This window comes from Enterobacter sp. K510 (genome assembly GCF_055804875.1).
In genome coordinates this window covers 1-57,671 of the sequence record NZ_JBNRLQ010000013.1, presented here as the reverse complement: position 1 = coordinate 57,671, position 57,671 = coordinate 1, and the positions used below count along the sequence as shown (strand labels likewise).

Sequence of the window (57,671 nt, the reverse complement as noted above, 5' to 3'; positions counted from 1 at the left end):
GTCCACAGCCACAGCGCGGCCCGAGCGGATCGGCGAGCATATGGCCGAAATGGCCCGCCAGCCCGCCCTGTCCGGTGACCAGCCTGCCATCACGCACCAGGCCGCCGCCGACGCCTGTCGAGATGGTCAGAAACACCATGTCACGCACACGAGCTGCCAGCGGCTGATATTCTGCCCATGCTGCCGCCTGCGCATCATTTAGCGCCACTCCCGGCAAGCCGGTGATGCTCGCGACGCAGGTCACCAGCGGAAAATGCGCCAGTCCGCCAAGGTTTTCCGGGTTAATGGCCGTCAGTACGCCATCCTGAATGATACCGGTGGAGGCAATGGCGAAGCGCTGCGCACGCGGGTAGAGCGGCGTCAGCAGATCGCGCAGGGCGGCCTCCAGCGCATCAGGCGTGCGGCTGGCGGGCGTCGGCAGGGTGGCGCGGCAGGATAATCGCCCGTGCACGTCCACCAGCGCAGCGGCAAGTTTGGTGCCGCCGATGTCGATAGCCAGAGTGATCATTTCGCCGCCCGCTTTGTTTTCAGTAAGTCGCTTTTGTCCGCGTTATGCGTCACTGCGCCGCTAAAGGGTTTGCCATCGATGGCGTCATGGGTGCGCAGCGCTTCCGGCCGCAACCAGCGCTGTACGCGGGACGGCATATCAAGACCAATCAGCAGGATCACCACAAAGGTCAGGCTGAAAGAGAGCGATCCCAGCGCGGTGCCCAGCTCCATTTTCTGCGCGAAGAGTGCGCCGATAATCGGCGCCAGCGCGCCGCCCAGCGCCCCCACGTTATAGGTGAAGCCCAGCCCCGCCGCCCGTTGATCGGTATCGAAATAGCCGCCGATCAGCTTAGGTAAGATCCCGGAGATCCCCTGCCCCAGCATCTGCTGGAAGAAGAGTAAAAAGCCCAGCACCCAGACGTTGGCGCCGCCAATGGCGAATACCGGGATGATCAATAACTGCGAGGCCAGCAGGCTGTAAACATAGGCTTTGCGCGTGCCCAGCCAGTCGCCGAGAAAGCCCCCCACGCAGCAGCCCACCGCCGCGCCAAAGCCGCTGAAGAACAGCACCCGCGCCACGGTGGAGGGATCGTAAGCCAGTTCGGTTTTCAGGTACGTCGGCAGCAGCGCCTGGATCGGCCACGAATAAAGGAAAGCGAACAGCACCACCACCATCAGCATCACGCCCGTCGGCCAGCGTTTGCCGCTGCTTTGCACCATAAAGCTGATAAAGATCGCTGCGCACAGCAGGCCAAAGGCAATCACCAGCGCGGCGTTTTTCATTTGCGCGGCAAAGCAGTACCAGAGCGCGCTGGCGGCGGCTATTGTCATCAGGATATTCAGAATGCGCAGTTTGCCGCGGTAGAGAATGTCAACCATAGTACGCACCGGCGCTTTACCGGCATGTTTTTGCTGCCAGTCTTCCGCTTCCGGAATATTTTTACGCAGCCAGAGCGCGAAAACGATCGGCACGATGCCGATAAAGAACAGCGCCCGCCAGCCCCATACCGGCACCACCAGGCTGTAAACCTGAGCGGCGATCACCGCGCCCACGGAAAAACCGGAGATCAAAAAGCCGCTGGCTTTATTGCGCAGTTGCTTCGGCCAGCTTTCAATCACGTAGGTGGCGCTGGAGCCGTATTCACCCGCCATCCCCATGCCGATCACCAGACGGGCGATAAACATGGTGGTGTAGCCCGGCGCGAAACCGCAGGCCAGGGTACCGACAGAAAACAAAATGATGCTGGTGACCATGGCGAGGCGGCGACCGTAGCGGTCCCCCATCGCCCCCAGCATCAGCCCGCCGAACCAGCGGGAAATAAAGGCGGCGGAAATCAGGCTGGCTGCCTGAACGGTGGTCAGGCCGAATTCGCCCTGGATCTCGGTTAATACCAGCGCGATTAATACAAAATCAAAACCATCCAGCAGATAGCCAAGCCAGGCGGCGCTGAACGCCCGCCACTGGCTGCGATTAAGATGGCGATACCACGGGATGCTGTGGGCAGGCATTGTCATAACATTCTCCCGACGCTCGGTCTGTTTTTCATGGCCGGGCCGACCTGTTGCCGCCCGGCATCAGGTTAGCACTTCTCAGCAAGCAGCCGATCCGCCAGCGCTTTCAGTTCTGGCAGGTATTGTTCATCAACCGGGCCGAAGGGTTTACGGCACAGTGGCACCGTCAGCACGTCCATATAGTGCAGGATAGTTTTCAGGCCGCGGAAAACCCCCACTTTGATCAGCAGATCGATCGCTTTATTACACTCGGTCTGCAAACGTTGCGCGGTGGCGATATCCCCTTCCGCCAGCGCGCGCACAATCCCCATATAGCGCCAGCCCATAATGTTATAGGTGCTGCCAATACCGCCATTCGCGCCCGCCAGCAGACCGGAAGCGAAGATCTCGTCATAGCCGTTATAAAGCACCAGATCCGGGTGCGCGCGGTGGATCTGCTCCATCTGAAAAAGATCGCCCGAGGTTTGTTTCAGCGCGCCGACGCCCGGCAGCGTGACCAGGGTGCTGATTTGATCGAGCGACAGCTTCACGCCGCTCAGCGCCGGGATGTTGTAAACCACCATCGGCAGACCGTCGGCAGCATCAATGGCCGCCCGGTAATGGTCACAGTGCTCGGCAAAGCTGAAAGGATAATAGAAGGGCGTAACGGCGGAGACAGCGTCAAACCCGTAACGGCTGGCAGCTGTCGCCAGCTGTTGCGTTTCCCGCGTGCTGACGGTGCCGACATGGGCAATCAGCGTGATTTTGCCTTTCGCTTCTTCGGCCACGATCTCCAGCACTTCTTCACGTTCTTTAATGCTCTGGACAAAGGCTTCGCCGGTGGATCCGCCGACGTACAGCCCATCAATGCCCTGACTGATATTGAAACGCACCAGACGGCGCAGGCTTTCGGTATCCAGATTTTCGCTGGCGTCGAAGGGGGTTAACAGGGCGGGCATAACACCTTTTAACTGAACAGACATGAACTTCTCCTGATGGGTTATCACTGTCTGACTATATACCTTTATACCTGTTATACCAGCACACAAAATCGACATTTTGTCCCCAAACGCAGGGAATGGGATCTGCCTCACTAAACGATCGTTTGAGGATCGTTAAGGCAATGCGGGATCAGGCGCGGGATTTTTTCTTTTTGTCGAAGGCGTGCCAGGTGGCGAAAACGCTGTTCAGATGGGTATGCAGGGCGCGATCGGCAGCATCCGGATCGCGCTGGCGGATGGCGTTGACGATCTCAATATGCTGCTGATAACTGACGTTATTGTGCTGATGCAGCTCTTTTTCCGGTACGGCCGGACGCGCGGCGATCAGCCAGTCAAGCAGGGAGAGATGAATGGCGTTGAAAATAGGGTTGCCGGGAATTTGCGCCAGCACGCGGTGAAACTCGACGTCGGAGCGGATAAAAAGCGCGTTGTCGTCCAGCGTCTGGCTGTTCCATTCCAGCGCTTTACTGAGCTGTTCAATCTGCGCGTCGGTGGCGTGCTCGGCGGCGTAACGCACCAGGCTTGATTCAAAGAACAAACGCAGCTGTTCAAAATGGGCGATACCGCCGGGGCGCGAGAGAAAGTCTTTCGCCATGCCGGAGAGTTCGCTGACGATGGTATCGGCTGAGGGGCGTGATACGCGCGCCCGTTCGCCATTGCTGATCTGCACCAGGCCTTTGCGTTTCAGCGCGGCCAGCGCCTCGCGTACCGACGGGCGGCCAACGTTGAACAGCGCCATCAGTTCACGTTCAGACGGCAGCTGTTCACCCTCAGCCACTTCACGGCGGCGGATCATCTGCTCCAGCTCTTCTTCCACCATCTCTGAGAGCTTTTTACGCGCCAGCGGACGACGACGCAGCGTGCGCGCGACCTTTTCAGCAGGGTTGTCGGAGTCAGGATCAAATGCGTTCATAGCGCCCGGATAAGTAGTGTGTGACAGCAAGCTCATCATAACACAGGAATATCAGGCTGGCGCACCTGGTGCGGGATGGCGTTACCAAAGGCAAAAAAAACAGGCCCGTCGGGGCCTGTCAGTTTATTTCACAACGCGTAATGCCGGACGGCCACCGCGCGGCGGCGGATCGTCATCAGGATCGTTGTCATCACTGTTATCGGGCTTGTCGCCGTCGATAACGGACATGACAGTTTCACCCTCAGGCGTGGTAGTCTCGTCATCGTCATTGAGAGAAATGGCGTCGCCGTCATACGCCGCTTCCGGCTCAAACATGGTGCCTGCGCCGTTTTCACGGGCATAAATTGCCAGTACGGCAGCCAGCGGGACGTACACCTGGCGCGGCACCCCGCCGAAACGCGCGTTAAAACGCACTTCGTCGTTAGCCAGCTCCAGATTACCGACAGCACGCGGCGCGATATTCAACACAATCTGCCCGTCACGAGCATATTCCATTGGCACACGCACGCCTTCCAGGGTCACATCTACCACCAGATGCGGCGTGAGCTGGTTATCCAGCAACCATTCATAGAATGCGCGCAGCAGATACGGACGGCGTGGAGACAGTTGTGACATTTCCATGCTTATTAACCCCGGCCAAGGCGCATTTCGCGTTCGGCTTCTGTCAGTGAAGCGAGGAAGGAATCGCGTTCAAAGACGCGCGTCATGTAGCCTTTCAGCTCTTTAGCCCCTGCGCCGCTGAGTTCAATCCCCAGCTGCGGCAGACGCCATAACAGCGGCGCCAGATAGCAATCGACCAGGCTGAATTCATCGCTCAGGAAGTAAGGCTTCTGTCCAAATACCGGCGCGATAGCCAGCAGCTCTTCACGCAGTTGTTTACGGGCGGTATCCGCCTGAGCACCGGTGCTGTTCACGACAACGTTCATCAGCGAGTACCAGTCTTTTTCGATACGCTGCATGTACAGGCGGCTTTCACCACGCGCAACCGGGTATACCGGCATCAGCGGCGGATGCGGAAAACGCTCATCCAGATATTCCATAATGATGCGAGATTCCCACAGGGTCAGCTCGCGATCTACAAGTGTCGGTACGCTTTGATTCGGGTTGAGGTCAATCAGATCCTGAGGCGGATGATCCTTCTCCACATGCTCAATTTCAAAACTAACACCTTTCTCGGCCAGCACGATGCGGACTTGGTGGCTATAGATGTCAGTAGGACCAGAAAACAGCGTCATTACCGAACGTTTGTTGGCAGCGACAGCCATGAAAACCTCCAGGTATATTCAGAATATTACTGCTGCAAACCACAACGTGGCTCGCCAGATGTAAGTAATCTATCCACCCGGGTACATTTCATTGTTCAATATTTAAACAAAAAATGAACTATCCCCGGCATTTGGGCACAAAATTGGATGATAGTTTACCAGATTTTGCGGGCTTTGTGGTGAGGGTATTGCGCAATTGCTCAAAAAGAGGCAGGAATCAATCTATTACAGTAGATAACTAGATTTTCATGCATAAAAAAACCCGCCGGAGCGGGTTTTTTCGCCAACTGTATTCTGCCTGAGCAGAAACAGATTAACGTTTGGAGAACTGAGGACGACGACGTGCTTTACGCAGACCGACTTTCTTACGTTCAACCTGACGAGCATCACGAGTAACGAAGCCAGCTTTACGCAGTTCGCCACGCAGGGACTCATCGTACTCCATCAGAGCGCGGGTGATACCGTGACGGATCGCACCAGCCTGACCAGAGATACCACCACCTTTAACAGTGATGTACAGATCCAGTTTCTCAACCATGTCGACCAGTTCCAGCGGCTGACGAACTACCATGCGGGCAGTTTCACGACCGAAGTACTGTTCCAGAGAACGTTGGTTGATAACGATTTTGCCACTGCCCGGTTTGATGAAAACGCGAGCTGCGGAACTTTTGCGGCGACCAGTGCCGTAGTATTGATTTTCAGCCATTGCCATAATCCCGATTAGATGTCCAGAACTTGCGGTTGCTGTGCCGCGTGGTTGTGCTCGTTACCCGCGTAAACTTTCAGTTTACGGTACATAGCACGACCCAGCGGGCCTTTTGGCAGCATGCCTTTAACCGCGATTTCAATCACACGCTCAGGACGGCGGGCAATCATCTCTTCAAAGGTCGCTTCTTTGATACCACCGATGTGGCCGGTGTGATGGTAGTACATTTTGTCAGTACGCTTGTTACCGGTTACGGCAACTTTTTCTGCGTTCAGAACGATAATGTAATCACCAGTATCTACGTGCGGAGTGTATTCCGCTTTATGCTTACCGCGCAGGCGACGAGCCAGTTCGGTAGCCAGACGGCCCAGAGTTTTACCGGTCGCGTCAACAACATACCAGTCGCGTTTTACGGTTTCTGGTTTAGCTGTAAAAGTTTTCATTAAAAGCTTACCCAATAAATAGTTACACGTTGGTGAACACCCAAACGTTTAGTCAGTTGAGGTTCACACGACATTGTCCAGCAAACCTACCCCTTCGAATAGCCTATGCCGGCACACAAAAGTTTTGGGAAAAAAACTTTCTCGTAACGTGGGGTCGCAAGATTATAGGGAAGTCGGGTACAAAGATCGACCCCTTTTTGTGATTGCGACAATACTTTTCCCCGCGCCGTGCCTGGGGAGGCGATTATGCCAGATGCTCGCGCTTCAGATACTCCTCGCTTTGCATCTCCTGTAAGCGGGACAAGCAGCGCTGGAATTCAAATTTCACCCGCTCGCCCTGATAAATCTCATGCAACGGGGCTTGCGCGCTGACCACCAGCTTCACGTGCCGCTCGTAGAATTCATCCACCAGCGCGATAAAGCGCCGCGCTTCGTTCTCCATCAGCGGCGTCATCACCGGCACGTCGTAGAGCATCACCGTGTGATACAGACGCGATAGCGCAATATAGTCGTGCTGACTGCGCGCCTCGACGCACAGCGTAGTGAAGGAAACTGCCAGCGTCTGATTTTCCGCCCCCAGGGTTTGCAGCGGGCGATGATTGATCTCAAGCGCTGGCCGCTGCTCGCGCGGCGCGCCTGCCAGCGCCAGCCACAGCGTTTCCATCTGCTGCGCCGTCTCGTCATTTAAGGGTGACAGCCACAGATGCGCCTGCGTCAGGGTGCGCAGACGGTAATCGACGCCCGCGTCCACGTTCATCACGTCACAGTTGGCCTTGATAGCCTCAATCGCCGGCAGGAAGCGCGCGCGTTGCAGGCCGTTGCGGTAAAGCTCATCCGGTGGAATGTTAGAGGTCGCCACCAGCGTGATGCCGCGCGAGAACAGCGCTTTCATCAGGCCGCCAAGCAGCATGGCGTCGGTTATATCCGACACAAAAAACTCGTCAAAGCAGAGCACGTCGGTTTCGGCTTTAAAGCGATCGGCGATGATTTCCAGCGGATCGCTCTCTCCCTGTAACGCCGTCAGCTCTTCATGAACGCGCAGCATAAAGCGGTGAAAGTGCAGACGCTGTTTACGTGTGCCAGGCAAAGTCTGAAAAAACAGATCCATCAGCCAGGTTTTGCCGCGCCCGACGCCGCCCCACATATATAAGCCGCGTACGGGAGGGGTTGTCGATTCTTCTTTCTTGCCGAACAGTTTGCCGAAGGCCGCCATCAGGCCGCCGCGTGGCGCAGGCGTAGTGTGGGTATGCGTGAGTTGCTGCCAGATAGCGTCCAGCCGGTTAACCGCCTCGCGCTGCACCTCGTCTGGCTGATGCGTACCCGCATCCAGGGCTTGCTGGTATCGCGATGTGGGGGTAATACTTTGCATGATGTTATTGTTATTCCTTGAGTATCGGTATGCCGTAATTCACGGTTGACGAAAAAAAGGCCGTTCCACACTACGCGATGCAGCCTCAGGATTCCACTTATACGGAATTAGCGGTTATAGTGGCATAATCAGGCACAGGCGAGGAGCCTCCCTGCCAACACCCTACGGAATCACAAGACAACGGGAGATGTTCATGACCTGGGAATATGCGCTAATTGGTTTAGTCGTCGGCATCGTAATCGGTGCTGTAGCCATGCGTTTCGGTAATCGCAAGTTACGCAACCAGCAGGCCCTGCAATACGAGCTGGAAAAAAATAAGGCCGAGCTGGAAGAGTACCGTGAGGAGTTAGTCGGACATTTCGCCCACAGCGCCGAGCTGCTCGATAATATGGCCCATGATTATCGCCAGCTGTACCAGCACATGGCGAAAAGCTCCAGCCAGTTGCTGCCGGAAATGTCCGCCGAGATGAATCCGTTCCGCAATCGCCTTGCTGAATCGGAAGCGGGTAACGATCAGGCCCCGGTACAGATGCCGCGCGACTATTCAGAAGGCGCGTCAGGCCTGCTGCGCGGCGCGAAGAAACGCGATTAAGCGACTGTTAAGCCAGAATTTTTACGGGCGCGCAGGTTGCGCCCGCCTCTTCTTTCCCATCACAGCTATTATTTAGTCATTGTCCTCATTGTTACCCGTGCAAAATTTCAATAACATCCCTCTGTTTTGGGGCGTTTTTCCTTACACTTCAGGTTACGAGAGCCAGCATCAATGAAGAAAAAAAACCAGCTATTGAGTGCGTTAGCGTTAGGTGTTGGATTAGCGCTTGCCGCGCCGTTACAGACGATGGCGGCCTTGCCGTCACAGGTTCCGGGTCAGGCCGCGATCCCAAGCCTCGCGCCGATGCTGGAAAAAGTGTTGCCTGCGGTAGTCAGCGTGCAGGTGGAAGGCACCGCGGTGCAGCAAAATCCCAAAGTGCCGGAAGAACTGAAGAAATTCTTTGGCGAGGACGCGCCGGATCAGCAAGCCCAGCCGTTTGAAGGCCTTGGCTCCGGGGTGATTATCGATGCCGCCAAAGGTTATGTGCTGACCAATAATCATGTCATCAACCAGGCGCAGAAAATTAATGTGCAGCTGAATGATGGCCGTGAATTTGAAGCCAAACTGATTGGCGGCGATGACCAGAGCGACATTGCCCTGCTGCAACTGCAAAATGCCACCAATCTGACGCAAATCGCCGTCGCTGATTCCGACAGCCTGCGGGTGGGCGATTTCGCCGTCGCCGTGGGTAACCCTTTTGGCCTCGGCCAGACCGCCACGTCAGGTATCGTATCGGCGCTTGGCCGTAGCGGGCTGAATCTTGAAGGGCTGGAAAACTTCATTCAGACCGACGCCTCCATCAACCGCGGCAACTCCGGCGGCGCGCTGTTAAACCTGAACGGCGAGCTGATCGGCATTAACACCGCCATTCTCGCCCCCAGCGGCGGCAGCGTCGGGATTGGTTTCGCCATTCCGAGCAATATGGCGCAGACGCTGGCCAAACAGCTGATCCAGTTCGGTGAAATCAAGCGCGGACTGCTGGGCATTAAAGGCATGGAAATGAGTGCGGATATTGCCAAAGCCTTTAATCTCAACGTTCAGCGCGGCGCGTTCGTCAGCGAAGTGCTGCCCAATTCCGGCTCGGCCAAAGCGGGGATCAAATCCGGCGATGTGATTGTCAGCCTCAACGGAAAACCGCTGAACAGCTTTGCGGAGCTGCGCTCCCGCATCGCCACAACCGAGCCGGGCTCAAAAGTGAAGCTTGGCCTGTTGCGCGACGGTAAACCGCAGGAGGTGGAAGTCACGCTGGATAAAAGCACCTCATCTTCAGCGAGCGCGGAAATGATCGCCCCGGCGTTGCAGGGCGCGACCTTAAACGACGGCCAGCTGAAAGACGGTACCAAAGGGATCACCATCTCTGAAGTGGAAAAGAGCAGTCCTGCCGCCCAGGCCGGCCTGCATAAAGATGATGTGATTATTGGCGTTAACCGGGACCGTGTGCAGACAATAGCGGAAATGCGCAAGGTGCTGGAAGCGAAACCGAATATCATCGCCCTGCACGTGGTACGCGGTAACGATACGCTTTATTTATTATTACGTTAGGTATTTGTGGCTCCGGACATCATCCCCACGTGTGATGTCCGGATAACTCATGCTATGCTGCCCATTCTCTCTCTGGTGACGCCTGCATCATGTTTGTAAAGCTCATACGCTCCGTTGCAATCGGTTTGATTGTTGGTGGCCTTCTTCTGGCTGCTATGCCCTCTTTACGTCAGTTTAGTCCGTTGTCGACGCCCAAATTTGACAGCGCTGACGACACGCCGGTGAGCTACAACCAGGCGGTACGTCGCGCCGCGCCTGCCGTGGTTAACGTCTATAACCGCAGCGTAAATGCCTCCGCCAATAACCAGCTGGAGATCCGCACCCTGGGGTCAGGCGTGATCATGGACGAGCGCGGCTACATCATTACCAACAAGCATGTGATTAATGACGCCGACCAGATTATCGTCGCCTTACAGGATGGCCGGGTGTTTGAAGCCCTGCTGGTTGGATCCGACGCCTTAACCGATCTGGCGGTGCTGAAAGTCAACGCCACCGGCGGCCTGCCGGTGATCCCCATCAACCGTAAACGCATGCCGCACATCGGCGATGTGGTGATGGCGATCGGCAACCCCTACAACCTCGGGCAGACCATTACTCAGGGGATCGTCAGCGCCACCGGTCGTATTGGCCTGAATCCGTCAGGACGGCAGAACTTCCTGCAAACCGACGCCTCCATTAACCACGGCAACTCCGGCGGCGCGCTGGTTAACTCGCTGGGTGAATTAATGGGCATCAACACCCTCTCCTTTGACAAGAGCAACGACGGCGAAACGCCGGAAGGTATCGGCTTTGCTATCCCCTTCCAGCTGGCGACCAAAATTATGGATAAGCTGATCCGCGACGGTCGGGTGATCCGCGGCTACATCGGCATCAGCGGCAGAGAGATCGCCCCGCTGCATACCCAAGGTGGCGGCATCGATCAGATCCAGGGGATTGTAGTGAACGAAGTGGCGCCGGACGGCCCGGCGGCGCGCGCAGGGATCCAGGTGAACGACGTGATTATCTCGGTGAACAATAAACCGGCGGTATCGGCGCTGGAAACTATGGATCAGGTGGCGGAGATCCGCCCGGGTTCAGAAATTCCGGTTGAGGTGATGCGCGAAGATAAGAAGCTGTCCCTTAAAGTCATTATCCAGGAATACCCCGCCACCACATGACAGACGTAAAAAAGCCGGAACAACATTCCGGCTTTTTAGCATGCAGATACTGCGTAGACTGTTACTGATTAACGAACTCTTCACCCAGCTGAATGTCTTTTTTCAGCGTTTCCAGCATGCCTTCCATCGCGCTTTGTTCAAAGGCGCTCAGTGTGCCGATGGACTGACGCTCTTCCACGCCATTTTTGCCCAGCAGCAGCGGCTGCGAGAAGAAGCGGGCGTGTTCGCCATCGCCTTCAACATATGCGCATTCCACCACGCCTTTTTCACCTGACAGCGCACGCACCAGCGATAAACCAAAGCGCGCAGCGGCCTGACCCATCGACAGCGTAGCGGAACCGCCACCGGCCTTCGCTTCCACCACTTCAGTACCCGCGTTCTGGATACGTTTGGTCAGATCGGCTACTTCCTGATCGGTAAAGCTCACGCCCGGGATCTGCGACAGCAGCGGCAGAATAGTCACGCCAGAGTGTCCGCCGATAACCGGCACTTCCACCTCACCCGGTTGCTTGCCTTTCAGTTCAGCAACAAAGGTGTTGGAACGGATGATGTCCAGCGTGGTGACGCCAAACAGTTTGTTCTTGTCGTAAACACCGGCTTTTTTCAGCACTTCTGCCGCGATAGCGACGGTGGTGTTTACCGGGTTGGTGATGATACCCACACAGGCACCCGGACAAGTTTTCGCCACCTGGCTGACCAGGTTTTTCACGATACCGGCGTTAACGTTGAACAGATCGGAGCGATCCATCCCTGGCTTACGGGCAACGCCTGCGGAGATCAGCACCACGTCCGCGCCTTCCAGCGCAGGGGTGGCGTCTTCGCCGGAGAAACCTTTAATTTTTACAGCGGTAGGGATATGACTCAAATCAACTGCCACGCCTGGCGTAACCGGCGCGATGTCGTACAGAGAGAGTTCCGAGCCTGAAGGCAGTTGGGTCTTGAGAAGAAGGGCAAGCGCCTGGCCGATACCACCTGCCGCGCCGAGGACTGCAACTTTCATCCTAAACTCCTTATTATGGTAAGGTAAATATGTTGAAACCGTTGCTGGCGACCTTTAAAACTTCGGTAAATGTTAACAATATCCATGACAAAAGAATGCGGCCTCGCACGCTTTTAGCATCATTCACTTCTTGTTGCCCTTTGGGGGAAACTGCATGGCTTTATAGCGTCAGCAACCGAGCCGTGGCGGTACAATACACCCACTAAAGCCCTCAAAACAACATCAATTTGATAACATTTAATTTACTTTTAACCAAATCAGAGACACGTGACGCAGGCATGTTTATCGATAACGTTTTTTGATAAAATCCCGCCCTTTCATTACATTATTTCAGCCTTTAATCAGGTTGAAAATTTGCATAAAAATTCATTTATATGCATAATAATGGTGTTTCTCTCGCCATTCCACGGGTGACTTATGCGAAGTTCGGCCAAACAAGAAGAATTAATTAAAGCGTTTAAAGCGCTGCTTAAAGAAGAAAAATTCAGCTCCCAGGGTGAAATCGTGCTCGCATTGCAGGAGCAGGGTTTCGATAACATCAACCAGTCTAAAGTCTCGCGCATGCTGACCAAATTTGGTGCGGTACGCACCCGCAACGCGAAGATGGAGATGGTGTACTGCCTGCCTGCCGAGCTGGGCGTTCCGACGACTTCCAGCCCGCTGAAGAACCTGGTGCTGGATATTGATTACAACGCGGCAGTAGTGGTTATTCACACCAGTCCGGGCGCGGCGCAGCTGATTGCCCGTTTGCTGGACTCCTTAGGCAAGTCGGAAGGTATTCTCGGCACCATCGCCGGTGATGATACGATTTTCACCACGCCGGCCAGCGGCTTTACTGTCAAAGAGCTGTATGAAGCGATCCTTGTGCTATTTGAGCAGGAGCTGTAAGAACCACCTCATCAACGGGTAGCTATTGGGGGATACCACTGCGGTTTTCCCCTTTTCCGCTATTTATCACCCACATTTCTTTAACAGAAAGTGCGATTTTCTGTCCCATTACATTCACCCAGTGAATAAAACCGCACAAAAAATCAAAATCACCTATGACTCTGATTTTTATATTGATCCTGTCCGCGCGTGACAAAAATTCGCCATTTTTAATGCTTTTCAGGAATAAAAAGAGCTAATTCTGTAACCAAAACCACACTGAAACCATTAGCATGGTATTAATTATTCGCGTGATTAGTGTATACTTGATTCTGTGATGAAGGTCACAAAGAAAGGCCTTCAGTAAAAGAATTCGACGAGGTAAACAACATGAAAATCAAAACCACTGTAGCCGCCCTGAGCATCCTTTCCGTCCTGTCCTTCGGCGCATCTGCCGCGAACGTTATCGGCAGCGATCAGGCGCAGGCCCGCCAGTCAATCGGTACTGTTTCCGTCGGTGGCGTTAACTCCTCTCCGATGGATATGCGTGCCGCACTGGATAAAAAAGCTGAACAAGAAGGTGCGTCTTCTTACCGCATTATCGAAGCACGAACCGGTGACAGCTGGCACGCCACTGCTGAACTTTATAAATAATTCCCTCCGTAGTGCTATATGATTGCCCCTGCCCTGCAGGGGCTTTTTTGTTTCAGGCCCGCACGTTGAAGCGCAGCGCCCCTTCCAGTTCTTCTTCTGCTTCATCAAATAGCAGGATCAGCGCGCCATAGCGCCGACGCTCTTTATCCGCCAGATGCAGAAACTCGATCTCCAGCGGTACGGGTAAAGCGCCCCCTGTCACCACATCCCAGAGAGAATCCAGATCGTGCACCTTTGCCCGCTCAATATTAAAGGCGCGCGCAAATTCACGGTAAAAATCCGTCTGGTCCTCAATCTCATCAAAATCAAAAGTGTAGATAGTATTCATTGCCAGCCATCCCGCGCGCACGGGCGGCGAGAGCCGCCGCTGATGTTTATAATCCCCCCAGATGCAGGGTTTTCACTTCCATAAATTCTTCCAGCCCCAGCACCGAGCCTTCGCGACCCAGCCCTGACTCTTTCACGCCGCCGAAGGGGGCCAGCTCGGTCGAAACCGCACACTCGTTGACGCCAATCATGCCGCTTTCAATGGCCTGCGAGACACGGAATACCCGCGCCAGATTTTGCGTGTAGAAATAGGCCGCAAGGCCGAACGGCGTATCGTTGGCGCGGCGGATCACCTCTTCTTCCGAGGTAAAGCGGAAGCAGGCGGCCAGCGGCCCGAACGTTTCTTCCGCGGCCAGCTTCATGCCATCGCTACAGTCGCCCAGCACCGTCGGCTCCCAGAAATTGCCGCCCAGCGCATGCGCTTTACCGCCTGCCAGCACTTTCGCGCCTTTCGCCACGGCATCCTCGACGTGTTCGCGCACTTTATCTACCGCGGAAGGTTCAATCAGCGGGCCGACCACCACGCCCTCTTCCACGCCATTACCCACTTTCAGGGCGCTGACGGCGCTCGCCAGCTTGCTGACAAAGGTGTCATACACTGATTCATGGATATAAAAACGGTTAACGCTGACGCACACCTGCCCGGCGTTACGGAATTTATTGGCAATCGCCCCCTGCACCGCCGCGTCAATATCAGCATCTTCGAAGACGATATAGGGCGCGTTGCCGCCCAACTCCATTGACACCTTTTTCATGGTGTCCGCCGCGTTGCGCATCAGAGTTTTGCCGACTGCCGTCGATCCGGTAAAGGAGATTTTGCGCACCTCCGGACTGGCCATAATGGCGTCGCTGATTTCCGCCGTGGTGCCTGCCACGGCGTTCAGTACGCCATCCGGCACCCCGGCTTTTTTCGCCAGCTGGATCAGGGCAAAGGCGCTGAGCGGCGTATTATTTGCAGGTTTGATCAAAGCAGTGCAGCCTGCCGCCAGCGCCGGGCCGAGCTTACGGGTCAGCATCGCCATCGGGAAGTTCCATGGCGTGATCGCCGCCACTACGCCCACCGGTTCGCGGGTGGCAAAGATGCGTGAGCCCGCTTTGGCAGGGGGGATGATTTCGCCGTTGGCGCGCTTGGCCTGCTCAGCAAACCATTGAATAAAGCTGGCGGCATAGTCCACTTCGCCTTCCGCTTCTTTCAGTGGTTTGCCCTGTTCGGCGGTCATCAGCTGTCCCAGCCAGCTTTTATTCTCGATAATCAGTTCATACCAGCGATAGAGGATCGCAGAGCGTTCTTTAGCGGTTTTCGCGCGCCAGGCGGGAAAGGCACGGCTGGCGGCGGCAATGGCCTCTTCCGTCTCTTTCTTACCGGCTTTCGCGACTTTCGCTATGACCTCGCCCGTTGCCGGGTTGGTGACCTCAAAGGTCGTTTCCAGTTTTTTCCATACTCCATCAACAAAATAACCTGTCTGGAATAGCGCATGATCCTGAAGTGCCTGCGTTGTCATATATCCTCCTGAGCCTCGGTTTTCGGGCAATGAAGTTAAGTATAGCCATAAAAAAACCGACGCTTCTGGCGTCGGTTTGTGGGCTTAACTGTCAGTCAGCGCATGCTGATATTTGTGGAGCATATCCACCAGCCGCTTCACAGGATGAGTGACCTGATCCGGCGCGGAGCAGCTGTGCAGCTTCTCCTGATACACATCAAGCTCACCCAGCAGCTGCGTAAAGTAGCGCCGCCGTTTGTGGTCGCTGGTGGCCGACATCACCTGATCCGCCGTGCGTCGCAACTGGCGATGCCAGGCCGACAGTTCGGCGTTCACCGGTACCGGCGCGTCACGCAGGCGCTGGTGAGCGATGATCAGCGTCAGCGCCAGACGGAATTTGGCGACATCATCCGGAAATTTGCTCAGCAGTAAAAACAGCTGCTGATACAGCGCCGGCAGATGGTTTTCTTTACGCCGGGCGGTATTGGTGGTCAGGGACGATACCGCCGCGGACATAAACTGATTGAGCAGCATCCGTCCGGTACGTGCGCGGGAGTTATCCCGCACCAGCACAATCACCGTGAACGCCAGGATACAGCCGACAATCTGCCCCAGCGCGCTGTCAAGAAAGCGGCTGAATTCAAAGGTCATCGGGTTATCCAGCACAATAATATTGATGGTGCTCGCCAGCGCGCCCAGGGATCCCAGCCGCCGTTTCTGCACTTCAATGCCGATAAAGAAGGCCAGTACCGCAAGGCTGATGCACAGCAACAGCATGCTTTGCTGCGTGGAGGGGATCACCACCAGGAAGTAGAACGCCCCCAGGGGTAAGGCCGCCAGCGTACCGTACACAAAATCGATCGCCACCATGCGCGGGTTAGGCAGGCGCATCGCCAGCGAGGTCACCACCGCGATCATCACCATCGCGCCGTTACCCGAGGTCCAGCCCGTCCACAGCCAGAACAGCGTGCCGAGAATACAGGAGAGCGTGGTGCGCCAGAAGTTCACCATCGCATGATGGCGCTCGGCGGACCCGGCCTTAACCACCGTCTCGCCTTCCAGCACCTCTTCTTCCGTGGCGCTGATTTTGGTGTTGCCGATCACCCCGCGCCTGAGCAGCAGATAGCGCGTCGCCGCCCCGACCCAGCTGTAAATTGTCACCGGCGTGTCGCGTTCGCCGGTCCAGATAATCACCCGGCGTATGCGCTTGAGCTGTTTATGTACGTCCTGCGCGGTTTCTACCGGCTCCGCAAAGAGTTCGCGGAAGGTGTCGGTCACCGCTTCCGGGCGGGTGTTCTGAATAAGCCAGGTTTCACAGGCCTGGGTGATCAGCGTCAGCGACAGGGTGTTAATCACTTTCAGCCGCCGGTTCGCCCGCGCCCAGCGGGAAGATTCCATATTCAGGTTGCTGCGCATCCCTTCCAGCGCCGTGGTACGGCGCACCAGCGCGCCCCAGGCTTTATCCATCTCTTCGCCGCTGCCATGCGCGATGCATAATTGCATCAGCTGGTATTGCGCCACCAGCAGGCTGTCGAGTTCGCGGTCGATCTCCTGTTTGATGGATCGGGGTGAAAACAGCAAATCCGCGACTATGGCACAAACGATCCCCAGCACGATCTCACTGCATCGCTCCACCGCAAACTGCGGCGTGAGTAATGGCTCGTACTGAATGGTGATGACGATGATCAGCGCCGTATAACCCGCCAGCCCCCAGGCGTAGGAGTTTTCGACGCGCACCAGCGAGGAGACCCAGGTACAAAATCCGGCCCAGATACAGCAAACCACCAGCATCAGCAGCGGCGCGCGGATCATCAGAATAATGATGGTCAGCGCCGCCACGCAGCCGATAAAGGTGCCGATAATACGCAGCATGCCGCGGTAACGGATCGCCCCGGAGTAAGGTTCGCCCCCCGCCGCAAACGCCGGGCCTGCGGCAACGATCGCCGCCGTCAGCACGGCCCAGCGCGGGGTTTCAAGCTGGAAGTGAAAGCCGACGAACAGCGCCAGCACAATGGCGCACGCCAGTTTCAGGGCGAAGCGAATGTGCTGTGTGGCGATGGAAAAAATGCCCATCATGCTTAACCAAACTCACGCAGACGGTGAGCCAGTTTACGGAAGAAGGAGTCCTGGCTTTCGTCCCGGTCTTTTTCACCGGTGATCACTACCGTGGCCGTGGTCCCGGCGGGCCAGACATTCTCTTTCTGATCGTCCAGGCGAATACGCACCGGCACGCGCTGCGCCAGGCGGACCCATTCAAGATTGGAGTCAATGGTCGCCATGCCTTTGGCGTCACGGCTGCTGCTGGCGTTAGTGACCCCGGCGGCGACGCTGTCCACCGTGCCTTTAAGCACCCGGTTACTGCCCAGCGGCGTAATTTCGGCGCGATAGCCGGTACGTACACCTTCCAGCTTGGTCTCTTCCATATAGGCGAGTACATAAAATGAATTTTGTTTGACCAGCGCCACCGCCGTCGAACCGCGGGTTATAAATTCCCCGGTATAAACGTTCAGGTTGGTCACCCAGCCTGCCGCCGGGGCGCGGATAACGGTACGTTCGAGATCGAGTTTTGCCAGATCCAGCGTCGCCTGCGCTTTCGCCTGCTGGTGGATCACCGTCTGCAAGACGTTGTTGGACTGGTCGATCTCCTCGCGTGACATCGCCTGGATGCCTAATTTATTACGACGTCCGGCTTCGCGGCGCTTTTCACTGGCCAGCGCGCGGTAGTACGCCACGTCAGCCTCGGCTTCTTCGACGGCTTTTTGATAGCGCGGCCGGTCGATGGTGAACAGCACTTGGTCTTTCTGCACCAGCTGGTTATCGTGAACCTTCACATCGGTGATCAGCCCCGCGACATCCGGCGCGATGGCGACCACATCGGCGCTAAAACGCGCGTCACGCGTCCACGGCGATTCGGTGTAATAGACCCATGCGCGAAAGATGGCGATGAATGCCAGAATAACCATCACCAGGGTGATGGCGGTACGGGTAAAATTTCTTGTTAGTGTTTTCACATCTACCTCAGTCGAACAGGCGCGTCAGTAAATAAAATAAGCAGCAATATAGCGCTGTATTAAACAATGCCGGGTGCCAGACAAAGTCATAGATCCCTGTCGGGAGCAGCAGACGGCGCACCAGCCAGAACAGCGCCAGTGATATAAGTAACTCAAAGAATATCGGTGGGAACGACAGACCGAACACCACGACCACGGGAAACAGACTCATGTTGACCTTGATTAACGCATGCAGGAGACAATTATTATTCACGTCACCGCAGGAATTAGGGCCAGAAAGGCCAGGCGAGAGTGACGTATCTATTATTCAGCTAACTATATATTAGCGTAACTGTTATGCTGTCATCTATATAGTGTGATCTAAATCACTTTTAAGCCAGAGTGAAAAATGGAACGATTAAAACGCATGTCGGTGTTCGCCCGCGTCGTCGAACTGGGTTCGTTCACCGCCGCCGCGCGACAGCTGCATATGAGCGTCTCCTCTATCAGCCAGACCGTCTCGAAGCTGGAAGATGAGTTGCAGGTGAAGTTGCTCAACCGCAGCACCCGCAGCCTGGCGCTGACCGAAGCCGGTAAAATTTATTATCAGGGCTGCCGACGGATGCTGCATGAAGTACAGGACGTGCATGAACAGCTCTACGCTTTTAATAACACGCCCATCGGTACGCTGCGCATCGGCTGTTCTTCAACCATGGCGCAAAATGTCCTCGCCGGGATGACTGCCCGGATGCTGAAGGATTACCCCGGCCTGACGGTGAATCTGGTGACGGGCATCCCCGCGCCCGATCTTATTGCCGACGGGCTGGACGTGGTGATCCGCGTGGGGGCATTGCAGGATTCGAGCCTTTTTTCCCGCCGTCTGGGGGCGATGCCGATGGTGGTGTGCGCTGCGAAAAGCTATCTGGCGCAGTACGGCATTCCTGAAAAACCCGCCGATCTGAGCAACCACTCCTGGCTGGAGTACAGCGTGCGCCCGGATAACGAATTCGAGCTGATCGCCCCTGAAGGGCTATCCACGCGCCTGATCCCGCAGGGCCGTTTTGTCACTAACGATCCGATGACGCTCACCCGCTGGCTGACCGCCGGGGCCGGAGTGGCCTATGTGCCGCTGATGTGGGTGATCGATGAGATCAACCGCGGCACGCTGGAGATCTTATTTCCGCGCTACCAGTCAGATCCACGCCCGGTTTACGCGCTTTATACCGAAAAGGACAAGCTGCCGCTCAAGGTGCAGGTCTGTATTAACTATCTGACGGATTATTTTGTTGAGGTCGCCAATTTGTTTCAGGCGATGCGCGGACGGGCGAAAGAGAAATGATGTAGGCCCGGCAAGCGCAGCGCCGCCGGGCAATTTCACGCAATAAATTACGCCGTACCGCCCACGGTCAGGTTATCCACTTTCAGCGTCGGCTGACCCACACCGACCGGCAGGCTCTGCCCTTCCTTACCGCATACGCCCACGCCGCTGTCGAGTTGCAGATCGTTACCGACCATCGACACCTGCTGCATGGCTTCGATACCGGAGCCGATCAGCGTGGCGCCTTTCACCGGCGTCGTCACTTTACCGTTTTCAATCAGATAAGCTTCAGACGTCGAGAATACGAATTTACCGGAGGTGATATCCACCTGACCGCCGCCAAAGTTTGGCGCGTAGATGCCGTATTCGACGGATTCAATGATCTCCTGCGGCGTGGATTGCCCCGCCAGCATGTAGGTATTGGTCATGCGCGGCATCGGTAAATGGGCATAGGATTCGCGGCGGCCGTTACCGGTTGGCGCGACGCCCATCAGACGGGCGTTCAGCTTGTCCTGCATATAGCCTTTCAGCACGCCCTTCTCGATCAGCACATTGTACTGGCCCGGCGTACCTTCATCATCAATGGCGACCGAACCGCGGCGATCGTGCATCGTGCCGTCATCAACGATGGTACAGAGTTCGGAGGCCACCAGCTGGCCCATCTGTCCGCTGAACACGGAGGTGCCGCGGCGGTTGAAGTCCCCTTCCAGACCGTGACCGACCGCTTCGTGCAGCAGCACGCCCGGCCAGCCTGCGCCCAGAACTACCGGCAGCGTACCGGCAGGCGCCGCCACGGCTGAGAGATTAACCAGCGCCATACGCACAGCTTCTTTCGCCCACGCATCCGCCCGGACGTCGCCGCCCGCATCGGCGAGGAACCATTCATAGCCGAAACGACCGCCGCCGCCGCTTGAGCCACGCTCGCGCTTGCCCTGATCTTCCACCTGCACGCTGACCGACAGACGAACCAGCGGACGGACATCCGCCGCCAGCGTGCCGTCGGTTGCGGCCACCAGGATCAGTTCATAAACACCGGTGAGGCTGGCATTCACTTCCTGTACGCGCTTATCCGCAGCACGGGCCACCGCATTCACGCGGCGCAGAATGTCTAGCTTCTCTTCGCGGGTCATGCTTTGCAGCGGATCGACGCTGGTATAGAGCGCGCCATACTCCACCGCGCCCAGGGTTTTCACTTTACCGTCGCCGCTGTCGCGCACGATAGTGCGTGCCGCCTGCGCGCTCTGTTCCAGCGCCAGCAGGCTGATCTGATCGGCGTAAGCAAAGCCCGTTTTTTCACCGCTTACCGCCCGCACGCCGACGCCCTGGTCGATGTGATACGAGCCGTCTTTAATGATGTTGTCTTCTAAAACCCAGGACTCGTGATAGCTCGACTGGAAATAGAGATCGCCGTAATCAAGACGGCGCTCGGCCAGCTGGCCAAGAATGGAAAACAGATCCTGATGATTCAGGCCATTCGCCGTTAGCAATTGTTCACTAACCAGATTCAAACTCGTCATGTTGCTACTCTTTGGTTGCCGCCAGGTTAGCGGTAGAAATCATATCTATTGAGAGTGAGGCAATTACTCGCCCCCGTCAAATCATTGCTTCGCCGGGCTACGCGGCTGGCGCAGCACTTCATTAATTTGTGGTTTATCCATGGTGCCGGTGATCTGGTAGCGCAGGATGGAGACTTTATTCCACAACGGCCCCAGCACTTTACTGGCGGCGAATACCGCTGCGCCGACGATGGGGTTAACCGCAAAAGCGGCCGCCACGCCGACGGTAGCGGAGATTTCCGGCGCCACCACGGCTTCCACGTCGAGTTTACGGCGAACCAGGTCTACCGATCCTTTCATGGCGATATCCGCTTCCAGGCCATCCACCAGGGTGTCATCGGTATGCAGCACGCCATCTTTGATCCAGGCGGTGCTGCGGATGGAGTCAAAATAGAAGCCTTCGCTGAAGGTGTCGCTGAAATCAAACCGCAGCTTGCGCAGCAGCGCGTCGAAACTCACCAGGCGCAGCAGCTGCCCGGCGCGTCCGGTGCTGACATCCGCGATCTCGCCGTTACCCAGCCGGGTGCGCAGAATACCATTGAGGGAGGCCTCTTCCGGCTGCCAGGGCGTATTACGCCAGTGCAAATCGTAATCGACGTCAAAAGGCGCTTCCCGCAGTGGCGTGGTAACACCAAAGAAATTGGTCGCCGCGTCGATCTTATCCCCCTTCAGTCTGCCCTTAATCGACGTGCGTTCGGCACCGGCGCGGTTGACCCATTCGCCGTTCGCCGTCAGACGGGCAAAGCCGCTGTCCAGCAGACCATTCTTCAGGGTTAAGGTGTCGCCATTGATCGTGAAATCGCCGTCGAGCCGCCCGTATTTTTGTCCCCAGAACCAGCACTCCGCGCAGCGTAATTGCAGATCAGGCCAGCCGCTGAAATCGATCTGCCGTTTGGTAAGCAGCGTCGTCGGCGACAGCGGATCGCGCTCGGCCGCCGCCGGGTTGTAATAGAGATAGCGGATCGCCGCCTGCCAGGGAGCGTTATCCAGCATCGTGACAGTAGCATTGATTTCACGTCCCTGGGCTTCGACTTTAGCACCGCCCGCTACCGGCTGCTTCACGATGCTCAGGTTGTTCCATTGCTGCCCGCCGAGCGTCAGCGCCGGGGTACGCAGGGTAATGCTTTCCGGGAAGGCCGTCGCGCTACTGACGTTATTCGCCACGCCCTGCTGGAGCAACGCCATCCACTGCGCGCCATCCAGCGGCGGCAGATTCAGCTCCACGCCTGCGGTTTCCGGCAGCGGCGGCAGCGTCCGGCTTTCCGACGTCCAGATAGCGCGGTCCAGGGTCAGCTTTTTACCCAGCAGCCAGCGGCTGTTGAAATGGCTGTCGCTGCCCGCTTTGCCCGTCAGATCGAAACGCCGCAGGTCGCCTTCCACTTTCACCGTTAACGGCAACGGCTGACCGGCGGCTTTTTCCAGCGGCGAAGGCAGACGGCTGGCGATATTTTTTAAGTCGCCTTTGATATCCACGTTGTAGCGCGCACCGGCATGATAAGGTAGCTCGATGCCCACTTTGCCATTCCAGGCGGCGCTACCGCTGACGGCATCGCGCAGCTGTTTCGGCAGCGCCTCTATGCCCGCAGGCTGCCAGTTACCGTTCAGATCTACCGCCACCTGATAGGCCTTTTCGCCCTCGGTGGTGGAGAAATTCACGTTAAGCGGCTGATTAAACCAGCGGGCGGTCAGCGGCTCGCTTTTCAGATTGCCGTTCTCAAAGCTGAACTGGCCGCTTAAATTATGCAGCGTGCTGTTCAGCGGCTTAATAAACAGGCTGTTATTATTCAGGCGCACGTTGCCTTTAGCGGTCGTCATTTCGCCATCCAGCGGAATATCGAGGTGTAAGCGAGCGCTTACATCGCCATCAAGCTGAAGCTCTTCCAGCGTGGCGCCCAGCGAATCTTTCAGCGGCGTGTCGTTGAAATAGGGCCCCACTGCTTTGCCTGGCCCGCTGATATCAGCATCGATCAGCAGTTTTTCTTTCAGATAATCCGGGATCACCGCCGTCAGATTATGACCTTTCACACCGCCAAGGTTGACCTCATCGGTCCTCATCCACAGGCCGTCATTAAGGAAGTCCAGTTCCATATCGAGATTTTTAAGCGCCGGCCAGCCAGGCTGGAACGCGAAGGTGGCGTTACGCAGCGGCACCAGCACTTCGAACTGGCCTTCGTTATGTTTATAGGGGAACAGATGCGGATTACCGCCGTACACCAGGGTGGCGTTATCCACCTGGCCGCCCTGGATTGCGCCGCTCAGGTAATCCACCAGCGCTTTACCCATCAGGTTTTCCGGGAAGTACCGCCAGGCCTGTCCGGCATCATCGGTGCTGATCCCGGCGAGAATGCCAAGCCAGGGTTCATCTCCGGCAGGTTGCAGATAACGAAAATCGCCGCGCGCATGAACGCCCGTGCCTTTGACATCAATCTGCCGACCATCGAGCTGGAAACCTTTGTCATTTTTCAGCCAGTTAAGTGTGGCGACGCCCTTTTCGATTTCCAGCGGCGCGCGGAATACCGTTTTGTAGGGCATTTTCGCATCGGTGACGCTGCCGGTCAGCCTGCCGTCGTCCACGCTGCCGGAGAGCGTACCGGTAAAGTGCTCGACGCCCGGCAGCATTTTCCATTGCTGCCAGGCAAGATTGTTCCAGTTCGCCTGAAAGCGGGTTTTTTCAGTCGCCTGAAGGGGAATATCCAGCGCCAGCTTTTCGATTTGCCCGGTCGGCTGCATGGCGCGCCAGATTTCGCCCAGCGCAGGCGAGAGTTTTTCGGCAATGGGCAGCAGGCCGTCCAGCCCGTTCAGTTCCAGATGGCTGGCGCGCACGCGCAGTTCGTCGCTGCGTACGCCCTTCGCCCCGCCCACTTCCTGCGCCGGAACCCAGGCCAGCGACAGCGCGCCTTTCGGCCACGGCTTGTCATCCATGGTGATACGGGTTTCGGGAATATCGAACTGCCAGCCCTGCTGCTGGCGGGTGACGTGCGCCGTCAGATTATCAACTGACAAACGGTGCGGCTGGCTATCGCCTTTCCAGCTGGCGCCGCCTTTTTTCAGCCAGATATCGCCCCCCGACACTTCGCCTTTGCTCAGCGTCAGCCAGCCCTCAAGGCTAAAGCGCGCGGTTTGCAGGGCGACGTTATCCTGCATCCATTTGCCAAGCCAGGGTTTGACGTCAATATCATCGGCCTGTAGCCATACGCGGCCATGGTTGAGCAGCCCTTCGTCATCACGCAGATCCATACGCACTTTCATCACGCCGTGTTGTCCGGTAAGGCTGGAGAGGCTGACTTCGCCTTCGGCACGGTGACGGGCTTTGCCGTTAAGCCACGTCAGCTGTGGCACCGCCAGCTCGGCCCGCTGTCCGGATGGCGTCAGGAAACTGATATGACTGTCGCGCAGATCGAAATGGTCGAACTGGCGGAGGAACAGATCGCTCAGGCGGCTGGTTTCCATGCCCTCGCTGTCATTGCTCTGTTGCAGGGGCGTATTGGTATGAACCTGAAGCTGATAAAAGGTGAGGTCGCGGAACTGCCAGCGCAGGTGCAGCAGGCTTTGCCAGACGTCGAGCGCCAGGGTGACGCGCTCAATGGACACCTCGCCGCCGTCTTTAAAACCGGCGTGGATGCCGCGTACGTCCAGCGTCGGGCCGAAGTTTTGCCAGCTGGCGGTCACCTGTTTTGCGTCTACCGGCACGCCGGAGGAGGATTCGATTTTCGCGAGGATGGCCGGACGCCAGCTGTCCAGATGCGGCAGCATCAGGCGCAGGCCGCTCACCAGCAGCGCAATGATGACAACCAATGTCGCCACAGTCAGCAGCAATATCCCCGGCAGTCGCCTCACGCATCTCTCCTTGTCAGCCCGCGCAACAGGCCTTGATCGTGTCGCAGCATGCTACGAATTACATCATCACTACGTCGAACTGCTCTTGATTGTAGAGCGGTTCAATCTGCACTTTGACCTGTTTGCCGACAAAAATTTCGACTTCCGCCAGCGCGTGGGACTCTTCGCTTTTCAGCGCCTCAGCCACCGCCGGAGAAGCATAGACCAGGAAACGATCGGAATCGTAGGCATGATGCACACGGACAATTTCGCGCATGATTTCATAGCAGACGGTTTCGACGGTTTTCACCGTCCCGCGACCATGGCAGGTCGGGCATTCGTGGCACAGCACATGCTCGACGCTTTCGCGGGTGCGTTTGCGGGTCATTTCGACCAGCCCGAGCTGTGAGAAACCGTTGATGCTGGTTTTTACGCGATCCTTGCTGAGCGCCTGCTCCAGCGAATGCAGCACGCGACGGCGGTGATCTTCATTATTCATGTCGATGAAATCGATAATAATAATGCCGCCGAGGTTGCGCAGACGCAGCTGACGGGCGATAGCCTGGGTGGCTTCGATATTGGTGTTAAAGATGGTGTCGTCAAGATTACGGTGGCCGACAAAGGCTCCGGTATTGATATCGACGGTGGTCATCGCTTCCGTTTGATCGATGATCAGATAGCCGCCGGACTTCAGTTCAACCTTGCGCTCCAGCGCGCGCTGAATTTCGTTTTCGACGTCAAAGAGATCGAAAATCGGCTGGCGTCCGCTGTAATGCTCAAGCTTGCTGGTCATCTCCGGAATATATTCGGCGGTGAATTCCAGCAACGCTTCGAAGGTCAGGCGGGAGTCGACGCGGATACGATCGAGGTGCGCGTCGGCGAAATCGCGCAGCACGCGCTGGGCCAGCGCCAGTTCGCCGTACATCTGATAACGCGTCTGCGGGCGCTTTTTGCGCTCCATGACTTTCGTCCATACGCGTTTAAGGTAAGCGGCATCGGAGGCCAGGTCCTCTTCGCACACGCCTTCTGCAGCGGTACGGATGATAAAACCGCCCTGCTCATCGCAATATTCCGCCACCACGCGCTTTAAACGCTCGCGCTCGGTTTCGCTTTCAATACGTTGGGACACGCCGACGTGGGACGCGCCTGGCATAAAGACCAGGTAACGGGATGGCAGGGTGATGTCGGTGGTCAGACGCGCGCCTTTGGTGCCGAGCGGATCTTTCACCACCTGCACCATCAGATCCTGCCCCTGACGCACCAGCTCTGAAATGTCGCGCACGGTGAAGTTTTTCTGCTCTTCCCCGGCCACGCATTCGGTATGTGGCATGATGTCGGAGGCGTGAAGAAACGCCGCCTTATCGAGACCAATATCTACAAAAGCCGCCTGCATACCGGGCAGCACACGGCTCACACGACCTTTGTAGATATTGCCGACTATTCCGCGCCGCGCTTCACGCTCAATGTGGATTTCCTGCAAAATGCCGCCATCAATGTACGCCACGCGTGTTTCTGAAGGCGTTACGTTTACCAACAATTCAGCCGTCATCTTTATTCCTTCCCTCGCGCAGTGCGTTAAAATTGCTCAGCAACTCATAGGTTTCTACCAGCGGTAAGCCGACCACAGCGTGGTAACTGCCGTTAATCCGTCGCACAAAGCAGCCGCCCAGTCCCTGGATCCCGTAGCCGCCCGCTTTATCCATCGGTTCACCGCTGGCGATGTACGCTATGATCTCATCATCAGAGAGTACTCTGAATGTCACATCTGTGACTACCAGACAGTCAAGAATGTGCTGACGATCGGCCAGCGCTACGGCAGTCATCACCTGGTGCGTTTGCCCTGAAAGCTGATGCAACATCTTAGCAGCATGAGAGGTATCCTGCGGTTTTTCCAGCACTTCGCCATTTAAAATGACAATGGTGTCAGCGCCGAGCACCGGCAAATCCCGCGCTGCCTGCGCCACGCCAGCCTGGGCTTTTTCCCGCGCCAGACGCGTCACATATTGCTGCGCACTTTCCTGCGCCTGACGGCACTCTTCAGTGCCGGGCAGAATACGTTCAAATGAGACGCCCAGTTGCGTGAGCAGTTCCTGACGGCGGGGAGAGCCGGAAGCAAGATAGAGATCTGTCATAACACCCTTTTATTGCACCGCAAACTGCTGGCGAATTTTACGCATCAGCAGGAAAAGCCATGGCCAGAGAACACCGTTAACCGCGCTGCTCCAGAACACTTCCGGCCTGAAGGAGACGTTGATCACCAGGAATTCCGCCCAGAACACAATCACCTCGGTGGCAAGCGAAAGCAGCATCACCACCAGCGCCTGCTGCCAGAGCGCGAGGTTACGGAAAAGCTGGAATTTGAGCGCCACGAGGTAAGCGATAATGCTCAGTGACAGGGCCCGCACGCCAAGCGTCGAACCGCTGATGAGATCCAGTATGGCACCCACGGCTAAACCTGTACCGACATTCACGCGGTGCGGTAAAGCGAGGATCCAGTAGAGCAGGATCAGCAGTACCCAGTTAGGCCGGTAGACAATGATGTCATCCGGCCAGGGCATAATCTGCAATAAAAGCGCAATGAGAAACGAGAGCCAGATCACCCAGCGTCCCTGGCTACGATAACTGCCCACTATTGTCCTCCCGGCGCTGTACCGGCAGGCTGCGGCAACCCGGTTGCCGGTGCAGGCACGGGCGCAGGCGGCCCCATCGAATCAGGGGCAGGCAATACCTGGGGCATCATCTGCATCAGGCGTTCGTTGGCGACGCGGTGCACGTCTTCCGGCGTCATCGGGTTTGCCCCGTTACGATCCGCGCCCCACAGCAGCAGCAAATAGCGTAAACGCTGTAAACCCGCCGTCGGACGCGCCTGGATCACGGTGTAAGCACGTTGCGTATCCAGCTTAACGGAGGAGACGACGCCCACCGGATAACCTTCCGGGAAACGTCCGCCCAGACCGGATGTCACCAGCACGTCGCCGACACGAATGTCGGTGTTGGCGGGCAGGTGCTCCAGTTGCAGATCGTCGGTACAGCCGTTACCGGCCGCGATGACGCGGATATCGTTACGTAAGACCTGGATAGGCAGCGCATGGGTGGCATCGCAGATTAACAGCACGCGGCTGGTGAGTTTCGCCACGGCGACCACCTGACCGACCACGCCCTTATCGCTGATCACCGGCTGGCCTTCGTAGACGCCGTTCACGCTGCCTTTATCGATAACCACCTGATCGCTGTAAGGGTCGTTCACCGTCGAGATGACCTGGGTCACCATTTTTTGTTCATCCTGGCGCAGGGGTGAGCCCAGCAGCTCGCGCAGACGCGCGTTCTCCTGTTTGTACTGCCCCAGCATTAGCAGTTCGCTGTTTTTCAGCAGCAGTTCCTGGCGCAGCGCCCGGTTTTCAAGTTCGAGCTGGTCACGTGATGCCAGCGTTTGCGATACGCTGTCGAGCAGGGCACGGGGACCGTTAGAGACAAAGTAGAAAGGACTGACGGCGGTATCCATGTACGTTCGGATCTGACTGAACGCACCCAGGCGGCTGTCGGCGATAATGACACCAAGCGCAACCAGCACCGCCAGAATAAGGCGAATCTGTAGCGACGGGCCACGGCTAAAAATTGGCTTCATAGGCTATGCGTATTCTCAGGCCGGACAGAACCGAAGCGGCAATAACGCCGCCCCGGCTCTGACACCGACTATTCTTCGCTGAACAAATCGCCGCCGTGCATGTCGATCATTTCCAGCGCCTTGCCGCCGCCACGCGCGACGCAGGTCAGTGGATCTTCTGCAACTACGACAGGAATACCTGTCTCTTCCATTAACAGGCGGTCAAGGTTACGCAGCAACGCGCCACCACCGGTCAATACCATACCGCGCTCGGAGATGTCAGAAGCCAGTTCCGGCGGACACTGTTCCAGCGCAACCATGACCGCGCTGACGATACCCGTCAGCGGTTCCTGTAGCGCTTCGAGGATTTCGTTAGAGTTCAGGGTAAAGCCGCGCGGCACGCCTTCCGCCAGGTTACGACCGCGCACTTCGATTTCGCGCACTTCGTCACCCGGGTAAGCAGAACCGATTTCATGTTTGATACGCTCGGCCGTTGCTTCACCAATCAGCGAGCCGTAGTTACGACGCACATAATTAATGATGGCTTCATCGAAGCGGTCGCCGCCGATACGCACAGAAGAGGAGTAGACCACGCCGTTCAGGGAGATAACGGCCACTTCTGTGGTACCGCCACCAATATCCACCACCATGGAACCCGTCGCTTCTGAAACCGGCAGGCCTGCGCCAATTGCGGCAGCCATCGGCTCTTCAATCAGAAAGACTTCGCGGGCGCCTGCGCCTTGCGCGGATTCGCGGATGGCACGGCGTTCAACCTGGGTTGCGCCAACCGGCACACACACCAGCACGCGCGGGCTTGGACGCATAAAGCTGTTGCTGTGCACCTGTTTGATAAAGTGCTGCAGCATTTTTTCCGTCACGAAGAAGTCAGCGATAACGCCGTCTTTCATCGGGCGAATAGCCGCAATGTTTCCTGGCGTACGGCCAAGCATCTGTTTAGCTTCATGACCTACCGCAGCGACGCTTTTCGGGGAACCAGCACGATCCTGACGAATAGCCACAACAGAAGGCTCATTCAATACGATGCCTTGTCCTTTTACATAAATAAGGGTATTCGCGGTACCCAGGTCAATGGACAAGTCATTGGAAAACATGCCACGAAATTTTTTCAACATACTGAGGGATAATCCTGAAAGCTGGGGCGGAAGAATAAAATCCGCTTACTTTACCAACCACACGCAGCAGCGACAAGGCGCAAAAATCGACGGCTACGGTGAAAATTAGTGCAGTTTGTGTCCTTGAGTTACAAATCGACCTGACTCCTTCAGGACAGATAGAGACCGCAGCGTTCCTCGCTATCACTTTGCAACCAGTCTAAGGTCATTCACTGGCTTTTTTACTGCACGAACTGGCGGGCAGACATGCACACCCCCACAAGATACAGCGCGCGTTATTCTACGTGAAATAACGTTAAACGGCAGGTCAAACCGAGTATCTTTGTGAATATTTTTTTACTTCGGTGTCAAGCGGCATCGAGGCTGCAAAAAAATCCCCCTGTCCGCCTGCCACTCCGCGTTCAATCAGGGTCTGCCATTCCCCTTTAGTACGGATGCCGGTGGCGAAAACGCGCGTTTGCGTTCCTTTGCAGGCCTCCACCAGACTCTGTACCAACAACTGGTTTTCGGTGCGCTTCTCAATGTTACGCACCAGGCTCGGATGGAGCTTCAGCAGTTCCACATCCAGCGCCTTGATCCAGCTGGTGCTGACCAGCGTCAAACCCGCCTGAGCGACCACTATTCGCGCGCCTAATGCGGTCATTAATCGCACGACAGGTTGTAAACGGCTGATGTGTTGACAAACATCTGCCTCTGCAAGTTCAATAATAATCCGTTTACGTTGTGATTTTTCACATTGCATCAGGGTATCGCGCAACCAGCGCTGGAACTGGGGGCGGATCAGCGCCTCCACCGTGATGGGCATCGCCAGGCTCTCTTCCGGCCAGAAACGCAGGAAAGGGATCAACCGGGTGATCTGCTGACGGTCATACTCCTCCGCCAGTCCGAACTGCAACACCATCGGCATATATTCCGCCGGAATGACCTCCTGATCGCCATCAAAAATGCGGCACATCAGCTCCCGGTGATGCACGCGCCCGTCGCGGGTCACGGCAGGTTTCTGATAAAAGCGCGGGCCGCCGCGGCTGAGCATCTGTTCGATCAGCGTTCGCCAGCGGACATTGCCGCGCCCTTTTTCCGGCAACGTATCGTCCCACACCGCCCAGCTGTTGCCGCCCTGCAGCACGGCATTACGGGTGGCCGCTTCAGCGTGCTCCATCACCTGCTCGGTGGATTGCCCGCCACGCCAGGCGCAAATGCCAATGTGGATCATGTCATCCCGGTCGAGCATTTTGGACGGAGGCAGCGCGTCCACCGATTTCAGCAACTGGGCGGCGATACTTTCTGATTCTTTCAGCGTGCGGTGCGAGAGTAAAACGGCGAAGTCATTGCGCTGATAGCGGGCCAGCAGCGCGCCGGGATAGCGCAGCATAAAGGTGGAAAGCAGATTAATCAGGACAAAAAGATTGTCTTCGGTGGCAGCCGCGCCCCATGTGTCGCGCAGCGAATCAAAATCCGGCAGGCGGATCAGCATGACCACGCCGTGCGTCCCGACATTCTCCTGATCGTCCAGCAGCGTTGCCAGCTGGTTATCAAAGAACAACCGGTTGCTGAGCCCGGTTTTGGTGTCCTGGGCAACGTACGCGCGGATCAAGGTATCCATATGGCTGCGCTGATCTGCCGCCGTCTGGATCTCCGTCAGCAGCACATCCAGCGCGCTGCTGGTGCGCGACGGCCATTCATGCACGTTTCCGCGCACCTGCGGCCCGCGCTCGCCGTTGAGGATTTTTACTGAGCGGTTTTCCAGCAGCTCCTGCCCGGCGAGCTGGCGGCGTAGCCAGCGCACCGCCAGAAAAATAATGATCACCATAAAACCGATGGCGAGGGTTAAGGGCGCGGTCGCCAGCAGGGAATGAAAATAGTTCACCATCGGATCCTGGTAAGTCATTGAAATGGTCGTACCTGGATTTTTCAGCGAATGGATGGTCATTTCACGGTATTGCGTGGTGCTGCCCTGCGGGCGATAGACATCTTTGGCGGTCTGATTGACCAGCGTATGATCGCCCTGCCGGATAACGATGCGCGCAATATCCACCGGCACCATGATTTCATTAAGTTGGGCGCTGAGAACATTTACCGGCGTTGAGACGAGACGGCTATCAATAATGGCGGCCACCGACTGCACCCGGTTGCTGAGTTTGTTCTGAATGGCAGAGTAAAAGCTGAAGGAACAACCTAGCAGGGTGACAAATATTGCCAGCCCGGTAAGCAGAGTGACAAAGGCTGAAAATTTCGTCGTTAATCGCATCCCTGAGTTAACTCCGTTGGTTGAAGGGCGCTTTGTGCCGTCATGACATAGTGTAGAGTAAGCGCTAACTTGCAGCAGGAAACGGGATACTATCAAACAAAAGTGAGCAGGCAAATTTTGGTAACACACTCGCGCTAGCGCAACTCATCCGTCATGCTTATATAAAGCAGACGGAGGATGAGATGAAACCACGAAAACTAACAGAAGCAGATGTCACGGCAGAATCGGTATTTATGCTGCAACGGCGTCAGGTATTAAAAACGCTGGGCATCAGCGCTACCGCCCTTTCTCTTTCCTCTGCGGCGCAGGCCGATCTGCTCAGCTGGTTTAAGGGCAATGACCGGCCAAAAGCCCCCGCCGGGAAACCGCTGAACTTTAATAAACCTGATGAATGGCAGAGTAAACTTTCTCTGACACCTGAAGAAAAAGTCACGGGTTACAACAATTTTTACGAATTTGGTCTCGATAAGGCTGATCCGGCGGCTAACGCCGGCAGCATGAAAACCGATCCCTGGACGCTCACCATCAGCGGCGAAGTGGCAAAGCCGCTCACCCTCGATCACGATGCGCTGACCACGCGCTTCCCCCTTGAGGAGCGAATTTACCGCATGCGCTGCGTGGAGGCCTGGTCGATGGTGGTGCCGTGGATCGGCTTCCCGCTGCATAAGCTACTCGCGCTGGTTGAGCCCACCAGCAACGCAAAATACGTGGCGTTTGAAACTTTATATTCCCCGGACGAGATGCCCGGTCAGAAAGATCGCTTTATCGGCGGCGGCCTGAAATATCCCTATGTTGAAGGGCTGCGTATCGATGAAGCCATGCATCCGCTGACCCTGTTAACCGTCGGCGTGTACGGTAAAGCGCTGCCGCCGCAAAACGGCGCGCCGGTACGTCTGACCGTGCCATGGAAATATGGCTTTAAAGGCATTAAATCCATTGTCAGCATCAAACTGACCCGCGAGCGTCCTCCCACCACCTGGAATCTTTCAGCACCCAATGAATATGGCTTTTTTGCCAATGTGAACCCGCATGTCGATCATCCGCGCTGGTCGCAGGCCACTGAACGCTTTATTGGCTCCGGCGGCGTGCTGGACGTTAATCGTCAGCCGACGCTGCTGTTTAATGGCTACGCCGATGAAGTCGCGTCGCTGTATAAGGGCATGGATTTGGGGGAGAATTTTTAAATGCGTCTGACGGCGAAACAGGTGACGGGGCTGAAATGGGTACTGCATCTTGCCGGACTGTTGCCGCTGCTCTGGCTGTTCTGGGCGGCGAGCCAGGGCTGGTTCAGCGCCGATCCGGCGAAAGATATTCAGCATTTTACCGGCAGGATGGCGTTAAAGTTTCTGCTCGGCTCGCTGCTGGTAACGCCGCTGGCGCGTTACGCCAGACAACCGTTGCTGATCCGCACCCGCCGCCTGCTGGGGCTTTGGTGTTTTGCCTGGGCCAGTCTGCATCTGGTGAGTTACGTCATGCTGGAGCTGGGGATTAATAATCTTGGTCTGCTGGGCCAGGAGCTGATATCCCGTCCTTATCTGACGCTCGGCGGTATCAGCTGGCTGATCCTGCTGGCGATGGCGCTGACCTCCACACAGGCCATGATGCGAAAATTGGGCAGAAACTGGCAACGTCTGCACAATTTCGTTTATCTTGTGGCGATCCTCGCGCCCATTCATTATCTGTGGTCGGTGAAGGTATTATCCCCACAGCCGGTACTCTACGCCGTCGCCGCGCTGGCGCTTTTGGCATGGCGTTACAAGAAGTTCCGTCAATGGTGGCAATAGTGCGCGGTTCTGTGCACTTTCCCGCAGTTCTTCTGTCATCCGCTGTCATTTCCTGGATAGCGGTTGATAATCTTCCCTGATAAGACCAGTATTTAGCTGCCAAATGCTACGAAATCGTTATAATGTGCGACTTTGGTTTTGCCGACAGGGTTTTTAGGACTCTGAAAAGGTGACAACCGGGCAATGAAGGTATATTTTGTTTTTTACCGAAGTATTGCAGGAGATAGCAGCACAATGGTGGACAAGTTGCACATTTTGCTCTTAAACGGCCCTAATCTGAATATGCTGGGAACGCGCGAGCCGGAGAAGTACGGTACCCTGACGCTTAACGAAATTGTTACTTCTTTAAGCCAGGAAGCCGAAGCGCTCAACGTGTCGTTATCGCATTTACAGTCCAACGCGGAGTATGCACTCATCGACCGCATTCATCAGGCTAAAGACAATGTCGACTATATCCTGATTAATCCGGCCGCGTTTACGCACACCAGCGTTGCCCTGCGTGATGCCCTGCTCGCGGTGAGTATCCCGTTCATCGAGATCCACCTGAGCAATGTGCATGCGCGTGAGCCGTTCCGCCATCACTCCTATCTCTCCGATATCGCTGCTGGCGTCATCTGCGGATTTGGCGCTGACGGTTATTCATACGCTTTACAGACGGCGGTAAAACGCCTGTCACAATCACACTAAACAAGAGTACGGAACCCACTCATGGATATTCGTAAGATTAAAAAACTGATCGAGCTGGTTGAAGAATCAGGCATCTCCGAACTGGAAATTTCTGAAGGCGAAGAGTCTGTTCGTATCAGCCGTGCTGCGCCAAACGTGGGTTATCCCATGATGCAGCAGGCTTATGCCGCACCGATGATGCAACAGCCAGCCCTGGCTAACGCTGTTGCACCTGCCGCCACCCCAACAATGGAAGCGCCGGCAGCAGCAGAAATCAGTGGCCACATCGTACGTTCCCCGATGGTCGGGACGTTCTACCGCACCCCAAGCCCGGACGCAAAAGCGTTCATCGAAGTGGGCCAGAAAGTGAATGCGGGCGACACCCTGTGCATCGTTGAAGCCATGAAAATGATGAACCAGATCGAAGCTGACAAATCCGGCGTGGTGAAAGCCATTCTGGTAGAAAGCGGCCAACCGGTAGAATTTGACGAGCCTCTGGTCGTCATCGAATAACGAGGCGAACATGCTGGATAAAATTGTCATTGCCAACCGCGGCGAGATTGCTCTGCGTATTCTGCGTGCCTGTAAAGAACTGGGCATCAAGACTGTCGCCGTGCACTCAACAGCGGATCGCGATTTAAAACACGTATTACTGGCGGACGAAACGGTCTGTATCGGTCCGGCACCGTCCGTAAAAAGCTACCTGAATATTCCGGCGATCATCAGCGCGGCTGAAATCACCGGCGCGGCAGCGATTCACCCGGGTTATGGCTTCCTTTCAGAGAATGCCAACTTTGCTGAGCAGGTTGAGCGCTCTGGCTTTATCTTTATCGGCCCGAAAGCTGACACTATTCGTCTGATGGGCGACAAAGTGTCGGCGATCACCGCGATGAAGAAAGCAGGCGTGCCGACCGTACCAGGCTCTGACGGCCCGCTCGGCGACGATATGGATGCTAACCGTGCCCATGCTAAACGCATTGGCTACCCGGTGATCATCAAGGCGTCCGGCGGCGGCGGCGGTCGCGGTATGCGCGTGGTTCGCGGTGATGCCGAACTGGCGCAATCCATCTCCATGACCAAAGCTGAAGCGAAAGCAGCATTCAGCAACGACATGGTGTACATGGAAAAATACCTGGAAAACCCTCGCCACATCGAAATTCAGGTGCTGGCAGATGGTCAGGGTAACGCCATTTATCTGGCCGAGCGTGACTGCTCCATGCAGCGTCGCCACCAGAAAGTTGTTGAAGAAGCGCCAGCGCCGGGCATTACCCCGGAACTGCGTAAATTCATCGGCGAACGCTGCTCCAAAGCCTGTATTGACATTGGCTACCGTGGCGCGGGTACTTTCGAGTTCCTGTTCGAAAACGGCGAGTTCTACTTCATTGAGATGAACACCCGTATTCAGGTTGAACATCCGGTAACAGAGATGATCACCGGTGTGGATCTGATCAAAGAGCAGCTGCGCATTGCCGCAGGTCAGCCGCTGTCCATCAAACAGGAAGACGTCCGGGTTCAGGGTCATGCGGTCGAGTGCCGTATTAACGCCGAAGATCCGAACACCTTCCTGCCAAGCCCGGGCAAAATCACCCGTTTCCATGCGCCAGGCGGTTTTGGCGTGCGCTGGGAATCGCATATTTACGCCGGCTATACCGTACCGCCGTATTATGACTCCATGATCGGTAAGCTGATCTGCTTCGGTGAAACCCGCGACGTGGCCATTGCCCGCATGAAAAATGCGTTGCAGGAGCTGATCATCGACGGCATCAAAACCAACGTTGATCTACAAACCCGCATCATGAATGACGAGAACTTCCAGCACGGTGGAACTAACATCCACTATCTGGAGAAGAAGCTCGGTCTTCATGAGAAGTAATTAAGCGCTCGCAGCAAAAGGCCGGATTTCCGGCCTTTTTTTTATTCTCTTTTTCGCTCTTGCGGTACAATCCCCGCCTTTCTGATCCCCGAGGGACGATAATGGATACACGTTTCGTTCAGGCGCACAAAGAGGCCCGCTGGGCACTCTGGCTTACGCTGCTTTATCTCGCCGCCTGGTTAGTGACCGCTTACTTACCGGGAGATACGACCGGATTCACCGGATTGCCCCACTGGTTTGAAATGTCCTGTCTGCTGCTGCCGCTGGTATTTATCCTGCTGTGCTGGGCGATGGTGAAATTTATCTACCGGGATATTTCCCTGGAGGACGACGATGCAGCTTGAAGTCATTCTGCCGCTGGTCGCCTATTTGCTGGTGGTCTTTGGCCTGTCGGTCTATGCCATGCGCAAGCGCGCCGCCGGCTCATTCCTTAACGAGTATTTTCTCGGCAGCCGCTCCATGGGCGGGATCGTGCTGGCGATGACGCTGACCGCCACCTACATCAGCGCCAGTTCATTTATTGGCGGGCCGGGGGCGGCTTACAAATATGGTCTCGGCTGGGTGCTGCTGGCGATGATCCAGTTGCCTGCCGTCTGGCTGTCGCTGGGTATTCTGGGCAAAAAATTCGCCATCCTCGCGCGTCGTTATAACGCCGTGACGCTCAACGATATGCTGTTTGGCCGCTATCAGAGCCGCCTGCTGGTATGGCTGGCCAGTATCAGCCTGCTGGTCGCCTTTGTGGGCGCGATGGCGGTGCAGTTTATCGGCGGTGCGCGTCTGCTGGAAACGGCGGCCGGTATTCCTTACGAAACCGGACTGCTGATTTTTGGCGTCAGCATTGCGCTCTATACCGCCTACGGCGGCTTCCGCGCCAGCGTGCTCAACGACACACTCCAGGGCATGGTGATGCTGATTGGCACTATCGTGCTACTGGTCGGCGTGGTGCATGCCGCTGGCGGCCTGGGTAACGCCGTCGATACGCTGCAACGCATCGACCCAAAACTGGTATCGCCGCAGGGTGCGGATGATATTCTGACCCCTACCTTTATGACGTCGTTCTGGGTGCTGGTATGCTTTGGGGTGATCGGCCTGCCGCATACGGCGGTACGCTGCATCTCCTATAAAGACAGCAAAGCGGTGCATCGCGGTATGATCATCGGCACCATTGTGGTGGCGATCCTGATGCTGGGTATGCATCTGGCGGGCGCGCTGGGCCGCGCGGTGATCCCCGATCTGATCGTGCCGGACCTGGTGATCCCAACGCTGATGATGAAAGTGCTGCCTCCTTTTGCGGCGGGGATCTTCCTTGCGGCACCGATGGCGGCGATCATGTCGACGATCAACGCACAGTTGCTGCAAAGTTCCGCTACGATCATTAAAGATCTCTACCTGAATCTCTATCCGGCGCAGATCAATAATGAAAAGCGGCTGAAGAAAATGTCGGCGGCGATCACGTTGATCCTTGGCGTCTTGCTGTTGCTGGCGGCCTGGCGTCCACCAGAGATGATTATCTGGCTTAATCTGCTGGCCTTTGGCGGGCTGGAAGCCGTATTCCTGTGGCCGCTGGTGCTGGGCCTCTACTGGGAGCGGGCCAATGCGGCCGGGGCGCTTAGCGCGATGATTGTGGGCGGTGTGCTCTATGCCGTGCTGGCGACGTTTAAAATACAATATCTGGGCTTCCACCCGATTGTTCCGTCGCTGTTACTGAGTTTGCTGGCGTTTCTGATCGGGAACCTGTTTGGTCGCCCGGTTGCGGAAGGTCACGTTATTACATCTGATAAATAAAGAGTTTTGCCATGCCGTGGATCCAACTGAAACTGAATACAACCGGGGCGAATGCCGAAGCGCTGAGCGATGCGCTGCTCGAAGCTGGCGCCGTCTCTATCACCTTCCAGGACACGCACGATACGCCGGTGTTTGAGCCGCTGCCGGGCGAAACCCGCCTGTGGGGTGACACGGACGTCATCGGCCTGTTTGATGCCGAAACGGACATGAACGAGGTGGTATCACTGCTTGCGTTGCATCCGCTGCTGGGCGCGGGTTTTGCGCACAAAATCGAACAGCTGGAAGATAAAGACTGGGAACGCGAGTGGATGGAAAACTTCCACCCGATGCGTTTCGGTGAGCGCTTGTGGATCTGCCCGAGCTGGCGCGATGTCCCGGACGTGAACGCCGTCAATGTGATGCTGGATCCGGGCCTGGCTTTTGGTACCGGCACTCACCCTACGACCTCGCTGTGTCTGCAATGGCTGGATGGCCTGAATCTGACCGGTAAAACGGTGATCGATTTTGGTTGCGGCTCCGGCATCCTCGCCATTGCGGCGCTGAAACTGGGCGCGGCGAAAGCCATTGGTATCGACATCGATCCGCAGGCCATTCAGGCCAGCCGTGATAACGCCGAACGTAATGGCGTGGCCGATCGTCTGGAGCTGTACCTGCCGCAGGACCAGCCAGCGACCATGAAAGCCGATGTGGTGGTGGCGAACATCCTCGCCGGCCCGCTGCGTGAACTGGCGCCGCTGATCAGCGTACTGCCTGTTGAAGGCGGTCTGCTGGGCCTTTCCGGTATTCTGGCCAGCCAGGCGGAAAGCGTTTGTGATGCCTATACCGATCTGTTCTCGCTTGATCCCGTCGTGGAAAAAGAAGAGTGGTGCCGCATTACCGGTCGTAAAAAGTAAGTCCCTGCCGCAACGCAGTCCTCCGCTGCGTTGCGCTTATCCTCTGCCCATCCCATTTTTTGTCGTTTCTTCCGTCGTCAATAAGCCTATAATTTACGTGGTATTTCATTGAAATTTAATATGTTTTTTCATTAACTATTCATGGGATGAATGTTATGAACACTGCATTACGCAGCGTGGCTTTCCTCACGCTGGGTCTGCTGTCGACCTGCGCCACAGCAAACGAATGGAGTTATGAAGGAGAAAGCGCGCCAGAATATTGGGGAGAGCTGAACCCGGACTATTTTATGTGCAGCAAAGGGATGAACCAGTCGCCTGTCGATATTACAGCGGTCATGAAAACCCGTCTTATGCCGCTAAAACCACGCTACCCGCAAAGCCCGATAAGCCTCAGCCATGAAGGCTATACGGTGATGGCCAACTTTGCCGACGATAACAAAAACAGCGTGAAAATAGACGGCGAGCTGTTCATGCTCCGGCAACTGCATTTCCATGCGCCGTCGGAAAATACGGTGGGTGGTAAGCATTACCCACTGGAGATGCATCTGGTGCACCAGAACGCGCAGGGTGAGACGACGGTCGTGGCCGTCATGTTTACCACCGGTACGCCAAACAATGAACTCCAGAAGCTGTGGCATGAAATGCCGCGCGAGGCGGACGAGAGCGTGGCGCTTACTCAGGATGTCGACATCAAAAAACTGCTGCCTGCACGCACAATGTACTATCGCTATAGCGGATCGCTCACCACGCCGCCCTGTACGGAAGGCGTGCGCTGGCTTGTTATGAAAGAGCCGCTTTCGCTTTCAGCGGAACAACTGAAGACGCTGACCCGCGTTTTACCTCATGAAAATAATCGTCCTGTACAGCCGGGACATGGTCGGGTGATCATCGAATAACGACACACTATTGCGTGAATCCTTACCGCGTAACGATGCTTTTATGAGCAGAAAAAAACGAGAGGTAGATCGCATTACTGGAGTTGAAGTGTCTATAAAAACAGCAAGTTACCAGATAACCCGCCGTTTTTTAGCGGCAAAATTCACTGTATTTAAGGAATTTTAGTTACGTCATGAATTATTACTATTAACATAACTCAATGATTCGCATGATAATTTATTGATAAATCCAATATGAATAACGGATTCAATGATCTGCAACAGTGGATTGTTCAAAGTTTGGCCTTTCATCTCGTGCAAAAAATGCGTAATATACGCCGCCTTGCAGTCACAGTATGGTCATTTCTTAACTCATGCGAATCGGACACCACCAGCTCAGAAATCGCCTGATCGCAGCGCCAATGGCTGGCATCACTGACAGGCCATTCAGGACGTTGTGCTACGAGATGGGAGCGGGACTTACCGTATCCGAGATGATGTCATCTAACCCTCAGGTCTGGGAAAGTGATAAATCACGCTTACGTATGGTGCACATTGATGAGCCAGGTATTCGTACAGTGCAGATCGCTGGTAGCGTACCTGAAGAAATGGCGGAAGCCGCACGTATCAACGTGGAAAGCGGTGCCCAGATTATTGATATTAATATGGGTTGCCCGGCTAAAAAGGTGAATCGCAAGCTGGCAGGTTCAGCCCTTTTGCAGCATCCAGATCTGGTGAAGTCTATCCTGACTGCGGTGGTAGCGGCTGTGGACGTTCCTGTTACGCTCAAGATTCGCACGGGTTGGGCGCCAGAACACCGTAACTGCGTAGAAATTGCCCAACTGGCTGAAGATTGTGGTATCCAGGCTCTGACCATTCATGGACGCACTCGCGCCTGTTTGTTCAACGGAGACGCGGAATACAGCAGTATTCGGGCAGTTAAGCAGAAAGTTTCCATTCCGATTATCGCGAATGGCGACATTACTGACCCGCTTAAAGCCAGAGCTGTGCTCGACTATACAGGGGCTGATGCTCTGATGATAGGTCGCGCGGCTCAGGGAAGACCCTGGATCTTTCGGGAAATCCAGCACTATCTGGACACTGGGGAGCTGCTTCCTCCCCTGCCTCTGGCAGAGGTGAAGCGCTTGCTTTGTGCGCATATTCGGGAACTGCATGACTTTTACGGTCAGGCAAAGGGTTATCGAATTGCGCGGAAACACGTATCCTGGTATCTCCAGGAGCACGCTCCAGATGACCAGTTTCGGCGCACATTCAACGCCATTGAAGACGCCAGCGAACAGCTGGAGGCGTTGGAGGCATACTTCGAAAATTTTGCGTAAACAGAAATAAAGAGCTGACAGAACTATGTTCGAACAACGCGTAAATTCTGACGTACTGACCGTTTCTACCGTTAACTCTCAGGACCAGGTAACTCAAAAACCTCTGCGTGACTCGGTAAAACAGGCACTGAAGAACTATTTTGCTCAACTGAATGGTCAGGATGTGAGTGATCTGTATGAGCTGGTATTGGCTGAAGTTGAACAGCCATTGTTGGACATGGTGATGCAATACACCCGCGGTAACCAAACGCGCGCTGCTCTGATGATGGGCATCAACCGTGGCACTCTGCGTAAGAAATTGAAAAAATACGGCATGAACTGATACTAATCAGTTGATTGCTTGTTTAAAAAGGCGCTTACCGGCATGGGGAAGCGCCTTTTTTATTGCCTGAAACAGCGGTAAAAAACCCTGCTTGTCATTCTTTCATTAGCCGGGATTTCGTGTATATTTCCAGCACCAAATCGGCGAAAGAGTGAACAAACAATATGTTGCGTAAATATGGCTGGCTGATTGTATTTGCCGTCACCGTTTTCCTGTTTGACGGGCTGTTAATGTTCTGGGTTGAGCTGGTCACCACTGAAGTGGATAAATGCCGCAACATGAACTCCGTTAATCCGTTAAAGCTGGTGAACTGTTCCGAGCTGGAGTAATTGATCGTCGGCGATTTTAAGCGAAACTGTCGTTATCCCCTCTTAATATCATGGATTTAAATCCCTTTGCGCCCTTTGCAGACAATGATAATGTCTCGCCCTTTCCGCCTGTTCTGTAGACAAAATACGACGCCTTAGCGTAAACGAGTTGATGACATCATGCTGGTAAGCCAATACGACCATGTCCTGGTTGTAATTTCTTTTGTCGTGGCCATTCTCGCCGCGTATACCGCACTTAATATGGCAGGACGCGTGACCAGCAGCCAGGGCAAAACCGCATGGGTGTGGCTTATCGGCGGGAGTTTCTCCATGGGGATCGGCATCTGGGCGATGCACTTCATCGGCATGCTGTCGATGGAACTCACCATGCACATGAACTACGCCCCCGGCATGACCGCCCTGTCAATGCTGATCGCCTTTAGTGCCTCCCTGTTTGCGCTGTGGCTGGTAAGCAAACCCAACCTGCATCAGCGTCGTTTACTCCCGGGTTCGCTGGTGATGGGCGCGGGCATCTCCGCCATGCACTATACCGGTATGGCGGCGTTACAGGTTTCACCGCCGATCGTCTGGGATATGCGCTGGGTTGCCCTGTCGCTGGTGATTGCTTTTGTCGCCTCCTGGGCTGCCCTGTGGCTGACTTTCCGTTTGCGCCACGAAGCGGCACAGGTTGCGCAAATGCGCGCGGGCGCCGCCATTCTGATGGGGCTGGCCATCGCCGGGATGCACTATACCGGTATGCGGGCGGCGATTTTCCCGCATCAGCACCCGATGATGCATGATGGCGTTAACGGCAACTGGCTGGCAGTTCTTGTCAGCGTTGTCGCACTTTCCATTCTGGGGATCACGTTGCTGGTCTCGATGCTGGATGCACGACTACAGGCGCGCACCTCTCTGCTTGCCTTATCACTTGCAGAGGCCAACCGCGAGCTTGCGCAACTGGCGCTGCATGATACGTTGACCCGTTTACCTAACCGCGTATTGCTGGAAGACCGTCTGGATCAGGCGATCCGCAAGGCGAGACGTGAAGGGAGCTTTTTTGCCCTGATGTTTATGGATCTGGATGGCTTTAAAGCGGTGAACGATGCCTATGGTCACGACGTGGGGGATCGGTTGCTGATCGCCGTTACCGAACGCCTGAAGCATCCGCTTAAAGGCCAGTACACCCTGGCGCGTATCGGCGGCGATGAATTTGTATTGCTGGCTGAAGTCAGCGCGCCGGACGAAGCCGCGTCGCTTGCCAGTGAACTGGTACGGGCGGTTGATCGTCCTTTTACTCTTGATCCCTATGAAATGGTGGTCACACTCAGTGTCGGTATCGCTCTTTTTCCTCACGATGGTGAAAATGAGCGCGAGTTGATGTTCAATGCCGATGCGGCGATGTATCACACTAAACGCATGGGGCGTAACGGGTATCATTTTTTCCAGCCGTCAATGAATACGCTGGCGCAGGCGCAGTTACAACTGGTCAATGATTTGTGGCAGGCGCTGGAGCGTAACGAGCTACGTCTGGTTTATCAGCCTAAATTCCATGCCCCCACCGGACCGGTGGTCGGCTTTGAAGCGCTTCTGCGCTGGCAGCATAGTAAGCGCGGTCTGTTAACCCCTGACGTGTTTCTTCCGCTGGCCGAAAAGACCGGGCTGATCATTCCTATCGGCAATTGGGTGATCGATGAGGCCTGCCGGCAGCTGCGGGAATGGCATCTCCTGGGGAATACCTCATGGTCGATGGCGGTCAATTTATCCACCCTGCAATTCGAGCAACCCGGACTGGTGGAACACGTGATGGACTGCCTGCAACGCTATCAGGTGACGCCGGGGGACCTGATCCTTGAAGTCACCGAAACCACGGCGATGAGCAATCCGGAAGAGAGCGTGCGTATTCTGACTGAGCTTACGCATGCCGGAGTCAAAGCGTCCATTGATGATTTTGGTACCGGCTACTCCAGCCTGTTGTATCTGAAACGTCTGCCCGCCTGCGAACTCAAAATTGATCGCGCTTTTGTGAAGGAGCTTAACGGTGACGGCGATGATGCGACCATCGTTTCAGCCATTGTAGCGCTGGCGAAAACGCTGGATCTGAAAATTGTCGCAGAGGGCGTGGAAACCGAGGCACAGCAGACCTTCCTGACGGAACTGGGCTGCAACACTCTGCAGGGTTTTCTGCTCGGCAGGCCGGTTTCCGCTCAGGAAGCCGCACAGTTGGGTCGTACTGGCGAATAAAAAAGCCCCGGCCTGTGAACCAGGCCAGGGCCGCTTAGCCGTTATCTGGCTTTTTTCGTGAAAAACTGCCGTACGACCACAAAGAATACCGGCACAAAGAAGATCGCCAGCAGCGTGGCGGTCAACATCCCCCCCAGCACCCCGGTACCCACGGCGTTTTGCGCACCGCTGCCTGCGCCGGAGCTGATCACCAGCGGCATGACGCCCAGAATGAATGCCAGCGAGGTCATCAGGATCGGACGAAGACGCATACGCACCGCGTCCAGCGTCGCTTCAATCACGCCCTTGCCTTCTTTATCCATCAGATCTTTGGCAAACTCCACGATCAGAATGGCGTTTTTCGCCGACAGGCCAATAGTGGTTAACAGGCCGACCTGGAAATAGACATCGTTATTCATGCCGCGCATCATCGCCGCCAGCAAGGCGCCAATCACGCCAAGCGGCACCACCAGCATGACGGAAAACGGGATTGACCAGCTCTCATAGAGTGCCGCCAGGCACAGGAAGACAACGATCAGCGAAATAGCGTATAACGCGGGCGCCTGGTTGCCGGACAAACGTTCCTGATATGACATACCCGTCCAGTCGTAACCTATCCCGGCGGGCAGCCGGGAGGCCATTTGTTCCATCAACAGCATGGCGTCACCCGAACTCTTGCCGGGGGCGGCCTCCCCCAGGATCTCCATAGATGGCAGACCATTAAAACGTTCGAGCCGCGGTGAGCCGTAAACCCAACTTGAGGTGGTAAACGAGGAGAAGGGCGTCATTTCTCCGTTGCTGCTGCGCACGTAGAGATTATTAATATCCCCCGGCAGCATACGGAATTTCGCATCGGCCTGAACGTAGACTTTTTTCACGCGTCCATGATCGATAAAGTCATTAACGTAGGATCCCCCCAGCGCAATTGAGATCGTCTGATTAACATCAGAAAGATCGATACCTAAGGCTTGGGCTTTTTCAATATCCACTTCAAGTTTGAACTGCGGCGTATCTTCAAGTCCGTTAGGCCGTACGCGCACCAGTTTATCAGGATGCTGCTGCACCATTTCCAGCAGCTGGTTACGTGCTTTGGTCAGCGCATCATGCCCAAGGTTGGCCTGATCGATAAGCTCGAAGTCAAACCCTGTCGCCGTGCCAAGTTCAACAATCGGCGGCAGGTTAAAGGGGAACACCTGGCCATCCTGAATACGGCTGAAGGCTTTTGTGGCGCGCGCGACAATGCCCTCTACGGCGTTTTCTTTGCCTGGACGCTCTTCCCATGGTTTAAGACTGATAAAGGCAATCCCCGAGTTCTGCCCCTGACCGCTAAAACTAAAACCATTCACCGTCAGCACCGAATTCACGTTCGCTTTTTCATCGTTCAGGTAGTAATCGGTCACCTGATCGAGCACCTTCTGCGTACGTGCCTGGGTTGCCCCGGCTGGCAGTTGCACCATGGTCATAAAGACGCCCTGATCTTCGTCCGGCAGAAAGGACGTCGGTAAGCGTAAAAACAGCACCGCCATGCCCACCACAATCAGGAAATACACCAGCAGGTAACGCCCGGTACTTCTGATAATGCCGCCAACGCTGTCGGTGTAATGGCTGGTGCAACGTTCAAACAAACGGTTGAACCAGCCGAAAAAGCCTTTTTTATCACCATGGGCATGGGGATCGACGGGCTTAAGCAGCGTGGCGCATAACGCCGGCGTGAGAATCAGCGCAACCAGTACCGACAGGGCCATTGCTGACACGATAGTGATCGAGAACTGACGATAAATTTCACCCGTTGAACCGCCAAAAAATGCCATTGGAATGAAAACCGCCGACAGCACCATGGCGATGCCCACCAGCGCGCCCTGGATCTGTTCCATTGATTTCTGGGTGGCTTCTCGCGGCGGCAGGTGATCCTCTACCATTACACGCTCAACGTTCTCCACGACGACAATGGCGTCGTCGACCAGCAGGCCGATCGCCAGCACCATCCCGAACATGGTGAGCGTGTTAATCGAATAGCCAAAAGCAGAGAGGACGGCAAAGGTGCCCAGCAACACAACCGGCACGGCGATGGTCGGGATCAGCGTGGCGCGGATATTTTGCAGGAAAAGGTACATCACCAGGAAAACCAGGATGATGGCTTCGAACAGGGTTTTGATCACTTCGTGAATGGAAATCTGCACGAAGGGCGTGGTGTCATACGGATAAACAACCTGCATACCCTGCGGAAAATAAGGAGCAAGCTCCTGCAATTTGTTCTTGATGGCGCTTGCGGTATCAAGAGCGTTTGCCCCTGTCGCCAGTTTGATACCTATCGCCGCGGCGTCCTGACCGTTGATTTTCGTCACGGTGTTGTAATTCTCGCCGCCCAGCTCAATGCGGGCTACGTCTTTGAGACGGACCAGTGAGCCATCTGCATTGACTCGCAGCGTCACGTTGCCGAATTGCTGCGGATCTTTCAGGCGCGTTTGCGCAATGATAGAAGCGTTGAGTTGCTGATTGGGAACAGAAGGCGTTCCGCCCAGCTGCCCGGCGGCAATCTGGTCGTTTTGTACTTTAAGCTGGTTGACGACATCCACCGCCGTCAGACGGTATTTATTCAGCATATCGGCGTTCAGCCAGATACGCATCGCATACTGCGCACCAAAAAGCTGTACGTCGCCGACGCCATTGGTACGGCTAATAGCATCTTTTACGTTAGAGGCGACATAGTCAGAAATATCGTCCTGGTTCAGGCTTTTGTTTTCAGAGGTAAAGCCCACGACCATCAGGAAGCTACTACTGGCTTTCTCAACGCTAATCCCCTGCTGCTGCACTTCCTGAGGCAAAAGCGGCATCGCCAGTTGCAGTTTGTTCTGCACCTGTACCTGAGCAATATCCGGCTCAGTTCCGGATTTAAACGTCAGGGTGATGGTGACGCCGCCTGCGGAATCGCTGGTTGAGGACATATACATCAGGTTATCGATGCCATTCATGTTCTGTTCAATAACCTGAGTGACGGTATCCTGCACCGTTTGCGCATCGGCCCCCGGATAGGAGGCGCTGATGGCGATGGCGGGCGGTGCAATAGTCGGATACTGCGCTACAGGTAATTGCATGATTGCCAGTACACCCGCAATCATCAGTATGATCGACAGCACCCAGGCAAAAATCGGACGATCAATAAAAAACTTCGACATCTTTTACGACTCTCACTGCGTAAGCGCGATTACTGCAACGCGTTTTTTACTCACCTGATGAAGCAGGCACGATAGTCACATGGGTGCCAGGGCGCGCACGCTGCAAGCCGCTGACAATGACCTTGTCACCCTCTTTTAGCCCCTCAGAAATGAGCCATTTGTCGCCAATCGCCTGTGTCGCCACGACGTTGCGCTGCTCTGCCTGGCTTTTGTCATTCACCAGCATGACGGTGGCATCGCCGCGAGCATTACGGGTTACGCCCTGCTGCGGCACCAGAATAGCTTGTGGCTGGATGCCTTCATCCAGGCGCGCGCGCACAAACATTCCCGGAAGCAGCGTGTGATCGGGATTAGGGAAAACCGCGCGGATGGTGATCGAGCCGGTGCTCTGATCGACGGTAATATCAGAGAATGCCAGCGACCCTTTTAACGGATAGACCTGACCGTTTTCTGTAAGCAGTTCCACCTCTGCTTTGCCATCCTGTTTGCGCAGGTTGCCCTGTTCTACTGCCTGCTTCAGACGCATGAAGTCGCTGCTGGACTGCGTAACATCCACATAAATCGGATCGATTTGCTGCACGGTGGCCAGCGCCGTCGTCTGACCATTGGTCACCAGCGCGCCTTCGGTGACGGCAGATTTACCGATACGTCCGCTGATAGGAGAACTGACGCGGGTATAGGCCAGATTAATACGTGCCGTTTCCACGGCGGCTTTTGCCGCCTGAACGCTGGCGTCGGCCTGGCGAGCGCTGGCAACGGCGGTGTCATATTCCTGACGACTGACGTATTGCGTCCCTACCAGGGGTACATAACGTTTCACCGTTAAATGCGCCATACTGGCGGCGGCTTCCGCTTTGGCTAATTCACCCTGCGCGCTGGCTAAGGCTGCCTGATAGGTTGCCGGATCAATCTGATACAGCGAGTCGCCAGCGGTAATATCGTTACCTTCAACAAAATTACGTTTGAGAATAATTCCGCTGACCTGCGGGCGTACCTCTGCAATACGGAATGCCTCGGTTCGTCCGGGTAATTCTGTCGTCACCGCCAGAGGGGCTGCTTTAACCTGCCAGACGCTGACTTCTGGATCCGGTATTTTAGCTGGCGCGCTTTCATTATCGTTACAACCGCCAAGCAAGCCGATTGACATAATAATGACTGACGAAAGGCGAATACATTCACCAAATTTATTCATTGCAGTTCCTCAAAACACAATGCGCGGCAAAAGCCGCAAAGCAGGTAGAAAAATAAAACCAGCGGGCCGGGTATCCTACAAACAATCCACTCTTTATGTAAATGACACCGCAACAGAATCCACAAATAATGGCACTTAAAACTAAAGCCACAAAATAAATATCGCACTTTTCACGCAGCAAGCCCCTTTAAATATAAACCCGTTGTATAAGATTATTTATATAAATAACCTTGGTGAATATATTCAGGGATTATTGGTAAAGCGTCGGCGAATAACAACGAAGAATACTGGTACAAAAAATATCGCCAGTAAGGTCGCGGATACCATACCGCCCATTACGCCGGTCCCAACCGCATTTTGCGCGCCGCTGCCCGCACCTGTACTGAGCACCAGCGGCATTACGCCAAGGATAAAGGCAAGTGACGTCATAAGGATCGGACGCAAACGCATTTTCACGGCTTCCAGGGTGGCGTCGATTAAACTTTTGCGCTCTTTATCCATCAGATCCCTGGCAAATTCGACGATCAAAATGGCATTCTTTGCCGACAAACCAATTGTGGTCAGCAGGCCAACCTGGAAATAGACGTCGTTACTCAGGCCACGGCAGCTGGCCGCCAGTAGCGCGCCAACCACACCAAGCGGCACAACCAGCATGACGGAAAAGGGAATCGACCAGCTTTCATAAAGCGCGGCCAGACACAGGAACACCACCATTAATGAGATCCCATATAACGCGGGCGCCTGATTGCCGGATAAACGCTCCTGATAAGACATCCCCGTCCAGTCGAAGCCAATCCCGTCAGGCAGCGTGGCGGCGAACGCCTCCATCATCTTCATGGCTTCACCGCTGCTTTTACCCGGCGCGGCCTCACCCAGAATTTCCATCGCTGGCAAACCGTTGTAGCGCTCAAGACGCGGCGATCCCTGGATCCAGTTGGCGCTGGTGAAACTTGAAAAGGGCACCATTTCGCCGTTACGGCTGCGTACAAACCAGCGATTAATGTCATCCGGCATCATGCGATAAGGTGCATCGGCCTGCGCGTAGACTTTTTTCACACGACCGTTATCGACGAAATCATTCACGTAAGTGCTGCCCAGGGCGGTGGCAATGGTCTTGTTGATATCCGTAAGTGAGACGCCGAGCGCCTGTGCTTTTTCCTGATCGACATTCAGTTTGAATTGCGGCATATCTTCCAGACCATTAGGCCGTGTACGCACCAGCATGTCCGGGCGCTGGGCCACTTTCTTCAGCAGTTCATTACGCGCTTTGGTTAACTCTACATGCCCCAGCCCCGCCTGATCGATCAGTTCAAAGTCGAACCCGGTAGCAGTGCCCAGCTCGGTAATGGCCGGAAGATTAAACGCAAAAACCATTCCGTCTTTGATACTGCGAAACGCATGCGTGGCACGCGCAACTATCGCCTCAACGCGATTCTCCTCGCCCTCGCGCTGCGCCCAGTCTGTTAAGCGAATAAAGGCCAGGCCGTTGTTTTGCCCTTTGCCGTTGAGTCCAAACCCCGTCACTGTAAATACGGAATCCACATTGTTTTTTTCATTCGTCAGGTAGTAACGCGTAACTTCCTGCATGATTTTTTCTGTGCGATCCTGGGCGGCGCCAGCAGGCAGCGTGACCATCGTCAGGAAGACCCCCTGATCTTCTTCGGGTAAAAAGGAGGTCGGCAAACGAAGGAATAAGCAGGCCATGCCCACGACAATCACCACATAAAGCACCATGTAGCGGCCGGTACGGCTTAGCAGTTTCTGTACGCTGCCGGTGTAGTGCTGGGTACTTTGTTCAAACAGCCGGTTAAACCAGCCAAACATCCGGTTAGTCGTGCCGTGGGCGGTGGGTTTTAACAGGGTGGCGCAGAGCGCGGGCGTTAAAATAAGCGCCACCAGCACGGACAGCGCCATGGCAGAAACGATGGTGATGGAGAACTGCCGGTAGATCACCCCGGTTGAACCGCCAAAAAACGCCATCGGGACGAATACCGCCGACAGCACCATGGCGATGCCCACCAGCGCGCCCTGTATTTGCGACATCGACTTTTGCGTCGCCTCTTTGGGCGACAATCCTTCATCGACCATCACGCGTTCTACGTTTTCCACCACCACGATAGCGTCGTCCACCAGCAGGCCGATGGCTAACACCATACCAAACATGGTCAGTGTATTAATCGAATAGCCAAACGCCGCCAGTATGGCAAAGGTCCCCAGTAACACTACGGGCACCGCAATAGTAGGGATAAGCGTGGCCCGCAGATTCTGTAAAAACAGATACATGACAAGAAACACCAGCACGATGGCTTCAAACAGCGTTTTGAAGACTTCCCGGATGGAGATCTTGATAAAAGGAGTGGTGTCGTAGCTGTAAACCAGTTTCAGGCCGTGAGGAAAGTAGGGCTGCAGATGGGCCATCTGCTGTTTCACCGCATCGGCAGCATCCAGCGCGTTAGCGCCTGTTGCGAGTTTGATGCCCAGACCCGCTGACGGTTTACCGTTATACCGGGCGATAACGTTGTAGTTCTCGCCGCCCAGCTCAATGCGTGCGACGTCTTTAAGTTGTACCCGTGCGCCGCTGGACAAGACTTTTAACGTAATACGGCCAAACTGCTCCGGCGTGCGCAATCGCGTCTGCGCGATGATTGAGGCATTAATCTGCTGATTTGCCAGGGATGGCGTGCCGCCCAACTGCCCGGCGGCAATCTGGCTGTTCTGGGCTTTGATCTGATTCACCACATCCACAGTAGTGAGCTGATATTCATTGAGTTTGTTTGGATCCAGCCAGATGCGCATCGCATATTGCGCGCCAAAGAGTTGAACGTCGCCCACCCCTTCAGTACGGCTGACAGGATCCTTAATATTTGACGAGATAAAATCGGCAATATCATCCTGCGTCATGCTGCCATCTTCCGAGATAAAACCCATTACCATCAAAAAGGTGCTGCTTGATTTCTTAACGTTGATCCCCTGTTGCTGCACTTCCTGGGGCAATAATGGCATAGCAAGTTGCAGTTTGTTCTGCACCTGAACCTGGGCGATATCGGCATCGGTGCCGGATTTAAAGGTTAAGGTGACGGACACGCTGCCGGCAGAATCGCTGGTGGACGACATATACATCAGATTATCCAGGCCATTCATATTTTGTTCTATCACCTGGGTAACGGTATCCTGGACCGTTTGCGCATCAGCGCCGGGATAGGTGGCATTAATAGCGATAGCAGGCGGTGCGATCGTAGGATATTGTGCAACCGGAAGGTTGATGACCGCCAGCGCGCCAGCCAGCATCAAAATAATCGCCAGCACCCAGGCGAATATAGGCCTATCAATAAAGAACTTAGCCATGGTAGCGGTTCACCTTATATCTGTTCGCATTCACCGACCCGCGTCAGCACTAAAATAAAAACATCCCTCTTTATATTTATGCGATGAATATAAAGAGGACGGCAATAAAAATAGCCTCGACATGTTGAATGAATAGTAGAAAAATGCAAGGATACAAATTCAATTTTTTGCGGAAATTTCATTTAGCAAATGTAACCCATCATTCAGCATAGTTATTATTCATGGCAAAAAGAACGAAAGAGGATGCCTTAAAAACACGGCAGTTATTAATTGACACCGCCATTTTAACCTTTTCTCAACAAGGATTCTCTGGCACATCGCTGGATGATATAGCCCATGCGGCGCAAGTAACACGTGGCGCTATTTACTGGCATTTTGAAAATAAATCACAATTATTTAACGCTATCTGGCAAGAGCAATTACCGGTGCGGGATAAAATAGCCGATAAAATTAAGTTACATTCGGACGCATCTGCCGAAATAATATTACGAGAATCACTAATAGAAGGTTTACGGCTGATTGCTCAGGATCCGCTGGAACAGGCGCTTGTGGAAATTCTTTACCATAAATGCGAGTTTACAAAAGAGCTGACATCAGAAACAGAGATACGCGAGCGTCTGTTGTTTAATCATGAACATGTTTTGCAGATGTTGAATAAATGCGTAAAAGAAAACCCAGGGTTTCTGAACTGTAATATTGACCTGGCGATGATTATTATTCAGGCCTACCTGAGCGGTATCATCAAAAACTGGCTCATGACGGACAAAAGCTTTGATCTCGACAGACTGGCTCCGTCGCTGGTGGACGGACTGCTGGCATCGCTTCGCCTTACGCCCTCTGCGCCGGTAAACCCTCACTCATGTACATCATTGTCCCTGCGCACATCCTCTATTTCTCCATAATCTCATCATTCTGGCGGCTTTATCTCCACGCTTTTTACATTCGACATGCTTTGTAAAACTCCAGTCGCAGGAGGGCACAACAACCAGTGGTAGAATGAGCGCATTCACGCAAAAGAGGTAATTGTGATCATGAAAAAATTAATTGCCATTGCACTGTTGTCTTCCGTACTGGCCGGGTGTGCTCACGATTCCCCTTGTGTCCCCGTCTATGACGATCAGGGCCGCCTGGTGCACACTAATACCTGCATGAAAGGCACCACGCAGGATAACTGGGAAACGGCAGGCGCTATCGCAGGCGGCGCTGCGGCCATTGCTGGCGTGACCCTGGGTATCGTCGCTCTCACCAAATAATCTTCTCGCAGGCGTGCCGGTGTACGCCTGCTTTTTGCTCCCGTCCGGTGCAATCCATCAACATTGTTAAAATTACCTCTTACTTTGGGTCATTATTTTCATCCCCCTTTCCTGTATAAATGATTCATCCCGCCAATGGTTCGTCTGCTATGAATTTATTTTGCTCTGATTTGTGGCACAGGTTTTAATTTCGCACCAATCCAGTGCGCTGATTTTATTTTTCCCTGTCTACACTCTCCTTATTACGGGCGTTCTGCATTAATTTTTTCACGCGTAAAACCTGGCACTACCTTTGCTTTACAAAGTATGGCCAAAGCCACAGACAGGTTTCAGGCGTTTCCCGGACGCCTTCATATAACGATAATTTCGCCACACAGGATGCATTATGAAAAAGATGATGATCGCCAGCCTGGCCGCTGCCGGTGCGCTGTTTGCTGTTGCTAATCAGGCCCATGCTGGTGCCACTCTGGATGCGGTAAAGAAAAAAGGTTTTGTGCAGTGCGGTATTAGTGACGGGTTGCCGGGTTTCTCTTATGCAGACGCCAACGGTAAATTTAGCGGTATTGATGTGGATGTGTGCCGTGGCGTTGCGGCTGCCGTTTTCGGCGATGATACAAAAGTAAAATATACCCCGCTGACGGCAAAAGAGCGCTTCACTGCGCTGCAGTCGGGTGAAGTGGATGTACTCTCACGTAATACGACCTGGACCTCCTCTCGTGATGCAGGCATGGGAATGTCCTTTACCGGAGTCACTTACTATGACGGTATCGGCTTCCTGACCCACAACAAAGCGGGCCTTAAAAGCGCCAAAGAGCTGGATGGTGCCACCGTCTGTATTCAGGCAGGTACAGACACCGAGCTGAACGTGGCGGATTATTTCAAATCCAACAAAATGAACTATACGCCGGTGACCTTTGACCGTTCTGATGAATCCGCCAAGGCGCTGGAATCAGGTCGTTGCGATACGCTGGCCTCCGACCAGTCTCAGCTCTATGCGCTGCGCATTAAGCTGAGCACGCCGGGCGAGTGGATTGTTCTGCCGGAAGTGATTTCTAAAGAGCCGCTGGGCCCGGTGGTTCGCCGCGGTGATGATGAGTGGTTCTCCATTGTGCGCTGGACGCTGTTCGCCATGCTGAATGCGGAAGAGATGGGTGTTACCTCTAAAAACGTCGATGAGAAAGCGGCGAATCCGGCCACGCCTGATATGGCGCATCTGCTGGGCAAAGAGGGTGATTACGGCAAGGATCTGAAGCTTGATAACAAATGGGCTTATAACATCATCAAGAAAGTCGGTAACTATGCGGAAGTGTTCGAACGTAATGTGGGTTCTGAAAGCCCACTGAAAATCAAACGTGGTCAGAACAACCTCTGGAATAACGGCGGTATTCAGTACGCTCCGCCAGTACGTTAAGACCTGACATTTTGTATTTTGCAGTAACGGACACCGCCTTTGCGGTGTCCGGTCCAGAGTCATGGCTACCGAGGTTTTCTTATGTCCCATCGCCGCCCAACCGTTAAAGGATCGTTTTCCTTCTCCAACCCTGCGGTTCGCGCCTGGCTGTTTCAGATTATCGCCGTGCTGGCTGTCGTCGGCGTGGCTATTTACCTGATACACAATACCGTTACCAATCTGAGCAACCGTGGCATCACGTCAGGTTTTGCCTTCCTCGATCGCAGCGCCGGTTTCGGCATTGTTCAGCATCTTATCGATTATGAGCAGGGCGATACTTATGGCCGGGTGTTCCTGGTCGGTTTGCTTAATACGCTGCTGGTATCGGCGCTATGCATTGTTTTTGCCTCATTTCTGGGCTTCTTTCTGGGGCTTGCACGACTGTCGGAAAACTGGCTGCTGCGTAAACTGTCGACTATTTACATCGAGACGTTCCGCAATATTCCGCCGTTATTACAGATCTTCTTCTGGTACTTTGCGGTACTGCGTAATCTTCCGGGGCCACGCCAGGCGGTAAGCGCGTTCGACCTGGCGTTTTTGAGCAATCGTGGTCTCTATATTCCCGCGCCGCAAACAGGTGAAGGGCTGCTGGCTTTTATCGCGGCAGTCGCGCTGGCAGTTGTCCTGTCGGTTGGCCTGTTCCGCTTTAATAAAACGCATCAGATCAAAACCGGGCAACTACGCCGCACATGGCCGGTTGCACTTGGTCTTTTCATCGCATTGCCACTGCTGGCGCACATGATTTTCGGGGCGGCCCTGCACTGGGATGTGCCGGAACTGCGCGGTTTTAACTTCCGTGGCGGAATGGCGCTGATCCCGGAACTGGCAGCATTGACGCTGGCCCTGTCAGTCTATACCTCCGCCTTTATTGCCGAGATTATCCGCGCGGGTATTCAGTCAGTACCGCACGGGCAGCACGAAGCGGCGCGTTCGCTTGGCCTGCCGCATCCGGTAACGCTACGGCAGGTGATCATCCCGCAGGCGCTGCGGGTGATCATCCCGCCATTAACCAGCCAGTATCTTAATATCGTCAAAAACTCATCTCTGGCGGCGGCGATTGGTTATCCGGACATGGTGTCGCTTTTCGCGGGAACCGTCCTGAACCAGACAGGCCAGGCAATTGAAACTATCGCCATCACTATGTCGGTATACCTGATTATCAGTCTCGGTATTTCGTTGCTGATGAATATCTATAACCGCCGCATTGCGCTGATTGAACGCTAAGGATCCGTGATGACAAAAGCTATTGTGTCTCACTCGCCGCGTCCGGTCAGTACCGGGACAGGGCGTTATTTACTTTGGGTACGTAAGAACCTTTTCTCCAGCTGGTCAAACACACTGCTGACGCTGTTCTGCCTGTGGCTGATGTGGGAGCTGATCCCGCCATTGCTTAACTGGCTGATATTCCAGGCAAACTGGGTGGGAACGACCCGCGCGGATTGTACGAAAGAAGGCGCCTGCTGGGTATTTATCCATCAGCGGTTTGGGCAGTTTATGTATGGCCTTTACCCCCATGAACAGCGCTGGCGGATCAATGTTGCTTTAATCCTTGGTCTGCTCTCTATCGCACCAATGTTTTTGAAAACGCTGCCCAGGCGTGGCCGTTATATCGCCTGCTGGGCGGTCGTCTATCCGGTCGTGGTGTGGTGGTTGTTATATGGCGGATTTTTAGGGCTTGAGCGGGTGGAAACCCGTCAATGGGGCGGATTAACGCTGACGCTGATCATCGCCGCGGTCGGTATCGCCGGCGCTTTGCCGTTGGGCATTTTACTGGCCTTAGGTCGACGTTCAAAAATGCCGGTGGTGCGGATCCTGTCGGTGGTGTTTATCGAGTTCTGGCGTGGTGTGCCGCTGATCACCGTGCTGTTTATGTCATCAGTGATGCTGCCGCTATTTATGTCTGAAGGAACAAGCATAGATAAGCTCATCCGTGCGCTGGTTGGCGTGGTGCTTTTTCAGTCGGCTTATGTGGCGGAAGTGGTACGCGGCGGGCTTCAGGCATTGCCGAAGGGTCAGTATGAAGCGGCGGAATCGCTGGCTCTTGGTTACTGGAAAACACAGGGGCTGGTCATATTGCCGCAGGCGCTGAAACTGGTGATCCCGGGTCTGGTTAATACCATTATCGCGCTATTTAAAGATACCAGTCTGGTGATCATCATCGGGCTTTTTGATCTGTTCAGCAGCGTGCAGCAGGCCACGGTCGATCCGGCATGGCTGGGCATGTCGACCGAGGGCTATGTCTTTGCCGCGCTGGTTTACTGGATTTTCTGTTTTAGCATGTCACGCTACAGCCAGCATCTGGAGAAGCGTTTCAACACCGGGCGTACAGCGCACTGAGGAAAACCATGAGTAATATGATTATGCAGTCTGACGATGCGATGATTACGCTCGACAATGTGAATAAATGGTACGGGCAGTTTCACGTGCTGAAAAATATCAACCTTGAGGTCAAACAGGGTGAACGTATTGTCCTCTGCGGGCCGTCGGGTTCAGGGAAATCCACCACGATCCGCTGTATCAACCATCTGGAAGAGCATCAGCAAGGCCGGATTGTGGTGGATGGGATTGAGCTTAACGAGGACATCCGTAATATCGAAAAGGTGCGTCAGGAAGTGGGCATGGTGTTCCAGCATTTCAACCTGTTCCCGCATCTGACGGTTTTACAGAACTGCACGCTGGCACCGATCTGGGTGCGTAAAATGCCGAAGAAGGAAGCGGAAGCACTGGCGATGCATTATCTTGAACGCGTGCGTATTGCTGAACATGCCCATAAATTTCCGGGGCAGATTTCCGGCGGGCAGCAACAGCGCGTAGCCATTGCTCGTTCGCTGTGTATGAAACCGAAAATCATGCTGTTCGACGAACCGACTTCTGCGCTCGACCCTGAGATGGTGAAAGAGGTGCTGGATACGATGATTGGCCTTGCCGAGTCGGGTATGACCATGCTCTGCGTGACCCATGAGATGGGCTTTGCCCGTACCGTAGCGGATCGCGTGATCTTTATGGATCGTGGTGAGATCGTTGAACAGGCACCGCCAGAAACCTTCTTTGCCAACCCCAAATCAGAACGTACGAGAGCGTTTTTGTCGCAGGTTATTCATTAATCTGGCGTCTTTAACCGCAAAGCCCGGCGCGGCGGCTGGGCTTTGCGGTTATTTCCAGAAAAGCTCCATAGCAAAAAGCCCAGTCTTTCGACTGGGCTTTTTGCTTTATTTGATGCCTGGCAA

51 protein-coding genes (1 of these 51 running past the window's edge) are annotated in these 57,671 nt (G+C 55.0%); 25 read left to right on the top strand and 26 right to left on the bottom strand.

Annotated elements, in window-relative coordinates; genetic code table 11:
• The 9 genes from nanK to zapE all read right to left on the bottom strand — a co-directional run.
• Positions 1 to 508, bottom strand: the 5' portion of a protein-coding gene (nanK, locus tag ACQUTD_RS19515; protein ID WP_473274416.1) for an N-acetylmannosamine kinase. 368 nt of this gene lie to the left of the window's left edge; only the first 508 of its 876 coding nucleotides appear in the window; it begins with the start codon at positions 506 to 508; the stop codon falls past the left edge of the window.
• Positions 505 to 2,004, bottom strand: a complete 1,500-nt coding sequence (locus ACQUTD_RS19510) for a sialate:H+ symport family MFS transporter (protein WP_473274415.1) — start codon at positions 2,002 to 2,004, stop codon at positions 505 to 507. The genes nanK and ACQUTD_RS19510 overlap by 4 nt, the downstream gene beginning before the upstream one ends.
• Before the next feature lie 65 nt (positions 2,005 to 2,069).
• Entirely contained in the window at positions 2,070 to 2,963 is an 894-nt protein-coding gene (gene nanA, locus ACQUTD_RS19505; protein WP_072569550.1) for an N-acetylneuraminate lyase, read from the bottom strand.
• Positions 2,964 to 3,111: 148 nt separating this feature from the next.
• Positions 3,112 to 3,894, bottom strand: coding sequence for a transcriptional regulator NanR (gene nanR, locus ACQUTD_RS19500; protein WP_072570128.1), 783 nt, complete (start codon positions 3,892 to 3,894; stop codon positions 3,112 to 3,114).
• 123 nt (positions 3,895 to 4,017) lie between these two features.
• On the bottom strand, positions 4,018 to 4,515 hold the full coding sequence (gene sspB, locus ACQUTD_RS19495) for a ClpXP protease specificity-enhancing factor (RefSeq protein ID WP_072569549.1): 498 nt from the start codon (positions 4,513 to 4,515) through the stop codon (positions 4,018 to 4,020).
• Between the two features lie 5 nt (positions 4,516 to 4,520).
• Positions 4,521 to 5,159: a stringent starvation protein SspA gene (gene sspA, locus ACQUTD_RS19490; protein WP_072569548.1), complete on the bottom strand. Its 639-nt coding sequence runs from the start codon at positions 5,157 to 5,159 to the stop codon at positions 4,521 to 4,523.
• Positions 5,160 to 5,472: 313 nt separating this feature from the next.
• A complete protein-coding gene (gene rpsI, locus ACQUTD_RS19485; protein ID WP_003025138.1) occupies positions 5,473 to 5,865 on the bottom strand; it encodes a 30S ribosomal protein S9 in 393 nt (130 codons plus the stop codon).
• Between the two features lie 14 nt (positions 5,866 to 5,879).
• Positions 5,880 to 6,308, bottom strand: coding sequence for a 50S ribosomal protein L13 (gene rplM, locus ACQUTD_RS19480; protein WP_017374839.1), 429 nt, complete (start codon positions 6,306 to 6,308; stop codon positions 5,880 to 5,882).
• Between the two features lie 244 nt (positions 6,309 to 6,552).
• Positions 6,553 to 7,677, bottom strand: a complete 1,125-nt coding sequence (gene zapE / locus ACQUTD_RS19475) for a cell division protein ZapE (protein WP_473274413.1) — start codon at positions 7,675 to 7,677, stop codon at positions 6,553 to 6,555.
• Between the two features lie 193 nt (positions 7,678 to 7,870).
• Between zapE and zapG the strand changes: the two genes are divergently transcribed.
• The 3 genes from zapG to degS all read left to right on the top strand — a co-directional run bounded on the left by zapG (position 7,871) and on the right by degS (position 10,968).
• Complete coding sequence (gene zapG / locus ACQUTD_RS19470) at positions 7,871 to 8,269, top strand: Z-ring associated protein ZapG (protein ID WP_072570127.1); 399 nt, start codon at positions 7,871 to 7,873, stop codon at positions 8,267 to 8,269.
• 171 nt (positions 8,270 to 8,440) lie between these two features.
• Positions 8,441 to 9,811, top strand: coding sequence for a serine endoprotease DegQ (gene degQ, locus ACQUTD_RS19465; protein WP_318374893.1), 1,371 nt, complete (start codon positions 8,441 to 8,443; stop codon positions 9,809 to 9,811).
• 89 nt (positions 9,812 to 9,900) lie between these two features.
• Positions 9,901 to 10,968, top strand: coding sequence for an outer membrane-stress sensor serine endopeptidase DegS (degS, locus tag ACQUTD_RS19460; RefSeq protein ID WP_473274412.1), 1,068 nt, complete (start codon positions 9,901 to 9,903; stop codon positions 10,966 to 10,968).
• A gap of 61 nt (positions 10,969 to 11,029) precedes the next feature.
• Here degS and mdh read toward each other — a convergent pair whose 3' ends face one another.
• Complete coding sequence (gene mdh / locus ACQUTD_RS19455) at positions 11,030 to 11,968, bottom strand: malate dehydrogenase (protein WP_072569544.1); 939 nt, start codon at positions 11,966 to 11,968, stop codon at positions 11,030 to 11,032.
• Between the two features lie 417 nt (positions 11,969 to 12,385).
• Between mdh and argR the strand changes: the two genes are divergently transcribed.
• Positions 12,386 to 12,856 carry a transcriptional regulator ArgR gene (argR, locus tag ACQUTD_RS19450; RefSeq protein ID WP_072569543.1) on the top strand — a complete coding sequence of 157 codons (471 nt, stop codon included), beginning with the start codon at positions 12,386 to 12,388 and terminating at the stop codon, positions 12,854 to 12,856.
• A gap of 369 nt (positions 12,857 to 13,225) precedes the next feature.
• Positions 13,226 to 13,489: a peroxide/acid stress response protein YhcN gene (gene yhcN, locus ACQUTD_RS19445; protein WP_318374892.1), complete on the top strand. Its 264-nt coding sequence runs from the start codon at positions 13,226 to 13,228 to the stop codon at positions 13,487 to 13,489.
• A gap of 52 nt (positions 13,490 to 13,541) precedes the next feature.
• Here yhcN and ACQUTD_RS19440 read toward each other — a convergent pair whose 3' ends face one another.
• The 5 genes from ACQUTD_RS19440 to aaeX all read right to left on the bottom strand — a co-directional run bounded on the left by ACQUTD_RS19440 (position 13,542) and on the right by aaeX (position 18,519).
• Positions 13,542 to 13,817, bottom strand: coding sequence for a barstar family protein (locus tag ACQUTD_RS19440; protein ID WP_072569541.1), 276 nt, complete (start codon positions 13,815 to 13,817; stop codon positions 13,542 to 13,544).
• Between the two features lie 46 nt (positions 13,818 to 13,863).
• Positions 13,864 to 15,318, bottom strand: coding sequence for an NAD-dependent succinate-semialdehyde dehydrogenase (locus ACQUTD_RS19435; protein WP_072569540.1), 1,455 nt, complete (start codon positions 15,316 to 15,318; stop codon positions 13,864 to 13,866).
• Between the two features lie 84 nt (positions 15,319 to 15,402).
• Positions 15,403 to 17,370, bottom strand: a complete 1,968-nt coding sequence (gene aaeB, locus ACQUTD_RS19430; protein WP_072570126.1) for a p-hydroxybenzoic acid efflux pump subunit AaeB — start codon at positions 17,368 to 17,370, stop codon at positions 15,403 to 15,405.
• A gap of 5 nt (positions 17,371 to 17,375) precedes the next feature.
• On the bottom strand, positions 17,376 to 18,308 hold the full coding sequence (gene aaeA / locus ACQUTD_RS19425) for a p-hydroxybenzoic acid efflux pump subunit AaeA (RefSeq protein WP_473274411.1): 933 nt from the start codon (positions 18,306 to 18,308) through the stop codon (positions 17,376 to 17,378).
• Between the two features lie 7 nt (positions 18,309 to 18,315).
• Positions 18,316 to 18,519, bottom strand: a complete 204-nt coding sequence (gene aaeX / locus ACQUTD_RS19420; RefSeq protein WP_072569538.1) for a p-hydroxybenzoic acid efflux pump operon protein AaeX — start codon at positions 18,517 to 18,519, stop codon at positions 18,316 to 18,318.
• Between the two features lie 177 nt (positions 18,520 to 18,696).
• Here aaeX and aaeR point away from each other — a divergent pair, with 177 nt between their 5' ends.
• The gene (gene aaeR, locus ACQUTD_RS19415) at positions 18,697 to 19,626 is read left to right on the top strand and encodes an HTH-type transcriptional activator AaeR (protein ID WP_072569537.1); all 930 of its coding nucleotides are present in this window, start codon (positions 18,697 to 18,699) and stop codon (positions 19,624 to 19,626) included.
• A 47-nt stretch (positions 19,627 to 19,673) separates the two neighbouring features.
• Here aaeR and tldD read toward each other — a convergent pair whose 3' ends face one another.
• From tldD to csrD, 8 genes are all read right to left on the bottom strand, one after another.
• A complete protein-coding gene (gene tldD / locus ACQUTD_RS19410) occupies positions 19,674 to 21,122 on the bottom strand; it encodes a metalloprotease TldD (RefSeq protein ID WP_318374889.1) in 1,449 nt (482 codons plus the stop codon).
• 81 nt (positions 21,123 to 21,203) lie between these two features.
• Positions 21,204 to 24,998 carry an AsmA2 domain-containing protein YhdP gene (gene yhdP, locus ACQUTD_RS19405; RefSeq protein ID WP_473274409.1) on the bottom strand — a complete coding sequence of 1,265 codons (3,795 nt, stop codon included), beginning with the start codon at positions 24,996 to 24,998 and terminating at the stop codon, positions 21,204 to 21,206.
• Positions 24,999 to 25,056: 58 nt separating this feature from the next.
• Complete coding sequence (rng, locus tag ACQUTD_RS19400; protein WP_318363355.1) at positions 25,057 to 26,526, bottom strand: ribonuclease G; 1,470 nt, start codon at positions 26,524 to 26,526, stop codon at positions 25,057 to 25,059.
• Positions 26,516 to 27,109, bottom strand: a complete 594-nt coding sequence (locus ACQUTD_RS19395) for a Maf family nucleotide pyrophosphatase (protein WP_473274408.1) — start codon at positions 27,107 to 27,109, stop codon at positions 26,516 to 26,518. Before ACQUTD_RS19395 ends, rng begins: the two co-directional genes overlap by 11 nt.
• 9 nt (positions 27,110 to 27,118) lie before the next feature.
• Entirely contained in the window at positions 27,119 to 27,607 is a 489-nt protein-coding gene (mreD, locus tag ACQUTD_RS19390) for a rod shape-determining protein MreD (RefSeq protein ID WP_072569532.1), read from the bottom strand.
• Positions 27,607 to 28,602 carry a rod shape-determining protein MreC gene (mreC, locus tag ACQUTD_RS19385; protein WP_318363354.1) on the bottom strand — a complete coding sequence of 332 codons (996 nt, stop codon included), beginning with the start codon at positions 28,600 to 28,602 and terminating at the stop codon, positions 27,607 to 27,609. The genes mreD and mreC overlap by 1 nt, the downstream gene beginning before the upstream one ends.
• Positions 28,603 to 28,670: 68 nt before the next feature.
• The gene (mreB, locus tag ACQUTD_RS19380) at positions 28,671 to 29,714 is read right to left on the bottom strand and encodes a rod shape-determining protein MreB (RefSeq protein WP_006818047.1); all 1,044 of its coding nucleotides are present in this window, start codon (positions 29,712 to 29,714) and stop codon (positions 28,671 to 28,673) included.
• A gap of 307 nt (positions 29,715 to 30,021) precedes the next feature.
• The gene (gene csrD, locus ACQUTD_RS19375) at positions 30,022 to 31,962 is read right to left on the bottom strand and encodes an RNase E specificity factor CsrD (protein ID WP_473274406.1); all 1,941 of its coding nucleotides are present in this window, start codon (positions 31,960 to 31,962) and stop codon (positions 30,022 to 30,024) included.
• Positions 31,963 to 32,144: 182 nt separating this feature from the next.
• Here csrD and msrP point away from each other — a divergent pair, with 182 nt between their 5' ends.
• The 13 genes from msrP to ACQUTD_RS19310 all read left to right on the top strand — a co-directional run bounded on the left by msrP (position 32,145) and on the right by ACQUTD_RS19310 (position 44,049).
• Positions 32,145 to 33,146, top strand: a complete 1,002-nt coding sequence (msrP, locus tag ACQUTD_RS19370; RefSeq protein WP_473274405.1) for a protein-methionine-sulfoxide reductase catalytic subunit MsrP — start codon at positions 32,145 to 32,147, stop codon at positions 33,144 to 33,146.
• Positions 33,147 to 33,746: a protein-methionine-sulfoxide reductase heme-binding subunit MsrQ gene (gene msrQ / locus ACQUTD_RS19365; RefSeq protein ID WP_473274404.1), complete on the top strand. Its 600-nt coding sequence runs from the start codon at positions 33,147 to 33,149 to the stop codon at positions 33,744 to 33,746. It begins immediately after the preceding gene.
• 234 nt (positions 33,747 to 33,980) lie between these two features.
• On the top strand, positions 33,981 to 34,433 hold the full coding sequence (aroQ, locus tag ACQUTD_RS19360; RefSeq protein WP_072569527.1) for a type II 3-dehydroquinate dehydratase: 453 nt from the start codon (positions 33,981 to 33,983) through the stop codon (positions 34,431 to 34,433).
• A 21-nt stretch (positions 34,434 to 34,454) separates the two neighbouring features.
• The gene (gene accB / locus ACQUTD_RS19355) at positions 34,455 to 34,925 is read left to right on the top strand and encodes an acetyl-CoA carboxylase biotin carboxyl carrier protein (RefSeq protein WP_072569526.1); all 471 of its coding nucleotides are present in this window, start codon (positions 34,455 to 34,457) and stop codon (positions 34,923 to 34,925) included.
• Positions 34,926 to 34,935: 10 nt separating this feature from the next.
• Positions 34,936 to 36,285, top strand: a complete 1,350-nt coding sequence (accC, locus tag ACQUTD_RS19350) for an acetyl-CoA carboxylase biotin carboxylase subunit (protein WP_072569525.1) — start codon at positions 34,936 to 34,938, stop codon at positions 36,283 to 36,285.
• A gap of 101 nt (positions 36,286 to 36,386) precedes the next feature.
• Positions 36,387 to 36,629, top strand: a complete 243-nt coding sequence (locus ACQUTD_RS19345) for a YhdT family protein (RefSeq protein ID WP_318363350.1) — start codon at positions 36,387 to 36,389, stop codon at positions 36,627 to 36,629.
• The gene (gene panF, locus ACQUTD_RS19340) at positions 36,619 to 38,070 is read left to right on the top strand and encodes a sodium/pantothenate symporter (RefSeq protein ID WP_318377624.1); all 1,452 of its coding nucleotides are present in this window, start codon (positions 36,619 to 36,621) and stop codon (positions 38,068 to 38,070) included. Before ACQUTD_RS19345 ends, panF begins: the two co-directional genes overlap by 11 nt.
• Before the next feature lie 11 nt (positions 38,071 to 38,081).
• Entirely contained in the window at positions 38,082 to 38,963 is an 882-nt protein-coding gene (gene prmA, locus ACQUTD_RS19335) for a 50S ribosomal protein L11 methyltransferase (protein ID WP_473274403.1), read from the top strand.
• Positions 38,964 to 39,118: 155 nt separating this feature from the next.
• Complete coding sequence (locus ACQUTD_RS19330; RefSeq protein WP_318363347.1) at positions 39,119 to 39,859, top strand: carbonic anhydrase; 741 nt, start codon at positions 39,119 to 39,121, stop codon at positions 39,857 to 39,859.
• A 353-nt stretch (positions 39,860 to 40,212) separates the two neighbouring features.
• Positions 40,213 to 41,178: a tRNA dihydrouridine synthase DusB gene (gene dusB, locus ACQUTD_RS19325; protein ID WP_072569520.1), complete on the top strand. Its 966-nt coding sequence runs from the start codon at positions 40,213 to 40,215 to the stop codon at positions 41,176 to 41,178.
• Positions 41,179 to 41,203: 25 nt separating this feature from the next.
• On the top strand, positions 41,204 to 41,500 hold the full coding sequence (fis, locus tag ACQUTD_RS19320) for a DNA-binding transcriptional regulator Fis (RefSeq protein WP_003855228.1): 297 nt from the start codon (positions 41,204 to 41,206) through the stop codon (positions 41,498 to 41,500).
• A gap of 164 nt (positions 41,501 to 41,664) precedes the next feature.
• Positions 41,665 to 41,829, top strand: a complete 165-nt coding sequence (locus ACQUTD_RS19315) for a DUF2556 family protein (RefSeq protein WP_072569519.1) — start codon at positions 41,665 to 41,667, stop codon at positions 41,827 to 41,829.
• A gap of 159 nt (positions 41,830 to 41,988) precedes the next feature.
• Entirely contained in the window at positions 41,989 to 44,049 is a 2,061-nt protein-coding gene (locus ACQUTD_RS19310) for an EAL domain-containing protein (RefSeq protein WP_473274401.1), read from the top strand.
• A 41-nt stretch (positions 44,050 to 44,090) separates the two neighbouring features.
• Here ACQUTD_RS19310 and ACQUTD_RS19305 read toward each other — a convergent pair whose 3' ends face one another.
• From ACQUTD_RS19305 to ACQUTD_RS19295, 3 genes are all read right to left on the bottom strand, one after another.
• Positions 44,091 to 47,204: an efflux RND transporter permease subunit gene (locus ACQUTD_RS19305; RefSeq protein WP_473274400.1), complete on the bottom strand. Its 3,114-nt coding sequence runs from the start codon at positions 47,202 to 47,204 to the stop codon at positions 44,091 to 44,093.
• Between the two features lie 46 nt (positions 47,205 to 47,250).
• Positions 47,251 to 48,396: an efflux RND transporter periplasmic adaptor subunit gene (locus ACQUTD_RS19300; protein ID WP_473274399.1), complete on the bottom strand. Its 1,146-nt coding sequence runs from the start codon at positions 48,394 to 48,396 to the stop codon at positions 47,251 to 47,253.
• Positions 48,397 to 48,639: 243 nt separating this feature from the next.
• Entirely contained in the window at positions 48,640 to 51,741 is a 3,102-nt protein-coding gene (locus tag ACQUTD_RS19295; protein ID WP_473274398.1) for an efflux RND transporter permease subunit, read from the bottom strand.
• 221 nt (positions 51,742 to 51,962) lie between these two features.
• On the opposite strand from ACQUTD_RS19295, the gene ACQUTD_RS19290 reads away from it, so the two are divergent.
• The 6 genes from ACQUTD_RS19290 (at position 51,963) to ACQUTD_RS19265 (ending at position 57,548) form a co-directional block, all read left to right on the top strand.
• Entirely contained in the window at positions 51,963 to 52,643 is a 681-nt protein-coding gene (locus ACQUTD_RS19290; protein ID WP_473274397.1) for a TetR family transcriptional regulator, read from the top strand.
• Between the two features lie 129 nt (positions 52,644 to 52,772).
• Positions 52,773 to 52,994, top strand: a complete 222-nt coding sequence (locus ACQUTD_RS19285; RefSeq protein WP_072569513.1) for a putative periplasmic lipoprotein — start codon at positions 52,773 to 52,775, stop codon at positions 52,992 to 52,994.
• Positions 52,995 to 53,379: 385 nt separating this feature from the next.
• The gene (locus ACQUTD_RS19280; protein WP_072569512.1) at positions 53,380 to 54,405 is read left to right on the top strand and encodes an amino acid ABC transporter substrate-binding protein; all 1,026 of its coding nucleotides are present in this window, start codon (positions 53,380 to 53,382) and stop codon (positions 54,403 to 54,405) included.
• Positions 54,406 to 54,486: 81 nt separating this feature from the next.
• A complete protein-coding gene (locus tag ACQUTD_RS19275) occupies positions 54,487 to 55,668 on the top strand; it encodes an amino acid ABC transporter permease (protein ID WP_072569511.1) in 1,182 nt (393 codons plus the stop codon).
• Positions 55,669 to 55,677: 9 nt separating this feature from the next.
• Positions 55,678 to 56,781 (top strand): ABC transporter permease subunit, encoded by a 1,104-nt coding sequence (locus ACQUTD_RS19270; RefSeq protein WP_473274395.1) that lies wholly within the window; start codon positions 55,678 to 55,680, stop codon positions 56,779 to 56,781.
• An 8-nt stretch (positions 56,782 to 56,789) separates the two neighbouring features.
• Entirely contained in the window at positions 56,790 to 57,548 is a 759-nt protein-coding gene (locus tag ACQUTD_RS19265; protein WP_473274394.1) for an ATP-binding cassette domain-containing protein, read from the top strand.
• Positions 57,549 to 57,671: the final 123 nt, after the last annotated feature.

What these genes read in the sequence shown, in the direction of transcription:
- ACQUTD_RS19510 (WP_473274415.1), bottom strand. Translation starts at nt 2,004, where the DNA reads ATGACAATGCCTGCCCACAGCATCCCGTGGTATCGCCATCTTAATCGC.
- nanA (WP_072569550.1), bottom strand. Translation starts at nt 2,963, where the DNA reads ATGTCTGTTCAGTTAAAAGGTGTTATGCCCGCCCTGTTAACCCCCTTC.
- nanR (WP_072570128.1), bottom strand. Translation starts at nt 3,894, where the DNA reads ATGAACGCATTTGATCCTGACTCCGACAACCCTGCTGAAAAGGTCGCG.
- sspB (WP_072569549.1), bottom strand. Translation starts at nt 4,515, where the DNA reads ATGGAAATGTCACAACTGTCTCCACGCCGTCCGTATCTGCTGCGCGCA.
- sspA (WP_072569548.1), bottom strand. Translation starts at nt 5,159, where the DNA reads ATGGCTGTCGCTGCCAACAAACGTTCGGTAATGACGCTGTTTTCTGGT.
- rpsI (WP_003025138.1), bottom strand. Translation starts at nt 5,865, where the DNA reads ATGGCTGAAAATCAATACTACGGCACTGGTCGCCGCAAAAGTTCCGCA.
- rplM (WP_017374839.1), bottom strand. Translation starts at nt 6,308, where the DNA reads ATGAAAACTTTTACAGCTAAACCAGAAACCGTAAAACGCGACTGGTAT.
- zapE (WP_473274413.1), bottom strand. Translation starts at nt 7,677, where the DNA reads ATGCAAAGTATTACCCCCACATCGCGATACCAGCAAGCCCTGGATGCG.
- zapG (WP_072570127.1), top strand. Translation starts at nt 7,871, where the DNA reads ATGACCTGGGAATATGCGCTAATTGGTTTAGTCGTCGGCATCGTAATC.
- degQ (WP_318374893.1), top strand. Translation starts at nt 8,441, where the DNA reads ATGAAGAAAAAAAACCAGCTATTGAGTGCGTTAGCGTTAGGTGTTGGA.
- degS (WP_473274412.1), top strand. Translation starts at nt 9,901, where the DNA reads ATGTTTGTAAAGCTCATACGCTCCGTTGCAATCGGTTTGATTGTTGGT.
- mdh (WP_072569544.1), bottom strand. Translation starts at nt 11,968, where the DNA reads ATGAAAGTTGCAGTCCTCGGCGCGGCAGGTGGTATCGGCCAGGCGCTT.
- argR (WP_072569543.1), top strand. Translation starts at nt 12,386, where the DNA reads ATGCGAAGTTCGGCCAAACAAGAAGAATTAATTAAAGCGTTTAAAGCG.
- yhcN (WP_318374892.1), top strand. Translation starts at nt 13,226, where the DNA reads ATGAAAATCAAAACCACTGTAGCCGCCCTGAGCATCCTTTCCGTCCTG.
- ACQUTD_RS19440 (WP_072569541.1), bottom strand. Translation starts at nt 13,817, where the DNA reads ATGAATACTATCTACACTTTTGATTTTGATGAGATTGAGGACCAGACG.
- ACQUTD_RS19435 (WP_072569540.1), bottom strand. Translation starts at nt 15,318, where the DNA reads ATGACAACGCAGGCACTTCAGGATCATGCGCTATTCCAGACAGGTTAT.
- aaeB (WP_072570126.1), bottom strand. Translation starts at nt 17,370, where the DNA reads ATGGGCATTTTTTCCATCGCCACACAGCACATTCGCTTCGCCCTGAAA.
- aaeX (WP_072569538.1), bottom strand. Translation starts at nt 18,519, where the DNA reads ATGAGTCTGTTTCCCGTGGTCGTGGTGTTCGGTCTGTCGTTCCCACCG.
- aaeR (WP_072569537.1), top strand. Translation starts at nt 18,697, where the DNA reads ATGGAACGATTAAAACGCATGTCGGTGTTCGCCCGCGTCGTCGAACTG.
- tldD (WP_318374889.1), bottom strand. Translation starts at nt 21,122, where the DNA reads ATGACGAGTTTGAATCTGGTTAGTGAACAATTGCTAACGGCGAATGGC.
- rng (WP_318363355.1), bottom strand. Translation starts at nt 26,526, where the DNA reads ATGACGGCTGAATTGTTGGTAAACGTAACGCCTTCAGAAACACGCGTG.
- ACQUTD_RS19395 (WP_473274408.1), bottom strand. Translation starts at nt 27,109, where the DNA reads ATGACAGATCTCTATCTTGCTTCCGGCTCTCCCCGCCGTCAGGAACTG.
- mreC (WP_318363354.1), bottom strand. Translation starts at nt 28,602, where the DNA reads ATGAAGCCAATTTTTAGCCGTGGCCCGTCGCTACAGATTCGCCTTATT.
- mreB (WP_006818047.1), bottom strand. Translation starts at nt 29,714, where the DNA reads ATGTTGAAAAAATTTCGTGGCATGTTTTCCAATGACTTGTCCATTGAC.
- csrD (WP_473274406.1), bottom strand. Translation starts at nt 31,962, where the DNA reads ATGCGATTAACGACGAAATTTTCAGCCTTTGTCACTCTGCTTACCGGG.
- msrP (WP_473274405.1), top strand. Translation starts at nt 32,145, where the DNA reads ATGAAACCACGAAAACTAACAGAAGCAGATGTCACGGCAGAATCGGTA.
- msrQ (WP_473274404.1), top strand. Translation starts at nt 33,147, where the DNA reads ATGCGTCTGACGGCGAAACAGGTGACGGGGCTGAAATGGGTACTGCAT.
- aroQ (WP_072569527.1), top strand. Translation starts at nt 33,981, where the DNA reads ATGGTGGACAAGTTGCACATTTTGCTCTTAAACGGCCCTAATCTGAAT.
- accB (WP_072569526.1), top strand. Translation starts at nt 34,455, where the DNA reads ATGGATATTCGTAAGATTAAAAAACTGATCGAGCTGGTTGAAGAATCA.
- accC (WP_072569525.1), top strand. Translation starts at nt 34,936, where the DNA reads ATGCTGGATAAAATTGTCATTGCCAACCGCGGCGAGATTGCTCTGCGT.
- ACQUTD_RS19345 (WP_318363350.1), top strand. Translation starts at nt 36,387, where the DNA reads ATGGATACACGTTTCGTTCAGGCGCACAAAGAGGCCCGCTGGGCACTC.
- panF (WP_318377624.1), top strand. Translation starts at nt 36,619, where the DNA reads ATGCAGCTTGAAGTCATTCTGCCGCTGGTCGCCTATTTGCTGGTGGTC.
- prmA (WP_473274403.1), top strand. Translation starts at nt 38,082, where the DNA reads ATGCCGTGGATCCAACTGAAACTGAATACAACCGGGGCGAATGCCGAA.
- ACQUTD_RS19330 (WP_318363347.1), top strand. Translation starts at nt 39,119, where the DNA reads ATGAACACTGCATTACGCAGCGTGGCTTTCCTCACGCTGGGTCTGCTG.
- dusB (WP_072569520.1), top strand. Translation starts at nt 40,213, where the DNA reads ATGCGAATCGGACACCACCAGCTCAGAAATCGCCTGATCGCAGCGCCA.
- fis (WP_003855228.1), top strand. Translation starts at nt 41,204, where the DNA reads ATGTTCGAACAACGCGTAAATTCTGACGTACTGACCGTTTCTACCGTT.
- ACQUTD_RS19315 (WP_072569519.1), top strand. Translation starts at nt 41,665, where the DNA reads ATGTTGCGTAAATATGGCTGGCTGATTGTATTTGCCGTCACCGTTTTC.
- ACQUTD_RS19310 (WP_473274401.1), top strand. Translation starts at nt 41,989, where the DNA reads ATGCTGGTAAGCCAATACGACCATGTCCTGGTTGTAATTTCTTTTGTC.
- ACQUTD_RS19305 (WP_473274400.1), bottom strand. Translation starts at nt 47,204, where the DNA reads ATGTCGAAGTTTTTTATTGATCGTCCGATTTTTGCCTGGGTGCTGTCG.
- ACQUTD_RS19300 (WP_473274399.1), bottom strand. Translation starts at nt 48,396, where the DNA reads ATGAATAAATTTGGTGAATGTATTCGCCTTTCGTCAGTCATTATTATG.
- ACQUTD_RS19295 (WP_473274398.1), bottom strand. Translation starts at nt 51,741, where the DNA reads ATGGCTAAGTTCTTTATTGATAGGCCTATATTCGCCTGGGTGCTGGCG.
- ACQUTD_RS19290 (WP_473274397.1), top strand. Translation starts at nt 51,963, where the DNA reads ATGGCAAAAAGAACGAAAGAGGATGCCTTAAAAACACGGCAGTTATTA.
- ACQUTD_RS19285 (WP_072569513.1), top strand. Translation starts at nt 52,773, where the DNA reads ATGAAAAAATTAATTGCCATTGCACTGTTGTCTTCCGTACTGGCCGGG.
- ACQUTD_RS19280 (WP_072569512.1), top strand. Translation starts at nt 53,380, where the DNA reads ATGAAAAAGATGATGATCGCCAGCCTGGCCGCTGCCGGTGCGCTGTTT.
- ACQUTD_RS19275 (WP_072569511.1), top strand. Translation starts at nt 54,487, where the DNA reads ATGTCCCATCGCCGCCCAACCGTTAAAGGATCGTTTTCCTTCTCCAAC.
- ACQUTD_RS19270 (WP_473274395.1), top strand. Translation starts at nt 55,678, where the DNA reads ATGACAAAAGCTATTGTGTCTCACTCGCCGCGTCCGGTCAGTACCGGG.
- ACQUTD_RS19265 (WP_473274394.1), top strand. Translation starts at nt 56,790, where the DNA reads ATGAGTAATATGATTATGCAGTCTGACGATGCGATGATTACGCTCGAC.